Below are 57,671 nucleotides of genomic sequence, written 5' to 3'. Positions count from 1 at the left end.
ATCGTTTTTGCCGGGAGAAGATGGCTGCCTTCAAATGCCCAAAAGGCTTCAGCATCGTAAATGAACTTCCGAAGACCGCCTCGGGTAAAATACGAAAAGTCGAGCTCAGACAGCCATTCTGGCAGGAAAAAGGCAAACTGGTCAATTGAAAAGTCCACAAAAGGCAAAGTCGATGCTCCCATTTGGGGGATCGGCTTTTTTGTGTGCGAAAGGAGCTAGAAAAAATAGAGAGCGCTTGCATTCATGGTCACTTTGAAAGCAGCCAACATGTATTTCATAAAGGAATGAATCTATCGGTTAGGGAGTTTGTAAGATGAAAATAGACGAATGTTCGACGTGTGAAAGCGATTACCATTCGATTCGCCTCGAGATTTGGACTTCGTTGACGAAAACATGATCGTTTATCGACAAAAGAAGAAGGGATATGCACCCAGTATTCGACAGTTTTTGTTGCGGGCATTGGCTATGATGACATTGTGCTTACGCAAAAGGCAATGGCCAGCAGGCAGATAGGAAAATGGCGGAAGGGAGTGCTCAGCGATGCTGGAAAAAATACTCGAACTACGGTCGCAATCCAAGTCGATTGCGCAGATTGCAGCAGAATGCGGGTTAACCATCGGACAGGTCAAGTACCAGCTGCAAAAGGAAAGAGCTAAACCGACAGAAACCAGCGCCCAAAAACCGACGCCGAAAGAGTCTTTGCATCGACAGGAGCGGGAGTGGCGTCTCCCGACATTTTACGGGCGTGATCTCGTCAAGGCTATGGCACAAGGGCCAACGGTATTATTTGTGTATTGGGAAATTACGTGGCCTCGCATGAGAATGGTCGCCTCCTATTTGCAGGCTGATTACCGCCACATTCAAAAAGGCCTTCGCATCTACGATGTAACGGACCGGATCTTTACCGGACAAAACGCCCATTCCATTCAGGATGTGCACGTCCAGGAGGATGCACAATCCTGGTACGTACGCGATGTGAACCCTGGCCGCACGTATCTGGTAGATTTCGGTTTGTACGATCATGGACGATTTTGTCCCATCCTTCGCTCAGAACCGGTGGAAACACCGCGAAATACAAAAGCCACTTGGGGTGAGCCACTGATTGAACCAGCCCCGGAAGGGAACACCCCGTCGTGGTTTGAGAACTTCTCCTCTTATTCCCTCTATATGAAATCAAACAAATAAGTGAGGTGTCATCGGTGAACAACGGTTATCTCTCCCTCGTGTTGCATGCTCATCTGCCCTATGTAAGACACGGGGAGCGGGACGATTACCTGGAAGAGCGCTGGGTATACGAAGCCATGCTGGAAACCTATCTCCCCTTGCTCATGGTGTTCGACAAGCTGCTCGCAGACGGAATCGATTTTCGCATGACCCTTGCTGTTTCCCCCACGCTATTATCCATGATTGATGATGAACTGATTCAGTCCCGATTTCAAACGCATCTCGCCAAGACTGTTGAACTGGCTGGCAAAGAAGTAAAGCGAACCATGAATGCTCCTAGGGAGAACCGTGTCGCAAAGATGTACCTCGAACGGTTTCGTGAGATCGCCACTTACTGCCGCAAGCTAGACTTTCAACTGATTTCCGGACTCAAGCGCGCGCAGGAGAGCGGCTGCCTCGAGCTGATCACTTGCGCGGCCACCCACGCCTTCCTTCCCTATGTAGAAACAGAAGAAGCCATACGCGCCCAGCTCTTGGCGGGGATCGAAACACATGAACGAATCCTCGGAAAACGGCCAAACGGGATATGGCTGCCAGAGTGCGGGTTTACTCCAGGACTGGATCGTTTGCTGAAAGAGGTGGGACTCCATTACTTCTTCGTCGATAGTCACACGATTTCGCACGCTACACCTACTCCGATGAGAGGACTGTACGCGCCGCTGCAGACTCCTTATGATGTCGCTGCCTTTGCCAGAGATGAACAGGCTTCCCGGCAAGTGTGGAGCTCGTTTGACGGCTATCCGGGCGACTACGACTATCGGGAGTATTACCGCGATATCGGTTTCGACCGGGAAATGGATTACATCGCTCCCTATATTCATCCAGAGGGGATCCGCGTAAATACAGGGCTGAAATATTACCGGATCACCGGGAAAACAGGGCAGAAGGATTGGTATGAGCCGGATTGGGCGCGGGAAAAGGCAGCATCGCATGCAGGTCACTTCCTCTACCATCGGGAGAGACAGGTAGAAGAAGCATCTTCCTGGCTGGATCGTGAGCCGCTTGTGGTAGCTACCTATGATGCAGAGCTTTTCGGTCATTGGTGGTATGAAGGTCCGCTGTTCCTCGACTTTTTGCTGCGAAAAACCGTATGCGACTCCCAGCACGTGCAATTGATTACCCCTTCCGAATATTTGGCAAAATACCCTGCGCAGGATCGAGCACGCTTGCCTATGTCCACATGGGGACGAAATGGCTATGGTGAGGTCTGGCTGAACGAGAAAAACGGCTGGATGTACCGTCATTTGCATCAGGCAGAACGAGATCTGATTGCAGCTGTACATAGTTGCGAAATCGCAAAAGGACAGAACGTCAAAAAGGACGCATGGGTCAGTCGATGCTTGAAGCAGGCAGCGCGGGAATTGATGCTGGCACAGAGCAGTGACTGGGCATTTATCCTCGATGGACAGACGGTAGTGGATTATGCTGTGCGACGCTTTCACGATCATTTGGTCAGGCTGCGAGAGTTGTTGGACATGATTCATACGGATCAACAAAATGACGCCAGACTCGTTGAAATGGAGAAGGCTTATCCCATCTTTCCGACAATGGATGAGTCGTACTATCTGCCATTTCATTCGCATAGAGTGAACGTATCGCATCAAATGGTGGCGGCAACGGATTATCAGCAAGCGAAGCGAAAGGTATTGATGCTCAGCTGGGAATTTCCTCCTCATGTCGTAGGTGGTCTGGGAAGGGCTGTGTTTGACTTGGCCCGTGAACTCGTGCGGCAGGGAACAGAGGTCCATGTGCTGACAGCAGCAGCTCACGCAGAGGCCGGACAGGAGATGGTGGATGGCATTTACGTCCATCGCTTAAACGGCTACGCAGGATCCGAGCAAGGCGACTTTTTGCAGTGGGTGTTCCAGTTGAATCTGGCCATGGTCGATAAAGCAGAGCAACTCAGCAGGGAAGGACTGCGTGTCGACATCGTTCACGGGCATGATTGGCTGGTTAGCTGGGCTGCTATGGAAATAAAGGAGCGAATGGCGATTCCGCTGATTACGACGATCCACGCGCTGGAGCATGGGCGTCATCAAGGAATCCACACGCCGCTTCAGCAGCGGATTCACGAGAGTGAGCACGCGCTTGTGAGCGTGTCGGATCATGTCATTGTATGCAGTCACTACATGCGGGGAGAAGTCCAGAAGCTGTTTGGCGTCCCCGATGAAAAGATCCAGGTCATTTACAACGGCGTAGAGCTTCCGGAAGACACGTCTGTTCAGGAGGCAGAGCTTCGACAGGAGCTTTCCCTAGGAGAGGGTCCGATCCTGTTTTTCGTGGGGCGGCTGGTACGTGAAAAAGGTGTGCACTTGCTTCTGGAGGCCGTATCCCGTTTGGCTTGGGAGTTTCCAGATGTGCGAGTCGTCATAGCAGGAAAAGGCCCGAGCGCAGCTGAGCTCATGAGCCTGTCGGAGCAATTGCACATAGTTGACAAAGTGCGCTTTCTCGGCTTTGTCCACGACGAGCGGAGGAATCAGCTGTTCCGTATGGCAGATGTAGCTGTGTTCCCTAGTCTGTATGAGCCTTTCGGGATTGTGGCACTCGAAGCGATGGCATTTGGTACGCCATTGCTTGTGGCTGACACGGGCGGCCTACGGGAGATTGTCAGACATGGGGAGAATGGCGCGATGATGTATGCCGGGCATGTCGATTCGTTAGTGGATCAACTACGCTGGCTGTTGAGCGACCCTGACATGCGTCACAAACTGGCACAAAGAGCCAAAGCAGACGTCCAGCAAAACTACGACTGGGCGAAGCTAGCCGCACAAACAGCGGAATTGTATCACCAATTTACTATCGCTTCAAAGTGGACGGCAACTGCGACATAAAAAGACCCAAGAGGGCACCGAGATGTCAGCACCCAAGAAGGAGAGGAATTATCGATGAAAGCAGTGATCATGGCTGGCGGGAGGGGAACCCGTCTACGTCCGTTAACATCTCACACTCCAAAACCAATGGTGCCATTACTTAATCGCCCATGCATGGAGTACACCATCGATTTACTGAAAAAGCATGGAATCACGGAAATTGCCGTAACCTTGCAATTTTTGCCGGATGCGATCCGAAATTATTTTGGTGACGGTTCTGCGTATGGGGTATCTCTGGTTTATTTTGAAGAGACGACTCCACTCGGTACGGCAGGCAGTGTAAAAAACTGCGCCGACTTTCTCGATGAGCGCTTTATCGTCATCAGCGGCGATACGTTAACCGATATGGATTTGTCTGCGGCGATCTCCTTTCATGAAGAAAAAGAAGCATTGGCTACGCTGGTTCTGACACAGGTCGAGACGCCTTTGGAATTCGGAGTTGTGATGACCGATGAAAGCGGACGGATTATTCGTTTCCTCGAAAAGCCGACGTGGGCAGAGGTGTTCAGCGACACGGTGAACACGGGTATCTACGTATGCGAGCCTGAGGTACTTTCTTATATTGAAGACAACCGGGAAGTCGATTTTAGCAAGGAAGTCTTCCCAACCTTTTTAAGTGAAGGAAAACCGATGTACGGTTATTCGGCGGACGGATATTGGTCCGACATCGGTTCGCTGGCGGTCTATCGCCAGGCACAGTTTGACATGTTGGATGGAAAAGTCGATCTCGAAATCAAGGCACAAGAAATCGCCCCACGTATTTACTTCGAAAATCATGTGCGGATTGATTCCTCCGTACGACTGGAAGGTCCCGTTTTCATCGGGGAAAACGTTCATCTGCAGGCAGGTGCCTCGATCGGTGCCTACTCCGTTCTGGGAAGCAACACGGTGGTCGCCACAGGAGCTCAGCTTTCCCGTGCCATCATTTGGGAAAACACATTGGTCGGGAAGAAGACGGAGATGACGGGAGCGACAATTTGCCGGAATGTACAGATTGCCCAGTCGGTGCTGATGGGAGAAGGGGCCGTGATCGGGGATAATTGCCATCTCGCTGCCAAATCTGTCGTGAAGGCAGGCGTGAAAATCTGGCCGGACAAAGAGGTCGGCGAGAGCGCAACTGTCAGCACATCCTTGATCTACGGTGCGAAGCAGACGAAAAATCTGTTTGGCACGAATGGCATCAAAGGAATCGGAAACGTCGAGATCACGCCTGAGTTTGTCACACGTCTGGCAGCATCGTACGCCTATTTGCTGAAAGCGGGAAGCCGAATTGCGCTCTCTGCTTGCACGCATCCGTTTGCCCAGCTGCTCAAGCACAGCATCATGACCAGCCTTTGCTCATCCGGGATCGACACGATTGATTTCGGGATAGGCAATGCTCCCTTGATGCGATATGGGGTGCGTGGCTTGCAATGCGTCGGCGGGATTCACGTCTACATGGCCGAACCCGTAGAGGAAAAGGAGATCGTCATTCAATTTGTCGATCAGGATGGACTGCCCGTTTCACGAGATATGGAAAGAAAAATCGAAAATGCATACTGGCAGGAGACGTATGTGCGCACCCTGCATCATCTAGGTGAGCTGCATGTGGAGCATCAAGTGCAGCAGGCGTATTTGCGCGCTCTGATGGAAAGAATCGATTTGGCAAGTATCCAGCGTCAGCGATTCCGGCTGCTGGTCGAGTGCGAACCGCGGTTCATGCCTACCTTCCTTGCCCCATTATTCGAATCGCTCGGTGTAACGGTACAGTACGGAGCGATCCAGTCAGGGGTGAGCAAGCAAGGGGCAGACCTCGGAGTCCGGCTGGATAAAAATGGCGAGCAGATAGCGCTGTTCTCCGACCGTGGAGAAAAACTCTCGGCCGAACAGCTGATCGCGCTGCAGCTATTGGCATGCAGTGGTCAGCACAGCAAAATCGGGCTGCCTGTCAGCGCGCCGATGGAGCTGGAGCATCTCGCACAGCTGCTGCAGCTAAAGGTCGTACGCACCAAGGTCACGCCGAGAGCCATGATGGAAGTCGCACCAGAGGAACGCTTCCACCCGATGTTCGACGCGGTGTATAGCCTGATGCGGACCCTCTCGTATCTGGCAAAGGAAGAAAAACCACTCAGCTTGCTGCTCGAGCTTTTACCTGCGTGCCACATGGAAAAAAAGACCGTGTTTTGCCCATGGGCTTCCAAAGGAAAAGTAATGCGCAAAATGCTGGAGGAAAACAAAGGGAAGCCGCTGGAGCTTGTGGACGGGATCAAAGTTTACGATTCCAATGGCTGGGTCCTGATCCTGCCGGACACAGAAGATTCTCACGTCAAAGTCATTTCCCAAGGCGCAACAGCAGAGACAGCCGCGATATTGGCGTCCTCCTATGCAAGACGCATCGCGGAATACCAATAAAGGAAGTGAGTGCATGCCGAGACCCCTCGTGGTCGGAAACGGAAGACTGCTGATCAATTTTGACGACAGGCTTCACATGCGCGATCTCTACTATCCCTATGTAGGGCAGCTGAATCATGTGGGTGGGCACTTCAGCAAGCTGGGCGTTTGGGTACAGGGACGGTTTTCCTGGCTGGATGAGGATGGCTGGCAGCGTACTCTTGGTTACGGCAAGGAATCGCTCGTGACCGACGTCCATGCCCAGCACGAGCATTTGGGGCTTTCACTGCGGATCGCAGACGGCGTGCATCAGCGGGATCCGATCTATTTGAAGAGAATTCACGTGCGCAATCTCACCAGTGAGGCGCGGGAGGTACGGCTGTTTTTCAACCACGATTTCAGCATCAATGAGACAGAAGTCGGGGATACGGCCGTGTACGACCCTGTGCAGCGCACCGTATATCACTATAAACGAAATGTGTACATCATGGTCAACGGCAGGACGTCAGAGAGCGGAATTGAGCAATTCAGCGTCGGAATCAAACGCTTCAACTATGCGGAAGGGACCTGGCGGGATGCAGAGGATGGCATTCTGTCAGGCAATCCAATCGCCCAAGGCTCCGTGGACAGCACGATTTCCTTTCGCTTGATGCTTGCGCCGCAGGAGGAAAAAACGCTCGATTACTGGATGTGTATCGGCGATTCCTACGAGGCAGTGAAAACGCTCAATCAGTACGTTCTCGAGAGTGATCCGGAGCGCCTCTTGAATCGGGTCGCCGTCTACTGGCAGCGTTGGGTGAACAAAGAGGAACGGGATTTCGCCGACCTGCCAGAGAGTGTTGTCAATCTGTACAAGACCAGTCTGCTATTGGTACGAACGCAGATTGACAACAACGGCGCCATTCTTGCAGCCAATGATTCCGATATTTTGCAATACAATCGCGACCACTACAGCTACATGTGGCCGCGTGACGGAGCCCTGATTGCTTGCGCTATGGCAAAGGCAGGCTACACCGGCACAGTCGCTCCTTTCTTCCGTTTTTGTGCCGATGCTCTCAATGAGGATGGCTATCTGCTGCACAAGTACAATCCGGACGGGTCGGTAGGCTCCAGCTGGCATCCGTATATCGTGGATGGAGAAATTCAGCTGCCGATTCAGGAGGACGAGACAGCGCTGGTCCTGCATGCCCTGTGGGAGCAATACAAAAGCGGCAAGCAGCTGGAGGATTGTCAGGCCTTGTACCCGACTCTCGTCCGACCGGCAGCACGCTTTTTACTCCAGTACATCGAGCCAGCTTACCAGCTTCCCAAACCGAGCTACGACTTGTGGGAGGAGCGCAGAGGCATCTTTACGTTTACCAGCGCAACTGTTTTTGCTGGTCTCAAAGCAGCGGCAAGATTCGCGCAGCTTTTCGGGGATGATCGCCGCTTCAAACGCTACGACGAGGGAGCAGAGCGCATTCGCGAAGCCATGCTGAAGCATCTGTACGATGCGGACCTCGGCAGGTTCCTGCGAGGAATCTACCTGCGCCAGGATGGGCGTGTCGAGAAGGATTTTACGGTGGAAAGCAGCTTGTTCTCCATCTTTGCTCTTGGCGTGCTCCCGGCGGACGATCCCCGTGTGGCAAGCACGATGGAAGCCGTGAAGCGCAGCTTGCGGGTGGATACAGAGGTCGGGGGATTTGCCCGCTATCAGGGAGACTACTATTTTAAAAAATCGCATGATACAGCGAAGGTTCCGGGCAATCCGTGGATCATTTGCACGCTGTGGGTCGCCGATTGGGAGATCGCCAAGGCTCGGACGCTGGAAGAACTAGAGGAGCCCAAAAAGCGCCTTTCCTGGGTCGTGAGCCATGCCCTGCAAAGTGGTGTGCTATCCGAACAGCTCGATCCCTATACAGGTGCGCCCGTGTCCGTAGCCCCGCTCACCTGGTCTCATGCTACCTATGTCGCAACGGTACTTCGCTATTTGGAAAAAGTAAACGAGCTGCGGTAATGAGAGGAGAGAGAAGATGAAAAGAGCGATTCGCTTCGGTACAGATGGATGGCGTGCAATCGTAGCTGATGAATTTACGGTGGAAAACGTGCGCATTGTCGCCCAGGCGATTGCCCGCTATACAATAGAGATGGGGCAGCAGGAACAGCCGATCCTCGTCGGTCACGACACCCGATTTTTGGGGCGCAGGTTTGCGGAGGAAGTCGTTAGCGTCCTTACTGCCAACCAGATTCGCACCTATCTGGTAAACGAAGCAGCACCGACACCAGCTGTTGCCTTTGGGGTCAAACACTTCGCGGCGAGTGGAGCCATCATGATCACCGCCAGCCACAATCCGCCCGAGTACAACGGGATGAAGTACATTCCGCATTACGCAGGTCCAGCTACTCCTGTCATCACGAAAAGGCTGGAAGAATGGATCTCGGTCATCCAGGAGACGGGAGAAGTGAAAACGATCTCGCTCGCAGAGGCAAAGGCTGACAAAAGACTCCAGGTGATCGTCTTGCGCCCGCACTATGAATCGCATTTGCGCAGATTGGTGCAGTTGGATGCGCTGAGAAGCTCCTCTCTGGAGGTCGTCGTGGATGCCATGCACGGAGCAGGGATGGGATACGTGACAGGTCTTTTGACAGAGGCAGGTGTGAAAAATGTAGGGATTCGGGAGACGCCGGACGCGGCATTCGGCGGAGATTTGCCGGAGCCCAATGACAAGCATTTAAGCCTGCTGAAAACAGAAGTGGTCAGCCGAGGAGCGTCTCTCGGTCTTGCAAATGACGGAGATGCGGATCGCTTCGGAGCAGTGGACCGCTACGGACAGTACATTTCTCCAAATGGCGTGCTTGTGCTGCTCACCTATCATCTCGTCAAAAACCGCAAGCTTTCTGGAAAAATCGTCCGAACAGTAGCGACGACACATCTGCTGGATCGCATGGCAGAAAGCTACGGACTGGAGCTTGTGGAGACGCCCGTCGGTTTTAAATACATCGGGGAGCATATGCTGAAGGGCGATGTCCTGATCGGGGGCGAAGAGAGCGGGGGAGCGAGCATTCACGGACACATACCGGAAAAGGATGGCGTCCTGATCAACTTGCTTTTGGCGGAAATGTGCGCCGTGGAAGGCAAAGGCATCGACCAAATCCTCCGAGACGTATACGACCACTTTGGCGAATTGTTCCACACGCGACTGGATATCCGGCTGCCGGAAAAAGACGAATGGATTCGCGAAATGGTTTCGTCCCCTCCACGGCAGGTCGGACCTTTTGCGGTCAAAGCGATCAATCGGATGGATGGCATCAAGCTTCTTCTAGACGAAGGGAATTGGGTCTTGATTCGCCCCTCTGGTACAGAGCCGCTTGTGCGCATCTATTGTGAAGCTACGAGCATGGTCGCCCTGGAAAAGTTGAAAGAATCGATCCGCGATTGGTTTTTGGAGGTTAATGTGTGAGAAAGGAAGCAGAACCCGCTTAAATCAGCGTGGTTCTTTCTTTTTTTAGACCTCTCCTTTTGCTAGAATCAAAGAGTAGAAGTCACTGAAAAAGTAGAGATGAGGTCCTATGCGTATTGATCATCACGTTTTGCAAAGTTTTTTACAGGAAGTGAAACTGAAAAGCCAGTCACCCGACGATCCCGTAGTCGTCCTGCATACCCCTTATCCGTGGGAGCTGGTTGGTACGGGCAATTATGCGGCTGTGTTCGGCCACCCCGACTATCCGGGTGTCGTGATCAAGCTGTATGCGCCAGGGCGTCCAGGCTGGGAGCAGGAAGTGGATGTCTACCGCAGGCTGGGAGAGACACGTTCCTTTCCCGTTTGTTATCATGCTGAGCCAGGATACTTGGTCTTAAAGCGGATCAATGGCATTTCCTTGTTTGACTGTGTCCGCTTTGGGATTCCGATTCTGCCACAAGTGATCGAGGACGTGGAGGAAGCATTGATTGAGGCCAGGAAGAAAGGACTTTTCCCCCATGATGTCCACGGAAAAAACGTGCTGATGGATCAAGGGCGAGGGTATTTGATTGACGTCTCGGATTATTACAAAAACATCCCGGACAGCAAGTGGAAAGATTTGCGCAAGGCGTATTACCGCATTTACCTTCCTTTCATGAAGGATCGCGGCTGGAAAATCCCGCTCTGGGTGCTGGATGCCATACGCAAAGGCTACCGGCTGTATAAAAAAGGGAAGCGCTTGTTCAAGTAATTCTGCTGTGGTAAAATGTACATTTGACATGCTGCTAGGCTGACCTGAGTCAGACGAAGGAGGACATCCCATTGTACTATCTCATTGCTGTAATCATTATCGCGCTTGATCAGTGGACCAAGCAGCTGGTATTAAAACATATGGAACGAGGAGAATCGATCCCGCTGATCGCGGACGTCTTTCATCTCACGTCCCATCGAAACATGGGGGCTGCGTTCGGTATTTTGCAAAACCAACGTTGGCTGTTTATTATCATTACACTTGCGGTTGTCGTCGGGATCATCTACTCCCTGATCCGAATCGGCAAAAAGCAGCCGCGCGTGTCCCTTGCCTTATCTCTTGTTTTGGGAGGCGCAGTCGGCAATTTCATCGATCGCGCAACAACAGGCCAGGTAGTCGATTTCCTGGACTTCACGCTGATCAATTTCCCGATTTTCAACGTTGCAGATATGGCGATCACCATCGGAGTCGTCGTTTTGCTCCTGGATGTACTGCTTGAGGGAAGAAAGAACGGTCGGTAATGGAAAGCATCTTTTTCGAGGATACTAGCGTTAGTATGGACAACGAGTGTTTGTCTGGACAGTAATGGAATGAGGAGACATAGATGAACGACACGCAATTATTTGAACGTTACGATTGGACGGCAGATTCTACAGACAACAGTGAACGGATTGACAAATACATCACCCTGCAAAATGATGACTGGTCCCGTTCGCAGGTACAAGCTTGGATTAAAGAGGGACGCGTCACCGTAAATGGAGAGGCGGTCAAAAACAATTACAAGCTGCAAGCGGACGATGAAATTACGCTGCGCGTTCCACCGCCAAAGGAAATGGCGATTCAACCGGAATCCATGCCGCTGGACATCGTGTATGAAGATTCGGACGTGGTGGTTGTCAACAAGCCGCGTGGACTCGTCGTGCACCCAGCCCCTGGTCATTACTCCGGGACACTGGTGAATGGACTTCTGGCGCATTGCAAGGATTTGTCCGGGATCAACGGGGTTCTGCGTCCCGGGATTGTACACCGCATTGATAAGGACACCTCAGGTTTATTGATGGTGGCGAAAAACGACAAGGCGCATATGGGACTTGCGGAACAGTTAAAAGAGCATACCGTCAATCGCACGTACGTTGCCATCGTCCATGGAGTGATCCAGCATGAGATGGGAACCATCGATGCCCCGATCGGTCGCGATCCGAAAAATCGTCAGCAAATGGCTGTTGTGTTTGAAAACAGCAAGCCTGCCGTGACTCATTTCATCGTGCTGGAGCGGTTCAAGGAATTTACCTTGGTCGAGCTCAAGCTGGAGACAGGGAGAACGCACCAGATCCGTGTTCACATGAAGTACATCGGCTATCCGCTGGCGGGAGACCCCAAATACGGACCGAAGAATACGCTGGAGCTGGATGGTCAAGCGCTTCATGCCAAGACTTTGGGCTTTACGCATCCACGTACGGGAGAGCATTTGGAATTTGAAGCTGATCTGCCGCAAGATTTGACAGACATTATTGCATTCCTCAAACAAGCATAAAGCGAGGGGATCGGATGCTTACGAAACTGGCGCATGTGACGCTGTATGTGCGTGACTGTGAAGAAGCTCTGCAGTTTTATACGGAAAAGCTTGGCTTTGAAAAGCGCATGGACTCTCGGATGGACAACGGCTCTCGTTGGCTGACCATTGGTTTGCCTAATCAAGAGGTGGAAATCGTCTTGCACGATCCGACGCACTGGCATCGTGAGGAAGTAGCGGACCAAATGCTTGCCCTGGTAGGGAAAAACCCGATGTGGGTATGGCAAACAGAGGACTTCGCAGGAACGTATGAAGCTTTCCGGCAAAAAGGCGTTCCCTTTCTCACAGAGCCACATGATGTCATGTACGGAACCGAAGCGGTATTTACGGACCTCTACGGAAATCAATATTTGCTGCTTCAGACTGCTTCTGTCTAGTTACATAAACAGCTGCGGAAAGGAAAACGCTAGGGAAGATTGGTCGTCCATCATCCTTGGCGTTTTTTTGTACCGGATGAAAAAGGAGGAGGAATTCAGAATGCGGAAAAAATGGCTCGCGTGGATGAGCATAGCGAGTCTGGTTGGGATGCTTGCGGCGGGTGCTGGACCAGCGATGGCGCAAGAGCAGTCTGTGCTGCCTGTACGGGTGAGTCAGGAAACAGTAGCAGCCAAACTCGCTTTCACCAACCAGGACCATCTGTGGCTGCTGGATGCCCGAGAGAGAGGATCATCTCCAAAGCAAGTAACTGTGGATGGAGCAGCTCAAATCGTAGGCTGGTCAGCAGATGGTGAGTGGCTGCTGTTTTTGAAATACAAAGGAAGCGACACGTATTCCACACCCGGGTACTTATGGGCGGTAAAAGCAGATGGCACGGTAGCGGTCCAATTGGATGACAGACCCGTAATGGACCAGCCGAAATGGTCGCCGACGGGGTTGCAGGTTGCCTTCTTCGTGAACGGGGGAAGTGCGGAAAACCCGCAGTCGATGTTTTTAATAAAAGAATGGAAGAACGGAGCCGTAAGCGAAGTCTACAGCGAGAAGAACGTAGATTTTGTGGACTTCTCCTGGATGCCGGATGGGAAGCAGCTCCTGGTGTCGACCCCTGCGACGAAGGATCGGGGGATGACTCTTCAGCTGCGTGAGCTCACGGGAAAAACCACAGCAAGCTACCCGATTGCACCACCTCCCAATATGGAGGAAGGGATCTGGCCATGGGCAGCGAGGGCGTTGGCCATTTCCTCGGATGGAGTGCATGTGGGATACTACCTCCAATACAATTCCGCGTCTCTGTCCGCCGATGGGGTGCCCATCCAGCTTTTTGATCGGAGTCAGCCCAAAAGGAAGCCTGTGGATCTGGGCACGGGACTGATTCACACGCAATGGCTCCGCTGGTCCCCGGATGGCAAGCAGCTTGCTTTTATCGACGGAACAGATCGGATGGCGACCTCCCACAAGCATCTGAAGTTCGCTGACACGAACGGCAAAGTCGTGTCAGATAGCCCGGAAGGAAACGTAGATACGCTGCCTGTATGGACCTTGGGTGCACCGTATTCGGTATTCTTCTCCCGTGGGGAAGCAGCGGAATACCACTACGATCCGAATAAAGTGATGGTTCCGGGCCAGCGGATTTGGCAGCAGGCTGTAGGGGAAAAAGCCCAGCAAGTGACAAAAGGAACGAATGCAACAGCTGATTATTACCCAGCTCCATCGCTCGATGGCAAGCAGCTGCTGTTCGTGAGGCTAGACAATGCGCTTCACGGATCCGTGTTCCTGTCATGGCAGGGAAAAGAAACGGAATTGCTGAGAAACGTCACGGGGGATATTGGCTACTACGGCAATTATCTACCTGAGTGGGTCAGTGTCTATTGGGAGAGAGAAACAGCACCAAAGCCAGGAGCCTAATAGGTATTTAACAATTGAATTTTAGTGAAAGTAAAAATCAAGTGGATGGAAATGTGATTTTCTTAAATAAAATGTCCGAAAAGCCATTGACAGTCGTCCCGATTCATGACATAATCCTACATGACGAATGGAACCTTTAAATGCAGTCCAGAGAGGCTGACAAGGGCACGGAATCGACAAAACGGTGCAAGCGGACATGCTGATGTCTTCTTCTACCGTCGCGTCCAGTGGCTTCTTGTCTCCTGACAAGAAGCCTTTTTTCTTACGTCCACAGTTCCCGTCAGGGGGGTAAGTAGATGATCAGTAAAAGCATCATTATGGATGAAGCGGCTATCCGCCGCGCGCTGACTCGGATCGCTCACGAAATCATTGAGCGAAACAAAGGTGTGGAAGATTGCATCATCGTGGGCATCAAGACGAGAGGGATTTACCTCGCACAGCGCTTGGTCGAACGGATCGAAATGATCGAGAATGTAAAGGTGCCAGTCGGTGAGCTGGACATTACGTTCTATCGCGACGATCTGCAGCACAAGTCAGAAGACGCCGTTCTGCACGGTTCGCAGCTGCCGGCACAAATTACAGGCAAAACTGTGATTCTGGTTGACGATGTGCTCTACACGGGACGTACGGTACGCGCTGCACTGGATGCGCTGATCGACAGCGGGCGTCCGCGCATGATTCAGCTGGCCGTACTCGTTGACCGCGGACACCGGGAGCTGCCGATCCGTCCGGACTTTGTAGGGAAAAATGTACCGACAGCAAGAACGGAAATTGTCGATGTACAACTAGACGAAGTAGACATGATGGACATCGTATCCATCCGACAACTACTGTAAGAAAACCTCTACCGAGGCCTATGCATGGAGGAGCGACCGCGTTTTAGCGGAAAGTTTCCATGCGCTCCGGAAATGATAAGCGTAAACGCTTATCATTTCCTACACGTTAAACACAACTGAATAACTCCTCTTTAAAAACGATCCCGTGAGGTCGGCAAGAGGCAGATATCTTCCCATGTTTGTGGAGAAGCTGACCTCTTTGTGCCCGCACGAAGAGGTTTTTCTTGTGTGCAGTAAGAATTTGCAAGATTTTTAGCAAGTATACGTGCAACTAAGGCTTCACCTGCGGAGCCAAGTTTTCTAATACAGAGCGAGCAAAAAGATAAAGGAAAGAAAAAGAAATGCAGGGGGAACCTATCGGTATGAGCCAGAAAAATTACATTGATGTTAACGAAACACCTGAACTGAAAAAACTGCTGCCACTGTCTATCCAGCACTTGTTCGCCATGTTTGGCTCGACGGTTCTCGTCCCGATCCTGACAGGCTTGGATCCGGCGACGGCGCTTTTTACAAGCGGTATCGGTACGCTGCTCTTCCTGTTGATCACGAAAGGAAAAATCCCGAACTACCTGGGTTCTTCCTTTGCCTTCATCGGACCGATCATCGCGGTCACAGCTTCTCACGGAGTAGGTACGGCGCTGCTCGGATGCTTCCTCTCCGGTCTGGTGTACATCATCGTTGCCGCCATTGTCCAAAAGGCAGGTGTCAAATGGATTGACAAAGTTCTCCCGCCAGTCGTCATCGCATCTGTCATCGTGGTCATCGGTTTGAGCCTTGCAGGTGTGGCAGTCGACATGGCAACAAAGGTAACAGTAGACGGACAATCGCAAATGTCCCTGACATCGATCGAAATTTCCTTGGTAACGACGATTGTAACGATCTTTGCAGCGGTTCTCCTTCGCGGATTCTTGGGTCTGATCCCGATTCTGATTGGTATCATCGTAGGCTATGTCTACACACTCTTGCGTCACCCGGACCTGATCGACTTGCAAAAAATCGCGGATGCACCTTGGGTTGTAAGCATCCCTGAAATGTTCACCACTCACTTCAAATTCGGTGAAGTCGCAGCAGCGATGGGCAACCCATCCGCTTGGATCGCAGCACTGGTTATCGCACCAGTCGCATTCGTAACACTGGCCGAGCATCTGGGGCATCTTCTGGTAACGAGCAAAGTTATGGACCGCGATCTGATGAAAGACCCTGGTCTGCACCGCAGCTTGCTTGGTGACGGTATCGCAACTTCGCTTGCAGCGTTCATCGGTGGGCCTCCTGCAACAACCTACGGCGAAAATATCGGCGTACTCGCGATTACCCGCGTATTCAGCAAAATGGTGATCGGCCTCGCAGCAGTTCTAGCGATCCTGTTTGCCTTCATCGGCAAGATCAGCACGCTTTTGATGAGCATCCCAACTCCAGTGCTGGGCGGCGTATCCATCATCCTGTTCGGGATCATCGCAGCACAAGGCTTGCGGATGTACGTAGATAACAAGATTGATTTCTCCAACAAACGCAACATGGTACTGGCAGCAGCGATCCTTGTCACGGGTATCGGCGGCTATAAAATCAGCTTTGCAGGAACAGGCGTCGCTTTCCTGAGCGACCTGACCATCGACAATATCGCTTTCGCCACCTTCCTCGGAATCATCCTGCATGTGGTTTTGCCAGGGAAAGAGTCTGCAATGGGTGACGTGCAAAGCGAAAAAGAATAAGAAGAAAACGTTCCCCATTCCTTTAATCCAGTCCAGAGAGGCTGACAAGGCATAGAACGCTGTTTCCCCTGCGCAAAAAGGGAGAGCATAGCAGCTTCTTGTCTCGCCAGCCACAAAGGCTAAAGGCGAAGGCAAGAAGCTTTTTTGTACAGATAAGGATTTATAGGAATCTTATCCAGCATAAGTGCAACTAAGACTCCGCCCAAAAGCTTGGCGCAGCCAAGTTTTCGAATACACCAGATAAACGGAGGGATTCACGATGAACAACACGGGTCACTTGATTGGCGTAAAAGATATGACGAAAGAACAGCTTGTACAGCTGCTGACGAGAGCGGCTTACTGGGCGGAGCGCCCGGGCGAGCAGGCAAACGTCCTGCACGGACGATTTGTCGCCAACCTGTTCTTCGAGGCCAGCACGCGGACGCGCTTTTCCTTTGAGGTGGCTCAAAAGCGTCTGGGCGCACACGTGTTAAACTTCATTCCTGAAACCTCCTCAGCAGTGAAGGGCGAGACGGTCTACGACACGATCAAGACATTGGAAGCGATGGGCGTAGAAGCGGCAGTCATCCGGACGAAAAAGGAAGGTCTCTTGCAGGAGCTCGCGACAAGCGTTGACCTGCAGCTGATCAATGCAGGGGATGGAACAAACGAACATCCTACCCAATGCCTGCTCGACCTCTTGACCATGAAACAACAGTTCGGACGACTGGATGGACTGACTGTTGCCATCATCGGTGACCTGCGCCACAGCCGTGTACTCGGCTCGCACCTGCATGCGATGCCGAAGCTCGGAATCAAGCTCTTGCTGTCCGGTCCGACAAGCATGATGCCGCAGCCGGCTCAAATCCCGAACGGAGTGAGAATCGTCGGGATGGACGAAGCGGTGCAGACGGCAGATGTCGTCATGATGCTGCGTGTGCAGCTGGAGCGTCATACCGAGTCGCTGTACATTTCCAAGGAAGAGTATCATCAGGCACACGGTTTGACACTGGAGCGTGCGAAGTCGATGAAACCAGGGGCGGTCATCATGCATCCGGCTCCAGTCAACCGGGGAGTGGAAATTCACACAGATCTGGTTGAATCGGGGGCCTCCTTGATTCAAAAGCAAGTAACGAATGGAGTAGCAGCACGAATGGCGGTACTAGAAACTCTGCTGAAAGGGAGCGAATTAAAATGGGAACCATCCTTGGTAACGGCAAACTATTAAATCATGAGGGAGTATTAATCCCGGTTGAAGTACTGGTGGAGGACGGACGCATCGTCGCGATGGGCGAGTCTATCCCCCGTGACAATCACGAATGGGTCGATTGCAAAGGCGGCTTGATCAGCGCAGGACTCATCGATGTACACGTACATTTGCGCGAGCCTGGCTTTGAACATAAAGAAACGATTGAAACAGGAGCGAAGGCAGCAGCACGCGGCGGCTTCACGACCATTTGCTGCATGCCAAACACGCGTCCTTCCATTGATAGCGTCGAGACAGTTACCTACATTCTCGACAAAGCACGTGAAGCGGGAATGGCACGAGTGATTCCATACGGAGCGATTACGGTAAGGCAGCTGGGAAAAGAGCTCACGGACTTCGCGGGCTTGAAGGAAGCAGGGATCTTTGCCCTGACAGATGACGGTGTAGGCGTACAGTCTACAGCCATGATGAAAAAAGCCATGCAAGCGGCAAAAGAGCTGGGCGTTTCGATCGTCGCTCACTGCGAGGATGACGATCTCTTGATCCCGGGAGCGGCTTTGCACGATGGAGAGGTGGCAAAGCGTCACGGACTTCCAGGTATTCCATCGGAGTCTGAATCCATCCATGTAGGGCGCGACATCCTGCTGGCTGAACAAACGGGTGTCCACTATCACGTCTGCCACATCAGTGCGAAGGAATCGGTCCGATTGGTTCGCGATGGCAAACGAGCTGGAGTCAACGTGACTTGCGAGGTAACCCCTCACCACCTGCTGTTGTGTGACGAAGACATTCCAGAAAATCTGGATACGAACTGGAAAATGAATCCGCCGCTGCGCTCCCGCGAAGATCGTGCCGCGCTGATCGCAGGTCTGAAGGACGGAACAATCGACATGATCGCAACCGACCACGCGCCGCACACGGCAGAAGAAAAAGCAAACGGCATCAACCGAGCTCCATTTGGAATCGTTGGTTCGGAAACAGCTTTCCCGCTGCTTTACACTCACTTCGTGCAAACAGGTGAGCTCACGTTGAAAGAACTGGTCGACCTGCTGACCATCAAGCCTGCTGCAGCGTTCGGCCTGCCGTACGGTCGCCTGGAAGTAGGCGCGACAGCTGACCTGACTGTCATCGATCTGGAAACGGAAAAGAAAATTGACCCTGCGGCCTTTGCGAGCAAGGGTACGAATACACCATTCGCTGGATGGGCGTGCAAAGGTTGGCCGATCCTAACCTTGGTAGATGGCAAGATCGTACATCAAGAGGTGTAATGAGAAACCCCTGTATGACAACAAGATAAAAGCTTCTGGGGGATTGGGCGAGACATAGAAGGAGGAGCGAAAGATGCGAGCGAGACTGATCTTGGAAGACGGAACAGAGTTTATCGGAAAAGCGTTTGGCGCAACAAATGAGACGTACGGAGAAGTGGTGTTCAACACCGGACTGACGGGCTATCAAGAGGTCCTGTCTGACCCGTCCTACTGCGGGCAGATTGTGACCATGACATACCCGTTGATCGGGAACTATGGAATCAACCGCGATGACTTTGAGGCGGTAAGACCTTACATCCACGGCTTTGTCGTACGCGAGCATTGCGACATGCCAAGCAACTGGCGCAATACCAATACGCTCGATGAACTGCTGAAAACGTACGACATCCCGGGAATCAGCGGCGTGGACACGCGGATGCTGACGAGAAAGATCCGTTACCACGGCACGATGAAGGGCATGATCACCACGAGTGAAGCACCGCTTGCAGAGCTTGTAGCGACTCTCCAATCTAAGACCCTCATGACCGATCAAGTATCCCGCGTATCCACCAAGAGCGTATTTTCCTGCCCAGGTACCGGACATCGTGTGGCGCTGGTCGATTTCGGCTCCAAGCACGGTATTTTGCGAGAGCTGACCAAACGCAACTGCGACGTAGTAGTGGTACCTTACAACGTGACGGCAGAAGAGATTCGCCGGATTCAACCGGATGGCATCCTGTTGTCAAACGGCCCTGGGGACCCGAAAGACGTGCCAGAAGCGATCGAGATGATCAAAGGCATTCTGGGTGAGTACCCACTCTTCGGAATCTGCCTGGGACACCAGCTGTTCGCGCTGGCATCTGGCGCGGATACCATGAAAATGAAATTTGGCCATCGCGGCGGAAATCACCCGGTGAAAGAGCTGCCGACTGGACGCACCTATATCACTTCCCAAAACCACAGCTATGCGGTGAAAGAAGAATCGCTCGAAGGCACAGAGCTGGAAATCACCCATATCGCCTTGAACGACGATACGGTAGAAGGGCTTCGCAACACTGCGAAGCGAGCATTCTCCGTACAGTACCACCCGGAAGCCGCTCCTGGCCCTTATGACTCCGGTTACTTGTTCGACCAATTCCTAGAGATGCTTGAAACCGCTAAGGAGGAGAAAACTTATGCCAAAACACGCTAACCTCAAAAAAATCCTCGTGATCGGTTCCGGTCCTATCGTGATCGGGCAAGCTGCAGAGTTTGACTACGCAGGTACGCAAGCTTGCGAAGCGTTGAAAGAAGAGGGCATGGAGGTTGTTCTGATCAACTCCAACCCTGCGACCATCATGACAGATACGAACATGGCAGATAAAGTATACATCGAGCCCATCACGCCAGAATTCGTATCCCGCGTGATCCGTCAGGAAAAACCGGATGGCCTCTTGCCAACGCTCGGCGGACAAACTGGACTGAACATGGCGGTAGCACTGGCAGAGCAAGGCGTACTGGAGCAAGAAAATGTGAAGCTGCTCGGTACCAAGCTGGAATCCATCAAACAAGCAGAAGACCGCGAGCTGTTCCGCGCCCTGATGAACGAGCTGGGCGAGCCCGTACCGGAATCCGTGATTGTCAGCACGATCGAAGAAGCGGTTGACTTTGCAAATGAAATTGGCTACCCGATTATCGTGCGTCCCGCCTACACACTTGGCGGTACAGGCGGCGGAATTTGCGACGACGAAGAGAGTCTGCGCGAGATCGTCGCGAGCGGTTTGAAGTACTCTCCGATCACCCAATGCTTGATCGAGAAGAGCATCGCGGGTATGAAAGAGATCGAGTACGAAGTGATGCGCGATGCCAACGACAACTGCATCGTGGTATGTAACATGGAAAACATCGATCCGGTTGGTGTGCACACAGGAGACTCCATCGTAGTAGCTCCGAGCCAAACCCTCTCGGATCGCGAATACCAAATGCTGCGCTCCTCTGCACTGAACATCATCCGTGCACTGGGTATCGAGGGTGGCTGCAACGTGCAGTACGCGCTTGACCCGCATAGCTTCCAATACTACGTGATCGAAGTAAACCCTCGTGTGAGCCGCTCTTCTGCACTGGCTTCCAAAGCGACTGGCTACCCGATCGCGAAGATGGCTGCCAAAATCGCCATCGGCTATACCTTGGACGAATTGAAAAATCCGGTAACGGGACAAACATACGCTTGCTTCGAGCCAACTCTCGACTACGTGGTAAGCAAAATTCCACGCTGGCCGTTTGATAAGTTCCAATCGGCAAACCGCAAGCTGGGTACACAAATGAAGGCGACTGGTGAAGTCATGGCGATCGGACGTACGTTTGAAGAGTCCATCATGAAAGCCATTCGCTCCCTAGAGATCGGTTCCTACCATATGGAGATCAATGGAGCTTCCGAGATCGGTAAGGATGAGCTGAAAGCACGTCTAGTAGCAGCAGATGACGAGCGCCTGTTCCTGCTGGCAGAGGCTCTGCGCCGCGGCTGGACGATCGACGAGCTGCATGAACTGACGAAAATCGATCTGTTCTTCCTGCATAAATTCCACAAGATGGTTGCCTTTGAAGGCGAACTCGCGAAGGGCTTGACGACAGAAAAGCTGTATGAAGCAAAACGCCTTGGCTTTACGGATCGCAAAATCGCTGAGCTTTCCGGTCAAACGGAAGACGCTGTTCGCGAAGAGCGCAAAAAGAACGGCTTGATCCCGGTATACAAAATGGTAGATACGTGCGCTGCCGAGTTTGAGGCGCAAACACCGTACTACTACTCCAGCTACGAAACAGAGGATGAGCGTATCGAGACGGGCAAAAAACGAGTGGTCGTACTCGGCTCCGGTCCTATCCGTATCGGTCAGGGGATCGAGTTTGACTACGCTACCGTGCACGCAGTCTGGGCACTGAAAGAAGCAGGCTATGAAGCGATCATCATTAACAACAATCCGGAAACAGTATCGACCGACTTCAACACCTCGGATCGCCTGTATTTCGAGCCGCTCTACATCGAAGACGTGATGAACATCCTGGATGCGGAAAAACCGGAGGGCGTCATCGTACAGTTCGGCGGTCAAACAGCGATCAATCTGGCTGACAAGCTGGAAGCGCGCGGTATCAAGATCCTCGGAACGAGCCTGGAAAACATCGATGCAGCCGAAAACCGCGAGAAGTTCGAAGCCCTGCTGCGCAGCCTCTCCATCGCACAGCCTCCTGGCAAAACAGTAACATCCGTAGAGCAAGCGGTGGTAGCGGCTGAAGGCCTGGGCTTCCCGGTTCTGGTACGCCCGTCCTACGTACTGGGTGGACGTGCGATGGAAATCGTCTACAACGAGCCTGAGCTTTTGGAATACATGGAGAAGGCTGTGAAAGTAAATCCAGATCATCCGGTTCTCGTCGACCGCTACATGGTTGGGGTCGAGGCAGAAGTCGATGCGATCTGCGACGGTGAAAACGTCCTGATCCCGGGTATCATGGAGCATATCGAACGAGCAGGGGTTCACTCCGGTGACTCGATCGCGGTGTATCCGCCACAATCGCTGTCTCAAGCGATCAAGGAAGAGCTGATCGAAATGACAACCAAGCTGGCACGTGCGCTGCAAATCAAGGGACTGCTGAACATCCAGTTTGTCATCTACAAAGACCGTCCCTATGTCATCGAGGTCAACCCGCGCTCGTCCCGTACCGTCCCATTCCTCTCCAAAGTGACAGGAATTCCGATGGCGAACATCGCGACGAAAGCCATTCTCGGTCACTCGATTATCGACCAAGGCTTCACACCTGGCTGCCACCCAGAAGAAAAAGTGGTCTCCGTCAAGGTTCCTGTGTTCTCCTTCGCCAAGCTGCGTCGCGTAGACATCACGCTTGGACCAGAAATGAAATCGACGGGGGAAGTCATGGGGCGTGAAAGCACGCTGGCGAAGGCTCTGTACAAAGGACTGGTCGCAGCGGGCATGAACATCCCGACGAAAGGCGCGCTCCTCGTCACTGTGGCAGACAAAGACAAGGAAGAGGCACTGGTTATCGTGAAACGCTTCCGTCAGCTGGGCTTCAAGCTCTTGGCTACGTCCGGAACGGCAGATTATCTGGAAAAAGCAGGCTTGCCCGTAACTCGTGTAAACAAGCTGTCGGAAGGTACGCCAAACCTGCTGGACATGATCCACAAAGGCGAAGCCAACATCGTATTGAACACCTTGACCAAAGGCAAAACGCCACAGCGTGACGGCTTCCGCATCCGCCGCGAAGCAGTGGAGAACGGTGCGGTATGCTTGACCTCGCTGGATACAGCGTCTGCACTGCTGCACGTACTGGAGACCATCACATTCTCTACGGAAGCAATGCCGGCGCAACGCTCCGGGGCTAAAGTGGCTGTGACGGTGTAAACCACAACGAGAAAAATTGAGATCGGGATAGAAAAGAGGAGAGAAGTGTGCAAGCTCAATCCATTGATGTTAGAGAACGCATGATCGTGGCGCTCGACTTTTCCACACTGGAAGAAATCAAACAGTGCCTGGCACCATTGGAAGATCGAATCCGTTATGTGAAGGTCGGTATGGAGCTTTCCTACGCGGAAGGACCTGCGATCGTCCACTATTTGAAAGAACGGGGACTGAAGGTCTTTCTTGACCTGAAGGTGCACGACATCCCGAATACAGCCAAAGGCGCAATGAAAAGCCTGGCTCGACTGGGTGCAGACATGGTGAACGTTCATGCTGCAGGCGGAGTGGCGATGATGGAGGCAGCACGGGAAGGATTGGAACAGGGGACGGCAGCAGGCTCTCCCCGTCCGATTCTGATCGGGGTCACCATGCTCACCTCGACTAGTGTGCAAACGATGAACGAACAGCTGGCCATCCCAGGCTCGGTAGAAGACGTAGTGGTACACTACGCGAAAATGACCAAGCAAGCAGGACTGGACGGAGTGGTGGCCTCTCCGCTCGAGGTACCGATGATTAAGAAAGCAGCAGGAGAGAACTTTTTGACCGTAACGCCAGGTATTCGTCCTCTAGGATCGGATAAAGGGGATCAAACCCGCATTACAACACCTGAGCAGGCTTTCCAGCTAGGAAGCGATTTTCTCGTGATCGGTCGCGCGATTACCGCGGCAAAGGATCCGGCTGCAACCTGGGAGAGCATTGTGACTGCTGTTGAAGCAGACCGCAGGTAATATACGAATCTGGAGGGAATTACAATGATGACGATGACAACTGCCAAAGAAATTGCTGCGAGCTTGCTTGAGATTGGTGCCGTGCACCTGCGTCCTGAACAGCCATTTACATGGACGTCCGGGATCAAGTCTCCGATCTACTGCGACAACCGGATTACGATGTCTCACCCACAGGTGCGCCGTCAGATAGCTCGTACATTTGCTGAGACGATCCGCGCTCAGTTTCCGGAAGCGCAAGTCGTAGCAGGTACGGCAACGGCAGGCATTCCGCATGCGGCATGGGTAGCAGAGCTATTGGACCTGCCGATGATCTACGTGCGTGACAAGGCAAAAGGCCATGGCCGCCAAAATCAAATCGAGGGTGCCCTCACAGCCGGACAGAAAGTAGTCGTTATCGAGGATTTGATCTCTACCGGAGGAAGCTCTCTGAAAGCAGCACAGGCTGTGCAGGCAGAAGGTGGAGAAGTGATGGGTGTAGTAGCCATCTTCAGCTACCAGTTCCCGGATGCAGAAGCACTTTTCGCAGATGCAGGCATTCCATGCACAACGCTTTCCCAATACACAGCGTTGCTTGAGGCTGCATCAGAAAAAGGGGTCATCACGTCTGAGCAAGAGAAAATCCTGGGGGAATGGCGCAAATCTCCTCGGACATTCTTTGAATAAGAGTGGTTGAGCTTTGATTATAGGAGTAGAAGACGGCTTCCACACCGTTTTCTCTCCTATCTTTTGTGTAAATGTAAGAAAACCTTACACGAAGAAGGTGAATGTAAGGCTTTTCAAATGGCGATGTTGTGCGGTTTTTGTCGATTAGAACAAATCATGAATATCAATATAGTCTATAGGGACAAAGGTATTCACCCAACATTCACATAAATCTTAGTAATGGAATAATTCAAATTTTCCTGTACACGATCAAGGGGGAATGCTTTCGTGCAACATTCGATTACGCCTCACGGAAAAGTGGAAGAGAGCAAATCTACACAGGTCAAAACGCTTGTCGGCTCCATTTTGGGGTACGCAGCTGACGGGTTGGACATGCTGCTTTTGTCCTTCGTACTCGTCTTCATCATCAAAGAATTTGGACTCTCTCCTGCAGAGGCAGGAAACTTGACGCTGGTGACTACGATTGGTACGTTGATTGGTTCGTATCTATTTGGCTTCTTGGCCGACATGTACGGGCGCATCAAAATCTTTACGCTGACGATCTTGCTCTACTCCGTTGGTACCGCTCTTATCTATTTTGCAAGCGACTATTCGCATTTGGCCATTCTACGTTTTATCGTCGGTCTTGGTGTAGGTGGAGAGTTCGGGATTGGGATGGCGGTAGTAACAGAAACCTGGTCGAAGAAAAAACGGGCAAAAGCTACTTCCGGTGTTGCACTCGGATGGCAGCTGGGCGTTCTCGGTGCCTCTGTACTCGCTGCACTCGTCGTTCCTGTCATGGGCTGGAGAACGGTGTTCCTGTTCGGTCTGCTCCCGGCGCTATTGGCAGCCTACGTACGTTTTGGCCTGAAAGAGCCTGAGATCTGGAAAAGCAAAAATGCCTACAAAAAGCATTTGCTAGAAAAGGAAAAGCAGGGAACGCTGACAGAGGAAGAGCGCACTGCCCTCAAAAGCATGACAGGCTTCCCTTTGGGCAAGCTGTTCGCAAACAAAAAGCTGACCATTGCCACGATCGGTTTGACTATCATGTCCTTTATTCAAAACTTCGGCTACTACGGAATTTTCTCCTGGATGCCGACAGTTCTCTCGGAAAAATACGGCTATAGCCTGGCAAAGGCAAGCGGCTGGATGCTGATCTCGACCGTCGGCATGCTTATCGGGATCATGGTATTCGGGATTTTGGCTGACAAGATCGGTCGTAAAAAGACCTTCGCTATTTACTACGTCGGCGGTACGATCGCGTGTATTCTCTATTTCTTCGTCTTTACGGATCAAAACGTGCTGCTCTGGGGCAGCGCAATGCTCGGATTTTTCGTAAACGGCATGATGGGCGGCTTCGGCGCAGTACTGGCTGAGAACTATCCATCGGAGGCACGCTCTACTGCGGAAAACTTTATTTTTGGTACAGGGCGCGGACTTGCCGGTTTTGGACCTGCGATTATCGGGATGCTGAGTGTAGGCGGCAACATTATGGGTGCGATGTCCCTGGTCTTCCTCGTCTATCCGATTGGCCTTCTGGTCATGCTGACGATGGTACCGGAGACAAAGGATGTAGAACTGGATTAAGAAAGAGGGGAAAAGGCTGCGAATGCGTTCGTGGCCTTTTTCATTTTTAAGTGGGCAGTCTGTTCGCGAACCTGTACAATGACTGGTAACACCTGCGAAAAAGGAAGGTGAGGATCATGCCCATTACGATGAGGCAGCTAATGCGCGTAGGAGGACTCCGTGATTGTCGGGTGGTGGCAGGCCATAGGGGACTGGATCGGCTGGTGAAATACGTGACCATCATGGAGGTTCCGGATATCGCCAAATGGCTGAAAGGCGATGAACTGATTCTCTCCAGTCTGTATGCGATCAAGGATGATGCAGAGGCGCAAAAAGAGCTGATTCGCCAGCTGCATGAACAAGGTACGGTCGCATTGGCAATCAAGCCGCACCGTTTTGTAGACGAGATTCCCCAGTCCTTGCTGGAGGAAGCCAATACCTATGATTTTCCTGTCATCGAAATTCCGGAGAAGATCAGCTACCTGGAGATTTTGCCTCCAGTGAGTCACGCTATTTTTGATCGGAAGGTCGTTTTGCAGGAGGATTTAGAGCAAGCGAGCAAAGTGCTAAATGAGATTTCTCTGAATGAACAAGGGATGGAATCGTTGATTGAGACGCTCGGCATGCTCACGAAAAATACGATTACAGTCGAAAGCATGCTTTCCTATATGCAGGTGCCGCCGCTGCCGTTTGCATGTGAGCCGCTTAGCTCCGAGCAAATCCGCGAGCTTGCGATCATCAAACGCCCTGTTCATCTGACCCGAACCTGCGAGCGGGGAGAGATGGAGTGCATCGTGGCGCCGATTTTGCTGGATGGCCATGTGTATGGCAACATTACCTGCTGGGCGTTTGAGAGGGATCATCTGGAAATGGACCTCGCGATTCTCGAAAAAGCCTCTACACTGCTTGCCCTGGAGTTTTTGCGCTTGAAGGTGCGCTTTGACACCGAGCAGCAATACAAGAATGAGTTTTTGCGGGATGTATTTGTCAACGAGCATCTGATTTTAGAGGATGTGCGGGAAAGAGGACTCCCTTATGGCTTTACACTGGACGAGCCGTATATCTGCATGGTGATCCGAGCAGAAGGAGAGGAAAAAAGGGAAAATCCGTTTGACCTGGCGGATCGGACAGAGCGGCTGCTTCGGGTCTGGACGCAGAGAGTGATTACCGGATTCTTCCGACAGATGGTTGTCTGTCTGTGCCCAGTGGAGTCTGGTATCTCCAGTGAGGAACTCAAGAAGCGAGCAGAAAAGCTGGCGGAACAGCTGAAGAAGCAGACTGCCTCAAAGGGAAGCTTTCGCGTCGGGATTGGCAGAGATCATGGAGCGGGAATTAGCGGGCTTAGAGAAAGCTTTCGAGAAGCCCAGCAGTCGATTTTGTTGGGCAGTGCCATGAACAACAGGGGGACCGTTATTCATTACAACGACCTCGGCATTTACCGTTTGCTGGCACAATTTCAGGACCGGGCTGAAATGCACAGCTTTTTTGAAGAGACGGCGGGCAAGCTGTTCGAGCATGATCGCAACAGTGATCTGCAGCTGGTAAAAACGCTTCGGCTGTACTTTTTGCACGATGAAAAGCTGACAGAAACAGCGGCTGCCCTCTTCCTGCATGTGAATACCTTGAAGTATCGTTTGCGGCGAATCGAAAAATTGACGGGCTACAGTCTGCAGCAATCGGAAGGGAAGCTGATGCTGCATATTGGCTTGAAGCTGGCTGACTTGATGGGAGACGATTATCGTTATCGATAATGCATCGTCTCTTTTTTTGTCTGCTCGGACAAAGGTTTTTCAATCATGATCCAAGAATCCTCATACTACACCTTTAGTGATAGTAGGAAATGTGGGGGTTGCGATGAATCTGGAACGATTGGAACAGACGTGGCGCGAATTGAATCAAATTGGCTATTCAGACAAAGGCGTTATGAGGCTCGCCTATACGCCGCAGGAACGACAGGCCGTTCGTCGGTTAGCGATGATGTGTGAAGCGCGTGGGATGAGTGTTCGTATGGACGCCAGCGGCAATCTGATTGCGAGAAGAGAGGGCCAGGAGCCCCATTTGCCTGCGGTTGCGAGCGGTTCCCACCTGGATGCCGTTTTCGAGGGCGGCTCCTACGACGGGATCATCGGCGTGGTGGCTGCATTCGAAGCGATCTGCTCTTTGGATGATCAGGGGATTGTGACCAGGCATCCTATCGAGATCATTTGCTTTGCCTGCGAAGAGTCTTCTCGGTTTGGGGTCTCAACAGTAGGGAGTAAAGCGATGATCGGCGAGCTGGACATAGATGGCGTATCAGGTCTGCTAGATCATGATGGAAAGACGTTTCGCGATGCGTTGTCTGAATGTTCGTTGAATGGATGGCCGCTGACTGAAGCCGCAAGGGCCGCCGAGGATCTGAAGGTATTTCTGGAGATGCACATCGAGCAGGGGCCTGTTTTGGAAAAAGCGGAAATTCAAGTAGGGATTGTTCACGGCATAGCAGCTCCGACCAGGCTGCAGGTGCGTATTCAGGGGAAAGCCTCCCACACAGGGACGACGCCGATGGATCAGCGTCAGGATGCCTTTTTGGCTGCGGCAGAAATCGGGCTCATCCTCGAAGCGGCTGCCCTCGCTGAGATAGAGCACGGTACAGTTGGGACGGTTGGTGTGTGTGTCGTCAAACCGGGAGCGATGAATGTCGTGCCAGATACGGCAGAGCTGAAGATCGATATCCGCGGCACCCATGTGCATTCCAAAAAGACGGTCCTAAACAAGCTGTACGCTGGATTCCGTCATGTAGAGGAGAAGCGCGGCGTGAAAGTCGAGTGGACGATGCTCAGCGACGAGCAACCCGTTCTCCTGAGTGAAGAAGTGACGCAGTCGCTGGAAGAGGGCTGCCGGGAATTGGGAATATCGTATTTGAAAATGGCAAGTGGCGCTGGTCACGACGCGATGAATATGGCGAGACGCTGGCCGACCGGGCTGATTTTCGTCCCGTCCAGAGACGGTGTGAGCCACCATCGGGAGGAGTACACCTCTTGGGAGCAGATCGGCGTCGGTGCCCGTCTATTGGAGCAAGAAATCAAAAAGTGGGCCGTTGTTTTGGATGCGAACGGTCAACCGCAGCGAGAAGAACGAGAGAAAACCCAGCCTGAGCAGATGGGGGAGAGTGCATGAAGCCGATTCAGATGAAAATTTGCTCCAATCAGCAGGTGAGCCAGCGGTATTGGCACATGAAGGTGGATGCCAGCGAGCTGACTGAACCCGTAATGCCTGGTCAGTTTTTCCAGCTTCGCTGCGGTCATGATCTGAATCCGTTTTTACGCCGCCCGTTCAGCATCTATCGGATCAACCGGGAAGAGAAAACGCTGGAGTTTTTATATCTGGTCAAAGGGGCTGGCACGCAAAGGCTCACGCTGATGCAGGCAGGAGACTCGGTGGATGTATTTGGTCCGTTGGGTACCCCTTTTGTGCTGGAAGACGAATGGAAAACGATTTTGCTGCTGGCTCGCGGAGTAGGGATCGCAACGCTTGCTGCACTTGCCCAGGATGCGGCAGAAAAAGGTGTTCAGGCGGTTGCGATACTCAGTGCGCGCTCGAGAAATGATCTGCTGGCAGCAGAGACATTGCAAGGATTTGGAGCCAAAGTGCTTTTCGTAACAGATGAGGAGCAGACGAGCGGCGTGGACTCGGTTCGGGAACAGATCGAGAGTCTGTTGGCTGAGCATCCGATCCAAGCAGCTTTCACTTGCGGCTCCAAGCGGCTGTCGCGATTGCTGCAGGAGATCACAGCCCAGCACGGTATTCCCGGGCAGATCGCGCTGGAGGAGCACATGGGCTGTGCGATGGGAGTCTGCTTTGCCTGCGTCTGTGATGTGCGTGATGGAGAGTATTTGAAAACGGTTCGGGTATGCAAGGAAGGCCCGGTGTTCCCGTTGGAGAAGGTGGTGCTGGGATGACGACGGAGCTGAAAATGTCTGTGAACATCGGTAGTCTTACGCTCGCAAACCCCATCATGCCTGCCTCCGGAGCTTTCGGGGAAGACATGGAAGGAATCATCGACTTTAACCAGCTTGGTGCCGTAGTGCCGAAAAGCATTACGAAGCATCCGCGAAAGGGCAATGCGACTCCGCGCGTATGCGAGACGCCTGCCGGAATGATCAACTCCATCGGTATTCAGAGCAAGGGCATCGATTACTACATGGAAAATGTCATTCCGTACTATGGTCGCTATCAAACTCCTCTGATTTCGAGCATTTCGGCAGACTCGATCGACGAATTCGCGGAAATGGCTTCGATCATCGCGGGGACAAAGGAAGTGGCGGCGCTAGAGCTGAACATTTCCTGCCCGAATCTGAAAGGAAATGGCGCAGCGTTCGGGATGGATGCCAAGCTGACCCGCGAGCTGATCAGCGAGGTGCGCAAGGTAACGGAAAAACCGCTCATCGCCAAACTGACACCGAATGTGACCAGTATTCAGGAAATCGCGCTGGCCGCCGAAGCAGGCGGCGCGGACGGCTTGAACGTGGCAAATACGCTGCTGGCGATGGCGATCGATGTCCATACACGTCGGCCCCGTATCGGGAATGTTCTCGGAGGGCTGTCTGGTCCTGCCGTCAAGCCGATCATCGTTCGCATGATTTATCAGGTCCATCAGGTCACAAATCTGCCGATCATCGGCTGCGGAGGCGTGATGAATGGTGAGGATGCACTCGAAATGATTCTGGCGGGAGCGAGCGCCGTGCAGGTGGGGACTGCGAGCTTTGTCCAACCGACAGCGATGCTCGATATTTTGGAGGAAATCAAGCAGTACATGGTGCAATACGGGATAACCGATATCAATTCGCTCGTCGGGCAGGTCGCGGCGGGCAAACACACCACGGAGGGATGCTAAATGGTTTGGGATCACGTGATTCGCAATGGACAAATTGTTACCCCGCATGAAAGCTACGAAGGGGATATTTACATTCAGGCTGGGAAAATTGCAGCCATTACGAAAGAGCAGCTGCCAGGAGAGATAAAAGAAGAGACAGATGCAAGTGGCTTTCACATTCTTCCAGGTTTAATCGACGTTCACGTTCATTCGCGCGACCCCGGCGCTACCTACAAGGAAGACTTTGCCCATTCCAGCATGGCAGCGGCAGCCGGTGGGATTACTACTATTTTCGAAATGCCGAATACCAATCCTCCGATCAACAACGTGGAAAATCTGCAAAAGCAGATTCACAATTTGAAGCCAAAAGCACACGTCGACTACGGAATCTGGGCGATCTGCCTGGGCAATCTCAATCTGGAGGATTTGCACCCCCTGCACGATGCGGGCGTGATCGGATTCAAGTTTTTCTGGGGGTATGCCGTACATAGCCAGACGTTCCAGCTGATGTACAACTACAAGGACGGCGAAGAAAACGTCATTCCGCCATTTAAGGACGGGGAAGTGCTCGACATGTTCCGTCAGGTGGCGAAAACGGGTCAAGTGTTTGCCATCCATGCGGAAAGCAATGACTTGATCCAGCATTTGACCAAAAAAGTCGAAGAGAGTGGCCGCCGCGATTATGAAGCCTTGCTGGAAGGACGCCCGAATCTGGCGGAGATCGTGACCGTTCAGACCGGGATTGCGTTTGCGAAAGAAACCGGAGCCCGTCTGCACATCCTGCACGTGAGCACGGGTGAAGCGGTGGACCTGATTTCGCAAGCACAGGCAGAAGGCTATCCCATTACGGCAGAGACTTGCCCGCACTACCTGTTCCTGAGCAACGAAGACTTCGAGACAGTTGGACCGGCCATGAAGGTGTATCCACCGGTGAAATACAAGAAGGACCAAGAGCGTCTGTGGAAGGGGATTGCAGATGGTGTCGTAACCATCGTCTGCTCAGATCACGCGCCTCATACAGAGCAAGAGAAAGACGGCGATCTGTGGTCGATTCCAGCTGGGATGTGCGGCGTAGAGACATTGGCACCGCTCATGCTGAATGCGGTCTCGCAAAATCGACTGACATTGCAGCAGGTCGCAGCTGTCCTTTCGGAAAATCCGGCGAAGCAATTCGGGATCTTCCCGCAAAAAGGCTCTCTGCAGGTTGGGACGGATGCCGATTTGACGATCGTAGACATGAAGCGTCCATTCGTTATTAAACGCGAAGAGCTGCACAGCAAGAGCAAGGTAACTGCCTATGATGGCTGGAGGGGAGTAGGCAGTCCAGTTGCGACGATTGTCCGCGGGCAAACCGTGATGAAGGATGGAGAAATCGTGAGCGGTCCGAATGGGGAATGGATTCGCCCTGTCAAAAAGGCGTAAAGAAAAGGGCATGCTGATAGAGAACATCCATGATCAGGGAGGCGTGACATGTCAACAGAAGTAACTCGTTTAATTCAATCTCACCGCTCCATCCGCAAGTATCAGGATCAGCCCATCCCGGAGGAGCTCCTGCAAGACATTTTGAGCTGCGCACAGTGGGCGCCGTCCTCGCATAATGTGCAAGCCTATAGCGTAATCGTCGTACGGTCGAGCGATACAAAACAAAAGCTGTCTGCGTTCTGTGGAAATCAGCGCTGGGTAGTTGAGTGTCCTGTGTTCCTGGTTTTTTGTGCCGATTACTACAGGCTGCAAAAAGCTTGCGAGATGCATGGGGAAACGCTGGCAGCAGATGAAGTGGAGAGCCTGCTCGTTGGTGCTGTCGATACGGCGTTGGCTGCAGAAAACGTGTTGCTGGCAGCGCGGTCGCATGGCCTGGGAGGCGTCATGATTGGTGGTATCCGCAACAACCCGCGGGAAGTGGCAGACGTTCTTGGCCTTCCAGCTTTGACTGTGCCGATCATGGGCATGTGCCTGGGTTATCCTGCCCAGGACGTTCAGCAAAAGCCTCGGCTGCCACAGCGAGCGGTCATCCACGAGGAGCGGTATCAGGAAGAGCTGATCGCAGGCGCATTGGAGGAGTACGAGCAAACCTCCTCGGAGTACTACAGCCAGCGCAGCAACGGTACACGTACAGATGGCTGGACAAAACAGATGGCAGACTATGTCAACAAGCCGCGTCGGGCGCACGTGACGCAATTTATCAAAGAACAAGGAATGCGACTGACCTAAGAGAGAGACGCATCAGGAGAAGAGATGCAGGAGGGGGCGCGAATGGGAAGCAGCATGACGTTCGTCGCGACCGGAGACAGCTTTATTACGCGACGTCTACCGGATCGATCGTCGGAGTCGTTTCGTTCGATCGCAAATCTGATCGGGGAAGCAGAATTTCGTTTCACGAATCTGGAAGTGACCACCCATCGTTTGGAGGGGTTTCCCTTTGCTTTTAGCGGCGGGACCTGGGCGATGGCGCAGCCGGAAGTGCTGGCGGATTTGCAGGCTTATGGCTTCAACATCATGGCATGGGCAAATAATCATACGATGGACTACGCTTACGGCGGGCTGGAAGCAACTCGGAAGTATCTGGACGAATACGGGATCAGCCATGCCGGAGTCGGCTTGAATCTCGCGGAGGCGAGCCAGCCAGTTTATCTGGATTGCCCTTCTGGCCGCGTGGCATTAGTAGCGGCTACATCCACTTTCCACGAATCATGGATTGCCGGGGAGCAGCGGCCAGACATGCCAGGACGTCCTGGCGTAAATCCTTTGCGCTATGAGACGACCTACACCTTGCCGCAGGAGGATTTCGCTCATCTTGACCGGATCAGCCGTTTGATTCCGATCAATGCGTCCTACAATCTGGATGTCAAGGAAGGCTTTGCGGTCCCAAGCAATGGTACTTCGATTCGCTTCGGCGCGCATCGCTTTGTCGCAGGGGAAGCGGCAGCATGCACGACTGTGCCGGTCGATGCCGACAAGCAACGCATGCTGCGATCCATTTCAGAAGCAAAGCGTCAAGCAGACTACGTCATCGTGAGTATCCATTCCCACGAGATGGAAGGCGAAAACAAGGCAGCTTCGGCAGCTTTTTTCGAGTCGATGGCACGCGCTTGCATCGATGGCGGTGCAGATGCTGTCCTTGGACACGGTCCGCACATCTTGCGTGGAATTGAAATCTATCGCAATCGTCCCATCTTTTACAGCTTGGGCAATTTCATTTTTCAAAACGAAACGGTTCATCGATTGCCGGCTGATTTTTATGAGAAGTACAGCTTGGGCCATGAAGCGACGGTAGCAGACGCATTTGATACTCGTACCGACCACAACAAGAAAGGTTTGGGGGTCAATCCATACGTGTGGGAATCCGTTATTCCTTACTGGCGAATGGAAGACGGTCGCTTGAAAGAGCTGCTGCTCTATCCCATTGAGTTGGGATATGGGACTTTGCGCTATCAGAGAGGATGGCCAACGCTTTCCAAGCAGAAAAAGATCCTGGAGCATCTTCAGGAGTTGAGCGAGCCATATGGTACGAAAATCGAGTGGGAGAATGGCGTAGGAAAAGTCTTGATTGACTGAGAGGAACGCCTGCAATCGCGAGGTTTTTCGCAATGACGAAGCGACGTAGGTCGCTTCTTTTTTTTCGGAAATCCCTGTGAAAAGGACGTAATCAATTGGCGAAGTTGGGAATAGTAAGGGGGGTTTACCACTACATATGACCTTTGAAGGAAGATGTCTGTTGCATGATTAAGGGAAAGAGCATTTTTGCGTCAAAGGAACAAAAAACGGGTTTAAGAAAGGGATTCATCCGGAAGGTGAGTGCAGGACTCCTCGTACTCACGCTCACATTGTCCTTGCCAAGTGGCAGCTTAGCGGTAGGGAAAGGAGCGCATGGACCAGACATCTTCGTTCTGCAAGGCATGCTGAAGTCACTGGGCAGCTACGCTGGAACCATCAACGGTTACTACGACGATGTAACTCAGGGTCTGTAGATGAGAGAACCTTTCAATCGATTGTGTACTCCTATGAGCATGTAAAAGCCCCAAGAGCACGCGGGAAAGGCGGCGGAGCAGGCCAAGGTGGTGGCTTTGGTGGTGGAGCCGGTAAAGGTGGCGGCCAAGGCACAGGCGAAGGAAATGGCAGCAAAAATGGTGGAAACGGCGGTACTAGTCCGGGTAACAACGGAAATAATGGAAACAACGGTGAAAATGGAAAGGATAACGGAGGAAATAACGGCAACAACGGCAACAACGGAGCAGACAAAGGGAAATACAATGGAGATTCCGGCGAAGACGACGGCAACGGAAACGACTAAACAGCCTTCATGGCAAAACGCTTCTTCTTAAAATGAGAAGAAGCGTTTTCCTGTGTTGTTAGGGAGTGGTCGTCAAATCGAGATCCCAACGTTCCTCGATCATTTGCGTACCGCTCCACTCGTCATTTGGTTTTTCTTCCGTTCGTACAAATTGATATTTCGTGTAAAGGGATCGAGCAGCGGCCAGCGAGGATACGGTCCATAAGTACACATGCTTGTAATTTTGCTCCACGCAGAAGCGAAGGGCCGTTTCCATGAGCTTTTTCCCCAAACCAATGCCTTGAAAGGGTTCATCTAAAATGAACCAGCGCAGCTGGGCGACTGTGTCCTCAGCCTTCGTAATGGCGATTGAGCCAGCGATCTGACCATTCACTTCCGCAATCCAGAGCTGTCCTTTCTCCGAATCGTAAAGGAATTCGGTCAGGCCTTTCATGACGTAATACTCAAATATTTTTCCGAACTGATAGTTTTGGCTGTAGTATCTTCCGTGCAAATAGGCGACGTAGCCAACATCTCCAGGCTGAAAAGGACGAATGGTTACGGTCACAGGCGACGCCTGTTCTTTCGTATAAATAGTGACTATCGTCTCCATGGAGGAGACGAGCTTTGTCAAATCCGTTTCTGGGATGTTCTGAATCATTTTGTCGACACCGCGATTGGCGCGATCCACCAGCTCCTCGAAAACGCCAGTTCCCTTTTCCGTGAGAAAGAGGGCATATTGCCGCTTGTCTTCGAGGGACTGCTTTTTGAGAATCAGCTGTTCCTCTTCGAAGCGCTGAAGGATTCGACTCATGTAGCCCCGGTCTACCCCCAGCTTTTCACGAATTTCTGTTGCTGTGCAGCCAGGACTATAGTGAATTTCGGAAATGACCCTTGCTTCCGTGAGCGGAAAAGACGGATTGTAAATTTCTTGATCAATTTTCCCGAGTACGTTCGCATAATAACGGTTGAACTTCCTTATTTTTTCGACATAGTGAATGGACTCCATATAGTCCCCTCCCTCAAGGTAGGAAAGTTTTGCTACCAAAAGCATACGCCTGTTAGTTGACTTGGTCAACTATAAAATTGACTCAGTCAACTAACTTGCAGATTGACTCTATCGTCCAGGTACTGGCTACAAAGCTCACTTTCTTTTCTTGTTTGAATTTCCATATTCTTCTTGCTCGTTGTTTGTTTTATAATGGAATGGTTGGGGTTGTACATATTGGAAAGGGGCAGAAGAAGTGATTGAGCAATGGCTGTACCCCTCCCTCAGGCATGGGGGAGTCAAGGAAACCAGATCCTATCGCATAAGCTCGTTTCTCTACGTAGGTTTCTTTGGTGGCTTGTTACCCGTTCTCGTTTTGGGCACAATGAACGGCCATTGGCTGCGTGTCTCAAAAAGAACGACTCTTGGAATGCTTCTGGTCGGTCTGATCCTTTTGGCGTCGACTTTTTTCTATACATGGATGACAGGATCTATGCTGGACGCTCTGCTTTTTTCGCGAGTGACCGCGGCGGGGCTTGGGCTTGGCTATCGCTGCGTTTTGAAAAAACGGTTTCGCCTTCATTCTGTCGTGCAGGGAGAGTACAGGCCTTTGACGAAGCCAGCGATCCTGCTGTCGATCGTCTCGCTCCCCCTGGAATTCCTGCTTCTGCGCACGGGGGAGGTCTATTTCTATGGCGATGTGGTCCGCTAAAGAGATCGTCCTATGGCAAGAAGCTGTTTACTATTACGAGCTCGGAAAGTACGAACAAGCGAAGCGTAAATTTCTTGAGGTGCTATCTCACGAGCCAGCTGATGAGATCGCGTTGTATTACGCAGCCTCATGCGCCTTTTACCTGGAAGAGATTGAGGAAGCAGAGACGTACGCAAAGGCAGCGGTGAAATCCGGCACACAAAAAGAAATCTGCTTTGCTTTGCTCGGGGCAATCTGCATCGAGAAAAAGGCGTATGTAGAAGCCGAAGAGTGGCTGCTGGCAACGTTGCATGAGAATCCCCGAAATGCAGGAGTTATGGCGCAATACGCCTACTTGATGCTCCAGACCGGTTACGAAGAAAAAGCGAAACACCTCCTTGCGCATGCCCAATATCTGGGGCATGATGATGAGACAGTCCTGCATTATCAATACTTTTTTCAGCGGGCATACGAACAGCCGATGGAGCAGGAAGAAACGATTCGCAGTTACGTCAGAGTAGCGGGCAATCGGGTAGACAAGCTGGTGAAGCTCGGACTTCTGGCATTGGATAAGGAGGCGTATCGGGAAGCGCGGGCCTATTTTACCCAAGCCTATCGAATGAACCCGTTGGATGAGCATTTGGTTCAAGTATTAGAGCGGCTGGATAAGCTCATTCATCCCATGAATTGGCCAGAACGCATCCTGCTAAAAACGGGAGGACCGTCTGTCTGGTGGATCATGCTGATTCTTTGCCTATATATCCTGGCAAAGCTGCATTGGTACTCCAGTCTCATGGCCGTCGGGATATTTGCCATACTAGTATGCGGCTACTTTTGGTTCTCACCTTTTCTGTACAAATGGACATGCAAAATGGCACGCAGAGGATGAAACAAATGAAGATAGACATTTTGAAAAATATGATCGGCAACGAACCGAAGAATGCGTCAGCGTGGTTCTTGCTGGGATTGGAATATACAGAGCAGGGGGAGAGGGGAGAGGCACTGCTCGCCTTTACACAGGCGTTGGCTTACGGGGACGAGGGTCTAAAGGATCAGATCGTGATAGAGCTAAACAAGCTGAGTACACAAATGCCAAAGCGCAGCTCGGGAAAAGCCAATGACGGTGGAGCAAGTACACAGGCGCCTGTAAAATCCAACGTCACCATGCGAGTCATTGAGGGGGGAAAAAATAAAAAGGGAGAGAGTCAAGTCACCGTGCTCGACAAAGCGGTTCGCTTCATGGATGTAGGAGGGCTGCACGATGTGAAGGAAGCCATCCGAATGAAAATGGTTCAGCCTTTTCTGACACCAGAATTATACGACCGGTACGGGATTCGTGCAGGTGGCGGAGTCCTGCTATACGGCCCCCCTGGTTGTGGGAAGACTTTTTTGGGAAAAGCAACCGCAGGTGAATGTCAGGCAAAGCTGTTTCACGTACAAGTGGCAGATATCTTGCATACGCACGTGGGTGCGAGCGAACAGAACATCCGAGCCCTGTTTGATTCAGCACGGCAGCAGAAGCCAGCGGTGCTCTTTTTGGACGAGATGGATGCCATCGGGTACCATCGTGGGAAAGCATCGTCACCATGGATGAGAGGGATCATCGATCAGCTCTTGTCTGAGATGGATAGAGCGAGCATGCGTGCAGATCGGCTCTTGGTGATGGGGGCAACCAACATGCCATGGGATGTAGATCCTGCGTTTCATCGTCCGGGCCGCTTTGAGAAAATGGTGTTCGTCGGACCGCCTGACAGAGCAGCGCGGGAGACGATCTTCCAGCTTAAGCTGGATGGCAGACCGGTAGAGCCTCTGGATTATGCCCAGCTGGCGGCATGGACTGAGCTGTACTCTGGAGCAGATATCGAGTATGTCGTGGAGCTCGCAACGGAGCAAGTGCTGCATGACATCCTGGCAAAAGGAACCGAGCGTCCCATCCGTATGAGCGATCTGCGGGAGTCCATAGCCGCCACTCGTCCTACGACAATCGAATGGCTGCGCACGGCGAAAAACTATGTAAAATACGCCAATGACGAAGGGCTCTACGATGGAGTCGAGCATTTTTTGGCGGAGCAAAAAAGAATATAGCAATGGTAAAAACCGTTCAGGAGGAAATTTTCCCGAACGGTTTTTGTATATGAACTGTACGTCTTAGAGCATGTGCAAAAGAGGGGAGGTCTTCTCGATGACGTCCCAGGACATCCCGCGTGCTTTCAGTTTGGTCAAAAAGGGGATGGGATCAATCAGCTCAGGCGGAATGCAGCCTGTAGTTGTCAACTGTCCTTCCGCTATCATATCTACGGCCACGACAGGGGGGATACCGGTCTGCCAGATCGTCGCTTGGAACTCCGTTTTGTAAAAGACCTCATCGTGATTGGCGATCGTGTAGACGTAAATATCTTTTCGCTTGTTATCCTTCTTTCCTTTGACAAGAGCTCCGACACTGGAGTAACCGTGTATTTTGCCAGCGAGATCAACTGGCTTGGGCATCGAAGTCACGACGACATCTCGCGGGGCCACCCTCACGCCTTTGACTTCAATCTCCTCGTCACTATCTAGACCCAAGTAACGCAGCACTTGCAAGGTATTCACAAAGTCAGGATGCAGGGCGTACTTGAAATCAACATACTTGCAGCCCTTGGCGCGGCCGATGGTCTCACCGAGTGTGGTCGCCTCTTCATGCTCCACATGGTAGCAGTCAAGCCAGCCGATGGGTTCTGGAAATTCAAATTCTTCCTTGTTGGCAAATAGGGTCGGCAAATACTGCTCGCCCTTTGCCGCCGTCCAGTAGTTCGGTTTGGCCAAACATTCCTGGATGGCTGTTTGCGGACTAAAATAGGAGCAAAAGCCGTCATAGTCCACCACAGAATTATCTCCATCACGAATGAGAATCGCGTCCACTTCATCCAGTTGATCCACGGCATACCGAGCAGCGATATTGGAAAAGCCTGGATCGCAGCCCAATCCCATGACGCCGAGAATACCTGCAGCACGAAACTGGTCATTCCACGCCAGTTGCTTCCGCAGCCACTGCGGTCCAGAGGAAGCGGTGTCGATATAATGCGTTCGTGTGTTTAAGCAGGCTTTCATGACATCAAAGTTGTTTTCTGGCAAACCGATATGAAGCAAGACATCAATGCCGTTCAAAATGGCTTGCACGCTGGAAATATCGCGGGCATCCACACGTTTCACTTCAATTTCTATGTCTGTCTCCCGGCGAAGCTCAACGGCCAGTTCCTCTGCAGGCCCGATGGAGATATCTGCAAGGACCAGCTTTTTCACATGAGAAGATTTAATGAGTTCACAGGCACTTACTTGTCCTACACCGCCGACACCCAAGATTGCGACTCGCATAGAGTCCTCCTTCTAATTTGAATTGCACGATCTTCGCATTCGAAAGAGCCATTTTTGCAAAAATAAATCAATGGTCGCAAGGTAAACCTGTACTTCTGCCACACTGTCGATCGGCTCCCGGGGACGCAGCCTCAATCGCATGTCCAAACTCCTCCTTATAGTCAAATGCAAATGGCTCGATTCGAGTGGCAAAAAGGCTCCACTCGTACATGTATATGAGACCCCCCGGAAGTCCCATGCGCCGCGTTGGTGAAAAGGTCTGCTTTTTTGGAGGGGGTATGGAGGAAGTAACTATGTAACAAAAAGGTAACTATCTGAATGAAAAGTACGTACTTCCCACTTGTGCTGATATGTTACATAATGACGCTATCCCCACTGATGATACGTTGTTGAAAAACAACTTAAATAATAGAAACGTACGCTTGAGAAAGGAGAGGGATAATCATGATTCATGCGGATTCGATATTTCGGCGCGTGTGTGAGGAATGCTTGTCGATCACGACCGAAAAGCATTGTCCAGTATGTGGTCACGGTCAAACGAGAGAGATCGTGATCAATGTCCAATCTGGAAAACGAATCAGAAAATGAGGAGGGAAAGAGATGGGACGTATTCAAAACAGAACATTTAACTGCGAAAAAGAGCTGACCCTGACAGTCATTGGGGGAAAATGGAAAATGTTGATCATGTGGTATTTAGGCAAGGAAGGGACTAAACGTTTTGGCGAGCTGAGAACGCTCATCCCAGACATTACGCAAAAAATGCTGGTGAATCAACTAAGAGAGCTGGAAGAGGATCAAATCGTTCGGCGTGTCGTTTATCCGGTCGTTCCACCAAAAGTCGAGTATTCGTTGACGGCGCAAGGTCAAAGCCTGATGCCTATTCTGGATTCGATGTATCAGTGGGGGAGAAACTACATGGATACCGTCTTGAATCAAGAAGAAGACAGGACCTTAATCGTGAAATAGTCACCTTTTTCACACTAAGTTTGATCAAAGTTAGTACTTGATTACGCACATGGTTTACTCTAATAATAACGATGTAAACATGAATAACCACCTCAGAAAAAATACAGGAAGGGGGCGGGATCGCACATGGAATCGATGACTTTTGTGTTGTTTGGTGCTACAGGAGATTTGGCAAAGCGTAAAATTTACCCTGCCTTGTACAATTTATATCTCGACAAAAAGATGCCTTCCACTTTTTCCATTATAGGAGTAGGCAGAAGAGACTGGTCAGACGAAGAGTTTCAAGCAAGTATCGAGAAGTCGGTACGTACATTTTCTCGCCGTTCCCAGGTAGATGCACAGCAAATGGACGAGTTTGTCGCAGCGTTTCGCTATTGTGCAGTCGATGTGACGGATCCGCAAGCCTTTTTTCCTCTGCTGGAAACTGTGAAACAACGTGAAGCAGCCTTGCAAATACCGGAAAACCGGATGTTTTACTTGTCTGTGGCACCCGAATTTTTCGACGTGATTACCTCGAATATAAAGACAAGCGGACTTGGTACGACGAAGGGCTGGAAGCGACTGATTATCGAAAAACCATTTGGGAATGATCTGAAATCTGCCCAACAATTAAATGAAAAACTCAGTACCGCATTTGAGGAAGAAGAAATTTACCGGATCGATCACTATTTGGGCAAGCCGATGGTGCAAAATCTGGAGGCATTGGAATTTGCCAATCCGGTTTTCCAGGCTCTTTGGAACAACCAATATATCGCCAATGTGCAGATCACGGCCGGCGAAACCGTAGGGGTAGAAGAGCGGGCAGGCTATTACGACCATGTAGGAGCCATTCGAGATATGGTGCAAAACCATATGCTGCAAATGTTGATGATGACTGCCATGCATCTGCCAAAACGAATCACGGCTAATGATATTCGAGCACAGAAGCGCCAAGTGATGGAAGCCGTACGACCTTTGCAAAAGGAAGAAATAAGCCAGCAAGTGGTCCGTGGCCAGTACGGGGCGGGAGAAATTTTGGACAAGCACGTAGTTGGTTACCGGGCCGAGCCAGGGGTTCAACCTTACTCGATGACGGATACATTTGTAGCGGCTCGTGTCTGGATTGATGATCCGTTCTGGAAGGGCGTCCCGTTCTATATTCGTACAGGCAAGCGGATGAAGGAAAAATCGACGAGAATCGTTATTGAATTCAAAAATCCGTTGGAACAGCTATACCAACATCAACAGGAGAAACCGGCACCGAATTTGCTAATTATCAGCGTGAATCCAGATGAGGGTATCGCCCTGCAAGTGAATAGTAAGAATCCATCCAATAGCGGAAAGATTGAGCCTGTCACCGTTGACTTTTCGGCGGGAACGAAAGATGTACCCGAAGCGTATGAACTGTTGCTGTTCGATGCATTGAGAGGAGATTCCACGTACTTTGCTCACTGGAAAGAAGTAGAGCTATCATGGATGTGGGTCGAGCCGATTCTAGAGGCTTTCCGGGAAAATCTCGTTCCTTTGCATACGTATCCGGCAGGTTCGTACGGTCCTGATGCTTCGGAGGAATTATTGCTAGCAGACGGTTTTCAATGGTGGCTGGATAAAGCGCCGGAGCGTGAACCGATCCCGAGTCATTCATAAAGACACGGGAAGGAACAGACAGGAGGGAACGAGAATGAAAGTCGGTCTTATCGGTTTAGGAAAAATGGGCTTGAACTTGGGACAAAATTTACTCGACCATCAGCATGAGGTAGTAGCTTTTGATGTCAATGCCCAAGCAGTAGAAGCGATGAAAGGGTACGGGGCGAAAGGTGTCTCTGACTTGCAGGAATTAGTCTCTTCTTTGGAGACTCCACGCGTGCTCTGGATCATGGTGCCGCACGCCATCGTTGATTCCGTGCTTGAGGAATTGACTCCGTTGTTGCAGGCAGGTGATATCGTTGTCGAAGCAGGAAATTCACACTACAAAGAGTCCATCCGTCGTTACCATCAAATGAAGGAAGCAGGCGTACATTATATGGATGCGGGGACGTCTGGTGGCATGGAGGGGGCTCGACACGGTGCCTGCTACATGGTTGGAGGAGACCCGGAAGCATGGGCAGTAGTCGAGCCTGTTTTTCGCGACACAGCGGTAGCAAACGGTTTTTTGTACGCGGGAAAAGCCGGCAGTGGTCATTTTCTGAAGATGGTGCACAATGGCATCGAGTACGGGATGATGGCTGCGATTGGTGAGGGTTTTGAGGTCTTGGAAAAAAGCGACTTTTCATTTGACTTTGAACAAGTGGCACGGGTATGGAACAATGGCTCCGTCATTCGTTCGTGGCTCATGGAGCTGACAGAACGAGCCTTTTCCAAAGACGCCAATCTGGATGAGCTAAAAGGGGTTATGCACTCGTCTGGCGAAGGGAAATGGACGGTTGAAACGGCTTTGGACCTACAAGCAGCCACTCCGGTTATTGCGATGTCTCTCCTGATGCGCTATCGCTCGATGGAGACTGATACGTTTACAGGAAAGGTAGTAGCGGCACTCCGAAATGAGTTTGGAGGACATGCCGTGGAAAAGGCAGAAAAAAACTAGAGGAGAGCGATCCGCGATGCGATTTGGCGTAATTGGAACGAACTGGATCACTGAAGAGTTCATTCGTTCAGGTAAAGAAGTAGAAGGTTTCTCTCTGACAGCAGTTTATTCACGTACAGAAGAACGCGCCAGATCTTTCGCGCAGACGCATGATGCTCCCTATGTTTTTACGGACGTCGAGACGATGGCAAAAAGCAAGGTGCTTGATGCCGTGTATATCGCCAGTCCAAATTCTTTTCATGCCAAGCAAGCCATCCTATGCATGGAGAATGGGCTGCACGTACTGTGTGAAAAGCCTGTAGCGTCCAATGCTGCAGAGGCAAAAGCCATGATGCTGGCAGCGAAACAAAACGGTGTACTGCTTATGGAAGCCGTGAAATCTACGTTGGCACCTAATTTCCAGGCGATTCAGGAGAACATTCACAAGCTAGGGATCATTCGGCGGTATTTTGCAGGGAACTGCCAATATTCTTCTCGCTATGATGCGTATAAAGAAGGAACGGTCCTCAATGCGTTTGACCCTGCTTTTTCAAACGGCGCCATGATGGATATCGGCATCTATTGTTTGTACCCGATGGTGGTCTTGTTCGGAAAACCTTCCTCGGTCAAGGCGGAGGCGATCATGCTCGATTCAGGCGTCGACGGAGAAGGAAGTATCCTGATGAAGTACGAGGACAAAGAAGCGGTAGTGATCTACTCGAAAATTACGGACTCGTATTTGCCAGCAGAAATTCAGGGCGAGAACGCTACGATGGTCATCGATAAAATCAATCATTTGAAAAAGATAGAAATCCGGTACCGGGATGGACGGGTAGAAGATGTCACGAGGCCCCAGACTCCAAAGCTGATGCATTACGAAATACGGGAATTTATGGAGCTGGTGCAGCAGGGAGCGCTGGAATCAGCCACGAACACCCATGCGAATTCGCTGATCACGATGGAGATTATGGATGAGGCGAGAAAGCAGTTAGGACTCGTATATCCAGCGGACCGATCAGATGCTGACTTGTAACGACTGTACTGCATACAGACAACGAGAAGGGAACATAGGTAAGGAGGAATAGAAATGGCATTGTCTTTTGATTATTCTAATGCGTTGGGCTTTCTGGCAAAACGGGAAGTCGATTACTTGAGTGAGTTCGTCAAGGTAGCTCATCACTTTCTACATGCAAAGAAAGGCCCCGGCTCTGATTATCTGGGCTGGGTGGACTTGCCCATCCTTTATGATCGAGTAGAATTCGAGCGGATCAAGCAGGCTGCCACACGGATCCGTAAAAATTCGCAGGCGCTCGTCGTAATTGGAATTGGGGGCTCGTACCTCGGTGCTCGATCCGCAATCGAAGCCTTGTCCCATTCGTTTCATAATCAGGTGGAAGGTTATACGGAGGTATACTTTGCCGGGCACAATATGAGCTCCATCTATCTGAACCATCTGCTCGAGGTGCTAGAGGGAAAAGATATTACCGTCAACGTCATTTCGAAATCCGGAACGACGACAGAACCTGCTATCGCTTTCAGAATTTTCAGAGAATACATGGAGAAAAAGTACGGCAAAGAGGGAGCGAGAGGGCGCATTTATGCGACTACCGATCAAGCAAAGGGAGCATTGAAAAAGCTGGCGGAAGAGGAAGGGTACGAGACGTTCGTCATTCCAGATGACGTAGGTGGTCGTTATTCCATCTTGACGGCAGTTGGTCTCTTACCTATGGCCGTAGCCGGGATCAATATTGATCGAATCATGGAAGGGGCAGAAGCTGCCTACCACAAATACAGCGTTCCTGACCTGGAGAAAAACGAGAGCTACCAGTACGCTGCAGTGCGCAATGTGTTGTATCGCAAAGGCAAGTCCATCGAGCTTTTGGTCAATTACGAGCCTTCCTTACATTATGTAGCGGAATGGTGGAAGCAGTTGTTCGGTGAGAGCGAAGGAAAAGATCAGAAAGGACTGTTCCCTGCATCTGTCGATTTTTCTACTGATCTGCATTCGATGGGACAATATGTGCAGGAAGGCCGTCGTGATCTGATCGAAACCGTCCTTCACGTGAAAAAGCCACAGGAACAGCTGACCATCAAGGCCGATCCAGAGAATCTCGATGGATTGAACTACTTGGCGGACAAAACGTTACATGAAGTCAATCAAAAAGCTTTTCAAGGTACCTTGCTCGCACACGTCGATGGAGGAGTACCCAACCTCGTTATCGAAATGGATGAGATGAATGAATATACGTTCGGAGAGCTAGTGGTCTTTTTCGAAAAGGCTTGCGGAATCAGCGGACATCTTCTGGGTGTCAACCCGTTTGATCAGCCAGGGGTGGAGGCGTATAAAACAAATATGTTTGCCTTACTCGTAAAGCCTGGCTACGAAAAAGAACGGAAACTGCTCGAGCAGCGTTTGGCTAGATAAGATGACGATGACTCAAGAGGTTCATGCAGTCCCATGATGCGACCGTATGAACTTTTTGGTCCGATCAACCATCGATTTGGGGAGGCGAAATGCGATGAAGATCTATGACGTAACCGGTGCAGTTTTTGAAGGAATGACGGTGTACAAAAACAAACCGGAGAAACAACCCAGGATCAAGCCTGTCACGAACGGCTATGTCACAGAGTCACGGATCGAACTAGATGTTCATACGGGCACGCATGTGGATGCCCCACTTCACATGGTGACAGATGGGGAAACATTTGAAACGATTGCTCTGGACAAGCTGGTGGGGAATTGCAAAGTACTCGACCTCACGCATGCGGAGGACCGAATCACACGTGCAGACCTGGAGTCATTTGACATTGGACCCGATGATTTTCTGTTGTTCAAAACGAAGAATTCGTGGGACGAGGCGTTTTCCTTTGAATTCGTGTATTTGGCACAGGACGGGGCCGAATACTTGTCGAGCATCGGAGTACGTGGCGTGGGAACAGACGCTTTGGGGATTGAGCGCAGTCAGGTGGGACACCCCACGCATAAAGCGCTGTTTGCCAGCCAAGTCATTATCATCGAGGGCTTGCGCTTGAAGGATGTACCCCAAGGGGAATTCTTCATGGTGGCTGCACCCTTAAAACTGATCGGGACTGACGCTGCACCTGCCAGAGTCTTGCTGTTTGATGGGGTCAACATCTCGCAATAAGCTCGCACTGATTATGGAAAAGAACCTTACCACGTAAGGTTCTTTTTATCGTAGATCTGATTGATTGCAGCAGTGGTGGCGTTCTGCCGATCAAACCAAAGGTCTATCCTGGCTATCAGAGGTACCTTTCGCGGAGGCCATTCGTCGTGAGTCTGGAGGGGCTACTGCTGCTATCGGCTGATAACGACCGGGATACATGCGGAGGAAATTTTGCAAAACGGGTAAGCTCGCTGATAAGACACTTCCACCTGATTGGCAGAGGTGTTTTTTTGATCCTGCAAAAATATGCACGAAGGCTACATTTCATTTTTGAAGGATTCCTAAAAAAAGTATCGAATGAAAAATATAACCTTATCATGCCGTCAAGACACATGGTTAGCCAAAAATGAAGACGAAGAGGCGATCCTGGTGATGATTATCAAGCACGTGATGCTGCAGCTCTTCTTCGCTCTTTTACCATTTATCCTTTTTAATGTCTACTATCGAGATAAACTTCAAAACTACAGCAAAAAATTTATCATCATCACGAGCTCACTATCGCTGTTTTTGGCTATGACATTCTCTTGCAATCTGAATTCTGGTTTTTATTTTGATGTTCGCCATATCATCATGTATTTTGGAGTGATTTTTGGCGGTTTGCAGACGGGCTGTATTCTCCTGATTGAATTTTTTGTGTATCGACTGTACATAGGGGGAGACGGCATATGGACGGGATCCAGCGTTTTTCTGTGCACGTTTTTCTTGTCTTTATTCTTTAATCAGATTTATAAAAGCACACACAGAATGACACTCGTCACGTGCATGGCAGGGATCGTTTTATCCATTCATCCTACTCTTATTCTGTATCTGAACCAACCACACATGGTTACCAATTACCTCTTCGAACATATGGTTGTCTTTCCTCTTCAATACTTGATCGGGATTTGGCTGCTGACGACGTTGTTTCATAAGGCTGCTTCCGACAAAGCCCTGTTTATCAACTGCTCTCAAAATGAAAAGTTTGAAGCAATCAGTCACGTCGCTGCTTCTCTTGCTCATGAGGTGCGCAATCCGCTTACCGCCGTAAAGGGATTTTTAAAGCTGATAAGGTATAGCTCGTTGGAGCAAGGAAAGATAGAGCAGTACATCGACATCAGCCTCATGGAAATTGATCGAACGGAGTCTGTGATATCTGAATATCTCTCCATCGCCAAGCCACCAAGCAAGCAAAAGGGCAAAACAAACCTCTCACACCAAGTGCAAGTCATCATCGATGTCATGGCGTCATATGCCATCATGAGCAACGTCGAGATTGAGCTGGAGCACAAGCCTGTTGTGCCCGTTTGGATCATCGCGAATGGGGATGAAGTCAAGCAGGTACTCGTGAATTTTATGAAAAATGCCATTGAAGCCTGTGTGGAAATTCCGCAGGCAAAGGTGTCCTTGAGTCTGAATCTGGTGGACAGAAATGTATTGCTGATTATCAAGGATAATGGAGTCGGAATGAGTGCTGACCAGATCAGTCGATTGGGGTCGATTTATTACTCTACGAAATCAAGCGGTACGGGTCTCGGGTTGACCTACTCTTTTCAAGTGATTCGCGCCATGGGTGGCTCTATCGCCGTTCAAAGTGAGCCGAGCGAAGGGACGCGCTTTACGATTTCGATCCCGCTTCTCGACTACGCACAGGAGACACCTGCCACCCGAATTAGCTAAAGATTCGAATTGCGATAAACCATTAGGGGGAAATAGGAGATGACTAACCGTCCAACGAAAGACGAATACAACGATTACTACGGGAAATATATGGATCTGGTTCCAGAAGGGGATCTGCTGCATTCGTTATCCCAGCAGCTGGAGGAAACCACAAAGAAGTTTTCTGGTCTTACGGAAGAACAAGAAACTCATCGATATGCCCCCGGAAAATGGTCCGTGAAGGAGGTGCTTGGTCATATCATCGATACGGAACGAATCATGTGCTACCGGTTGCTGAGGTTTGCCAGAGGTGACGAGACTCCTTTATCTGGCTATGAAGATGAAGCCTACGTGAGGGAGGGTTCCTTTGACTCCCGGCGGATGTCTGATCTGCTGGAGGAGTACAGGGCGGTGCGAGGATCCACTCTTGCTTTGTTCAAGGGGGTACCGGTGGATGCTTGGACTCGAAAGGGAATGGCTAACAACAGCGAATGCTCAGCTAGGGCATTGGCGTATATCATTGCCGGACATGAGCTCCATCATGGCAAGATTCTCGAGGAAAGATATCACGTATAGCAAAAAACTCCGCCTCGATTACGGCGGAGTTTTTCACATGTAGGAAGGGTAGCACAAACGGTCTATTCCAAATTGGCGTGTAAGCCATACATCGTTTCTGAATCCATGCCGCGAATTTCCATCAATCGTAAAATGGCGGCATCGTAGAATACGATGAGTGTCTGCTCAAAGAGGGAGCCCATCGGCTGTATCGTTTGGTAATCACAGTTAGCCTTGTCCTTTGGGGAACCTGGCAAGGGAATCACAACATCCGCCAGCTTGCCGATGGTTGACTCCGGAAAGATCGTGACCAGAGCCAATTTCGTTCCGATCAATGTTGCTTTTTGAGCCATGGAGACCAAGCTCTTGGTTTCACCTGATCCAGAGCCGATGATAAACAAGTCACCTTTTTGAACACCAGGTGTTACGGTTTCACCGACGACATACGCTTCAAAGCCAAGGTGAACTAAGCGCATGGCAAAGGCTTTGATCATCAGTCCTGATCTTCCTGCACCTGCAACAAAGATTCTTTTCGCCTGCAAAATTTCATTGACGAAATATTCCGTTTCTTTTTCGGGCAACAATCCAACAGTTCGGTTGAGTTCTTTTACAATTTCAGCTGCATATTGGTTTGTTTGCATAGCGAAACCTACCTGTTACGCGCCTTGATTGAGCTGATTTCTGATTTCGCGAGCAACCGAACGAGGGTCTTCTTGTGTCGCAATCCCGCCACCCACGATTACCAGGTCAGGTTGTGCTTGGATCGCTGCTGGGAGAGTCGCCAGCTTAATACCACCCGCAACGGCTGTTTTCGCATGTTTTACTACGCGTTTGATGGTTTGCAGCTCTTCAAAAGAATCTTTTCCTACTGCTTGCAGGTCATAGCCTGTGTGGACGCAGATGTAGTCAACGCCGAGAGCATCGACTTCTTGCGCACGTTGTTCAATATTTTTGACGTTGATCATATCGACCATGATGCTTTTTCCTTGTTTTCTTGCTTCTTCTACAGCACCCTTGATGGTGAGGTCGTCAGTTGCACCGAGTACAGTGATAATGTCTGCACCAGCCTCGGATGCTTTCATGATCTCGTATCCGCCTGCATCCATGATTTTTAGGTCGGCCAGCACTTGCAAGGAAGGAAAAGCTTCTTTCATTGCTTTCACTGCATGCAGACCTTCATTGATGATGACAGGGGTACCGATTTCTACGATGTCTACATATTCTTCGACTTGTTTCACCAGCTCGATTGCTTCTGGGATGTTAACAAGGTCTAATGCCAATTGAAGTTTCATGATTGGGATCACTCCTCATGTTGTTTGTTTTGTTTTGTTTTGTTTTGTGCTACAAGACGTATTCTACATGAGCTTGTTTCGTTATGTAAGTGCGCACTATTCTCATACGTAGTATGGAAAAGGATACTCGAGTATCGTAAAAGTAACTAGGTAACGAAGAAGTGACCACGGCTAGGAGGAGAAAGAAAGATCCAACAAACACAAAAAAACCGCACAAATGTGTGCAGCAGAGGATAAGAGAAGGCTGTACATGGGGGCATTGGGCCTACAGTTCTCGGTTGGTCGCTTTTTCGCCCCAGTAACTTTCATTCTATCAGAGTGGGTGCCGCCGATGGGAGGAGAAACCCCTTCTTCGGTAAATAGAGTGAATTTTGTGTTGACGGATGGGGTGGAATTTCTTAGAATAGTCCTCAATAGCATAAAACGTTCTTATCCAGAGAGGTGGAGGGTCTGGCCCGATGAAGCCCGGCAACCGTCATGCAGCAGATGACAAGGTGCCAATTCCTGCGAGACGATGGTCTCGATAGATAAGAAGCGGGTCATTCGTATACAACTTGTGCGAACCTTCTTCTTATCGAGGAAGGTTTTTTATTTTTTGAACTACATAGGATGTTTTCTTATCCAGAGAGGTGGAGGGACTGGCCCGATGAAGCCCGGCAACCGTCATGCAGCAGATGACAAGGTGCCAATTCCTGCAGGATGTCTACATCCTGCGAGATAAGAAGAAGGGATCGACCAACCAACCTTCTTCTTAACCGAAGAAGGTTTTTTCTTGTTCGGCACTACTACGGATGGGGTGAATGAGATGAGTACAGGTGTCGTAAGAGTAGGTTTGTTGGGTTTGGGAACAGTTGGGGGCGGTGTCATTAAAACCATTCGTTCGCAGCAGGAGAAGCTGGCGTCTCGTCTGGGGAAACGAATCGAGATCGTCAAAGCGCTGGTGCGTGACTCGGAAAAGGAGAGAGCCGTATATTTGGACCGCTCTGTTTTGACGACGGATTTTGAAGACGTGTTGAAAAGCGATGTCGATATTATCGTTGAAGTCATGGGTGGTGTTGAGCCTACGTACGATTATGTGCGTGCGCTGATCGAGAAAGGCTGTCATGTCGTCACAGCCAATAAAGAGCTGCTCGCAAAAAGAGGAACTGAGCTGGTGGACTTGGCGAACAGGCACCAGGTGCATCTGGCCTATGAAGCGAGCGTAGCAGGGGGAATCCCGATTCTGGGGGTCTTGCGCCAATTCCTGCGCACCAATGACATTAGCGGCGTTCGAGGTATTCTCAATGGAACGACCAACTTCATTCTGACAAAAATGGAGCAAGAGCAGCTCTCGTATCAAGAGGTATTGAAGCAGGCTCAGGAGCTCGGCTATGCCGAAGCAGACCCGCGCTCAGATGTGGAGGGCTTCGATGCGATGTACAAATTGTACATACTCGCGCAATTGGTATATGGCGAATCACTCCCGCTGGCAGAAGTAAACCGAAAAGGAATAGCGGATTTGACGGCTGGGCAGATTCGCATCGCAAGTGAGCTCGGCTACCGGATCAAGCTGATCGCGCAAGCAGAGCAAACAGGAGAAGGCATCCGTCTTTCCGTGGAGCCAACCATGCTGCCCCTCAGTCATCCTTTGGCACAAATTCAGGATGCGTTTAACGCAGTTCAGCTGTCTGGAAATATTGTCGGGGATCTGCTGTTTACGGGGAGAGGAGCAGGCGAGCTGCCGACAGCGAGTGCAGTCGTGGAAGATTTAGCGTATTTGCTGACCCAGCCATTTACCCCGCATCCTGCATGGAGGGAAAGAGAAGGGGGCGCGGAAACGACGCAAGAGACGGAAGCGAAGTCCTTTTGCTATGTGGAAGGGACTGGACCTGCAGCTACTCCAGATCGGGTACTTCACTTCTTGCGCTTGGCAGGTGTGGAAGTGCACAAGCTGAAAGTTCAGTTCGACTTGGGGGGAGTCCTGCGCGCTGGCTTGATTACAACGGGCCTCACGGATGAGCATTCCGACCTGCTGCGGTCCGACTTTGGGTTACAGGTGCGATGTTTCCCATTGCTTGGCTCATCAGCAGAATAAGATTATCTTCACTTCATGCAAAAAAGGGCTGTGGAGATCGCCTCCACAGCCCATTGCAACCAATCCGAAAGCTTATCGCTTGGAACGGATGTATTCCGAAAGCTTCTGCAAGCCTTCGCGCAGCATTTCTGTCTCGCATGCATAGCCAATTCGCAGATAGCCTTCCATTTCGAAGCAAATACCAGGGGTCAGGAAGGCACCTGTTTCCTTCAACAATCCTTCGCAGAAATCGACGGAGGAGATCGGCAAGTCATATCTGAGCATCGCGGTTGTACCTGCGCGTGGCTTGACGTACGTAATCGCAGGCTCATTCGCTACCCATTCATCCAGGATTGCCAGATTGTCTTTAATAATTTTTCGATTGCGGGTTAATATCCGGTCGTAGTTTTTCATGGCATGGACAGCCAAAAGATCATCCAGCATCCCTACGCTGATCGTAGTGTAATCCCGATGCTTGATGCACTCCTCAATCACTTCTTTCGGAGCTGCGATCCAGCCCAAGCGCAACCCAGCCAAGGAAAGCGCCTTTGACATGCTGGATGTACTGATCCCTTTTTCGTACAGGTCGGCGATAGAAGGGACGATGAGATCATCATCCTGCAGCAGATTGCGGTAGACCTCGTCGCAGAGTAGGTAAGCGCCGCAGGAGCGGGCGATTTCCACGATTTTCTCCAAGGTATCTCGCTCCATGAGGGAGCCGCTCGGGTTGTTCGGGTTGTTGATGCAGATCAGCTTCGTATTTTCCCGCACGAGCGAGCGCAGTTCATCCAGATCGGGCAGGAAGCCGTTTTCTTCCTTCAAATGCAGCAGATCGACGGTGGCACCAAATGATTTTGGTACGTCATAGATTTGCTGATAGGTAGGATGAACGGAAATAACATGGTCGCCAGGCTTTACGAGCGAGTAAAAGACCAGGAAGTTGGCCGCGATCCCGCCATTCATGACGAGCACCTGATGCGGGTCAACGGTCGTGTACAGTTGGGAAACCAGTGTGCGGAATTCCGGCGAGCCTTCAATGTGTCCATACGTCAGTTTTTTGGAAGCGAGGGAACGGAAAAAGTCTTCTGGATTCGTTCCATCTATCGAAATGAGTTCCTCAACCGTCAAGGAATCGACGCAAGTCTCCGCGATATTGTACGTCGCGCTCATCTCGTATTTGTTCATCCAATCCTCTACTGCAAAAAGCTTGATATCCACAATCCTTCCTCCTTTATCTCATTTGCGTGATTAAAGCTGTGCAATTGTTCCGATGCCTTGCTCCTCCGCTTTTTTGAGGACGTAATCCGCTGTGATCAAATCCTGTAAGGCAATCCCTGTGCTGTCGTAAATGGTGATATCTTGATCAGACAAGCGGCCTGGTGTCTTGCCGAGGATGACGCTGCCGATTTCCGAGATGATGTCGTCTTTGGTGATGAGCCCTTTTTGGACAGCGACTTTGGTTTCGCCGACGTTGATGGCTTGTGTCACGTCATCTACGAAAACGCGAGCGGATGAAAAGAGATTCTCATCGATTTCCTGTTTTCCTGCCATATCTGCGCCAACGCAGGAGAAATGTGTGCCAGGCTTGACCCATTCCTTCATGATGATCGGCTTGTGGGAAGGAGTAGCGGTAATGATGATATCGGCTTCTTCTGTGGCTGCACGGATGTTGTCGGTTGCGACGTACTCGATGTCGATGCGGTCCAGCAGCGTCTGATAAAGCTCCTGATCATTCTGATAAGATGGAAGGAACATATTTTTCAGTTTGTCTTTTGCCGTTGTACAAAAGGCTGCTGCTCTCTCATAGGAGTTTGCATTGTATACCGTCACTTTTTTGATGTGCTCCATGGTGGAAAGGGTAGCCATGATTTCATATGGAGCCAGATGTCCGCTGCCTACCAGCAGCAAGTTCTCGGATTCTGGTCTTGCGAAATACTTGGCACCGATTCCGCCGGCCGCACCTGTACGCATCAAGGTTACTGGTTCGCCGCTCATCATGCCTTTCGGAACGCCGGTATCGCTGTCGAGAACCATGACAAAACCGACGAGTGCGGGAAGCTCTTTGGACGGGTTATCCCCGAACCAGGAGACCAGCTTCAGTCCGAATATATGAGCTCCCTTTAGATGACCGGATTTGATATCCATGTCAGCTTTCCCTGGAGCAAATTCGTGGAATACCATTGGGAACAATGATGCTTCTTTTTGCTCCTTGAGCGTGTAGGCTCGCTCAACCAGCTCGATGACGTTTTTCATGTCCAGCAGCTTTCTCACGCTTGCTTCATCGATTACTCGAAATGGAAACATGATAGATCCCCCTCTCCCTCTCTTGACTCTTTGGATGATATGGCTTTGACTTTAGCATAGAATAAAATAATAATGAAATTAGTGTATTCAATAGTAACCATAGGAATCTCAGAGAGACCTTCTAAGCTTGGGGGGAGCAGGATGGAGCTTCGCACGTTAAAAACATTTCAGGTAGTAGCAGACCAGCTTAACTTGACCAAAGCTGCCGAAATGCTCGGCTATACACAACCGACGATTACACTGCAAATCCAGACGCTGGAAAAGGAGATTGGACATCCGTTGTTCAATCGGGTCGGGAAAAAAACGTTTCTGACACCGGCCGGGAAGATGATGAAAGAGCATGTGGACAAGCTGTTTGCAGTCGTCTCCCAAATGGATAAAGCGATAAAAATGCTGGACGGGCCTTACGGAACACTGGTAGTGGCGGCACCGGAATATTACTGGACCCATTATCTCAGCCAGTTGATCCGTTCTTATATCCATCATCATCCGCAGGTCAAGCTGAAGCTCGTTTCGTGCAACAGTGCGGATGCCGTAAACATGATCACTTCCAATGAGGCAGACATCGGCATCATCGCAGGGGTGAGTGGCAAGCCAGAAGTGGAGAGCAGACTTTTGGAACAGGAAAAGCTGCTGGTCGTCACGTCCAGAGAAATCTATGAAAAGCATGACCAAAGCTACATCATGGAGCATTTCCCTTTTATCTATAAAGAGAGCTACAATCTCGAGGGTCTCCATAGCCAGTCGATTACGGGGCTAGACTATCATCCGGCAGCTGCGATCGAAAGCAGCAGCGAGGAAGCCATCAAAATAGCGGCCTTGAATCATACGGGTGTCGCGTTAATCAGTGCAAATTTGATTCGCGAGGAGTTGGCATCCGGGTTGCTCGTTCCTTTGCACCAGCTCGAGCAACGTTTGGATACCCATCTTATTTTTTTGAAGGATCGATCCGAGGAAACGACGATTCGGTCATTCGCAGAGCTGGTGATAGAAGGCTGGCCGGAAGCGACAGGTCGATAGAGAATAAAAAAGCAGGATAGGCTGAGGCGGATCCTCTGCGGAGGCGATCGGCCTTTTCGGCGTGCCGACAGAGTTCTTGAACCGATAGAATTGAATCTCTCAATGGTTACCATAGGCATTCCTTATTAGATGGTTCTAAGAGAGTATGCTACCATTTGGAGACAGAAAATTTAGATAAGAAGGAGGTCGAACTGCTCGATGGCACAAACGAATGTTTCAGCCCCTGCACCATTGAACAAAAAGCCTAGGGAAATTAATGTTTTCGTGCTGTTGTTGATCGTACTGGTCATCGCATCTCTTGCAACGTATGTTCTGCCAGCTGGCGAATACACGCGGACCGAGGTGAATGGTCGCAGCATTGTCGTACCTGACACCTACAAAGGAATCGAATCGTCTCCCGTGAGTCTGATGGGCGTAATCGGTTCGATTCACACAGGAATGGTAGAAGCTTCGTCCATTATCTTTTTCGTTCTTATTATTGGTGGTACTTTTGGTATTTTAACAGCGACAGGCACGATTGAAGCACTCATTTCTACGCTTTCTCGCAAGCTGGCGAATCAGGAAAAATGGCTGATCCCGATCATGATGCTTTTCTTTGCTATGGGTGGAGCTCTGATGGGGATGGCAGAGGAAACGCTCGCTTATCTGGGGATCATGATTCCCCTCGCGATTGCCTTGGGCTTTGATGTCATTACTGGGACTGCGATCGTGCTGGTAGGGGCGTCCATCGGGTTTACCACAGCGGTCATGAATCCATTTACCGTGGGGATTGCGCAGAGTATTGCCGAGCTGCCGCCATTTTCGGGGATGGGCTACCGGATCATACTGTTCGTGATTATGTACGCGGTATCGGTCTATTTTGTCTACCGTTATGCGATGAAAGTGAAGCGCGACCGCGGCTACGGTTTTTTCGCAGAGGGGAAATACGATAACCTCGAGTCCAAGGATGTGAAGCTGGAGACGAGACACAAAATCGTGTTGACCTGCTTCCTGCTCAACTTTGCCTTGCTGGCTTACGGGGTCGTTAAATACGAATGGTTTATCACGGAGATTGCAGGTCTGTTTACCGTATTGGGCATTATCATCGCGATCGTCGGCAGGCTGTCTGCAGGAGAAACGGTCAATGCGTTTATGAAAGGGGCAGCAGGTCTGATCTCAGGCGCCCTGATTATTGGTGTGGCGCGTGCGATCGTCGTGATTTTGACGGACGGGCATGTGATCGATACGATTCTGTTCCACGCAGCATCGGCGATTCACCACTTGCCTCCTGCACTGAGCGTAGTGGGTATGTACTTGCTGCAAGCGATCATCCACTTGATCGTTCCATCTGGCAGTGGACAAGCAGCGCTGACGATGCCGATCATGGCGCCTCTGGCCGATCTGGTAGGAGTGACTCGACAAACTGCCGTACTCAGCTTTTCGATGGCAGACGGGATCGGCAACATTATCTTCCCGACATCAGGCTATTTCATGGCAGGTCTGGCGATTGCCGGTATTCCATGGGGACGTTGGGCGAAATGGATCATGCCTCTGATTTT

Annotated in this window: 50 protein-coding genes and 2 riboswitches (2 of these 52 cut by a window edge); of the genes, 44 read left to right on the top strand and 6 right to left on the bottom strand. The window is 51.0% G+C overall.

Going from position 1 to position 57,671, the window contains the following annotated elements; translation table 11 throughout:
* The 29 genes from EDM55_RS02880 to EDM55_RS02740 form a co-directional block, all read left to right on the top strand.
* A protein-coding gene (locus tag EDM55_RS02880; RefSeq protein WP_092267798.1) for a long-chain-fatty-acid--CoA ligase crosses the window boundary here: on the top strand, positions 1-149 show its end. 1,444 nt of this gene lie to the left of the window's left edge; only the last 149 of its 1,593 coding nucleotides appear in the window; the start codon falls outside the window, past its left edge; its stop codon occupies positions 147-149.
* Between the two features lie 391 nt (positions 150-540).
* Positions 541-1,185 carry a DUF4912 domain-containing protein gene (locus EDM55_RS02875; RefSeq protein WP_092267799.1) on the top strand — a complete coding sequence of 215 codons (645 nt, stop codon included), beginning with the start codon at positions 541-543 and terminating at the stop codon, positions 1,183-1,185.
* 14 nt (positions 1,186-1,199) lie between these two features.
* A complete protein-coding gene (locus EDM55_RS02870; protein ID WP_122959549.1) occupies positions 1,200-4,055 on the top strand; it encodes a 1,4-alpha-glucan branching protein domain-containing protein in 2,856 nt (951 codons plus the stop codon).
* Positions 4,056-4,109: 54 nt separating this feature from the next.
* Complete coding sequence (locus tag EDM55_RS02865; RefSeq protein ID WP_122959548.1) at positions 4,110-6,485, top strand: sugar phosphate nucleotidyltransferase; 2,376 nt, start codon at positions 4,110-4,112, stop codon at positions 6,483-6,485.
* A gap of 13 nt (positions 6,486-6,498) precedes the next feature.
* Positions 6,499-8,460 (top strand): glycoside hydrolase family 15 protein, encoded by a 1,962-nt coding sequence (locus tag EDM55_RS02860; RefSeq protein WP_122959547.1) that lies wholly within the window; start codon positions 6,499-6,501, stop codon positions 8,458-8,460.
* A 16-nt stretch (positions 8,461-8,476) separates the two neighbouring features.
* Positions 8,477-9,904 (top strand): phosphoglucomutase/phosphomannomutase family protein, encoded by a 1,428-nt coding sequence (locus EDM55_RS02855; RefSeq protein ID WP_122959546.1) that lies wholly within the window; start codon positions 8,477-8,479, stop codon positions 9,902-9,904.
* 109 nt (positions 9,905-10,013) lie between these two features.
* Positions 10,014-10,655 (top strand): serine/threonine protein kinase, encoded by a 642-nt coding sequence (locus tag EDM55_RS02850; protein WP_122959545.1) that lies wholly within the window; start codon positions 10,014-10,016, stop codon positions 10,653-10,655.
* Positions 10,656-10,720: 65 nt separating this feature from the next.
* On the top strand, positions 10,721-11,176 hold the full coding sequence (lspA, locus tag EDM55_RS02845; RefSeq protein ID WP_092267805.1) for a signal peptidase II: 456 nt from the start codon (positions 10,721-10,723) through the stop codon (positions 11,174-11,176).
* 83 nt (positions 11,177-11,259) lie between these two features.
* Entirely contained in the window at positions 11,260-12,189 is a 930-nt protein-coding gene (locus EDM55_RS02840) for an RluA family pseudouridine synthase (protein WP_122959544.1), read from the top strand.
* Between the two features lie 14 nt (positions 12,190-12,203).
* Positions 12,204-12,605 (top strand): VOC family protein, encoded by a 402-nt coding sequence (locus EDM55_RS02835; RefSeq protein WP_092267807.1) that lies wholly within the window; start codon positions 12,204-12,206, stop codon positions 12,603-12,605.
* Between the two features lie 100 nt (positions 12,606-12,705).
* A complete protein-coding gene (locus EDM55_RS02830) occupies positions 12,706-14,070 on the top strand; it encodes an alpha/beta hydrolase (protein ID WP_246070873.1) in 1,365 nt (454 codons plus the stop codon).
* 296 nt (positions 14,071-14,366) lie between these two features.
* Entirely contained in the window at positions 14,367-14,906 is a 540-nt protein-coding gene (gene pyrR, locus EDM55_RS02825; RefSeq protein ID WP_092267809.1) for a bifunctional pyr operon transcriptional regulator/uracil phosphoribosyltransferase PyrR, read from the top strand.
* A gap of 362 nt (positions 14,907-15,268) precedes the next feature.
* The gene (locus tag EDM55_RS02820; protein WP_092267810.1) at positions 15,269-16,615 is read left to right on the top strand and encodes a solute carrier family 23 protein; all 1,347 of its coding nucleotides are present in this window, start codon (positions 15,269-15,271) and stop codon (positions 16,613-16,615) included.
* 259 nt (positions 16,616-16,874) lie between these two features.
* Positions 16,875-17,822 (top strand): aspartate carbamoyltransferase catalytic subunit, encoded by a 948-nt coding sequence (locus EDM55_RS02815; protein WP_092267811.1) that lies wholly within the window; start codon positions 16,875-16,877, stop codon positions 17,820-17,822.
* Positions 17,789-19,069 (top strand): dihydroorotase, encoded by a 1,281-nt coding sequence (gene pyrC / locus EDM55_RS02810; RefSeq protein WP_122959543.1) that lies wholly within the window; start codon positions 17,789-17,791, stop codon positions 19,067-19,069. The genes EDM55_RS02815 and pyrC overlap by 34 nt, the downstream gene beginning before the upstream one ends.
* 73 nt (positions 19,070-19,142) lie before the next feature.
* Entirely contained in the window at positions 19,143-20,240 is a 1,098-nt protein-coding gene (locus tag EDM55_RS02805; RefSeq protein WP_122959542.1) for a carbamoyl phosphate synthase small subunit, read from the top strand.
* Entirely contained in the window at positions 20,224-23,436 is a 3,213-nt protein-coding gene (carB, locus tag EDM55_RS02800; protein ID WP_092267814.1) for a carbamoyl-phosphate synthase large subunit, read from the top strand. The genes EDM55_RS02805 and carB overlap by 17 nt, the downstream gene beginning before the upstream one ends.
* Positions 23,437-23,483: 47 nt before the next feature.
* Entirely contained in the window at positions 23,484-24,221 is a 738-nt protein-coding gene (gene pyrF / locus EDM55_RS02795) for an orotidine-5'-phosphate decarboxylase (RefSeq protein ID WP_122959541.1), read from the top strand.
* Positions 24,222-24,245: 24 nt separating this feature from the next.
* Positions 24,246-24,884 (top strand): orotate phosphoribosyltransferase, encoded by a 639-nt coding sequence (gene pyrE / locus EDM55_RS02790; RefSeq protein ID WP_092267816.1) that lies wholly within the window; start codon positions 24,246-24,248, stop codon positions 24,882-24,884.
* Between the two features lie 267 nt (positions 24,885-25,151).
* Positions 25,152-26,450 (top strand): MFS transporter, encoded by a 1,299-nt coding sequence (locus EDM55_RS02785; RefSeq protein WP_092267817.1) that lies wholly within the window; start codon positions 25,152-25,154, stop codon positions 26,448-26,450.
* A 116-nt stretch (positions 26,451-26,566) separates the two neighbouring features.
* A complete protein-coding gene (locus EDM55_RS02780) occupies positions 26,567-28,180 on the top strand; it encodes a PucR family transcriptional regulator (protein WP_092267818.1) in 1,614 nt (537 codons plus the stop codon).
* Positions 28,181-28,283: 103 nt separating this feature from the next.
* Entirely contained in the window at positions 28,284-29,585 is a 1,302-nt protein-coding gene (locus EDM55_RS02775; RefSeq protein ID WP_092267819.1) for a M20 family metallo-hydrolase, read from the top strand.
* Positions 29,582-30,367 carry a dihydroorotate dehydrogenase electron transfer subunit gene (locus EDM55_RS02770; RefSeq protein ID WP_092267820.1) on the top strand — a complete coding sequence of 262 codons (786 nt, stop codon included), beginning with the start codon at positions 29,582-29,584 and terminating at the stop codon, positions 30,365-30,367. Before EDM55_RS02775 ends, EDM55_RS02770 begins: the two co-directional genes overlap by 4 nt.
* On the top strand, positions 30,364-31,302 hold the full coding sequence (locus tag EDM55_RS02765) for a dihydroorotate dehydrogenase (RefSeq protein ID WP_092267821.1): 939 nt from the start codon (positions 30,364-30,366) through the stop codon (positions 31,300-31,302). Before EDM55_RS02770 ends, EDM55_RS02765 begins: the two co-directional genes overlap by 4 nt.
* Complete coding sequence (gene allB / locus EDM55_RS02760) at positions 31,303-32,703, top strand: allantoinase AllB (protein WP_122959540.1); 1,401 nt, start codon at positions 31,303-31,305, stop codon at positions 32,701-32,703. It abuts the gene before it with no gap.
* 48 nt (positions 32,704-32,751) lie between these two features.
* Positions 32,752-33,492: an oxygen-insensitive NADPH nitroreductase gene (gene nfsA / locus EDM55_RS02755; protein ID WP_122959539.1), complete on the top strand. Its 741-nt coding sequence runs from the start codon at positions 32,752-32,754 to the stop codon at positions 33,490-33,492.
* A gap of 42 nt (positions 33,493-33,534) precedes the next feature.
* Positions 33,535-34,836: a CapA family protein gene (locus EDM55_RS02750; RefSeq protein ID WP_092267824.1), complete on the top strand. Its 1,302-nt coding sequence runs from the start codon at positions 33,535-33,537 to the stop codon at positions 34,834-34,836.
* Positions 34,837-35,072: 236 nt separating this feature from the next.
* Positions 35,073-35,249, top strand: a complete 177-nt coding sequence (locus tag EDM55_RS02745) for a peptidoglycan-binding domain-containing protein (RefSeq protein WP_148040076.1) — start codon at positions 35,073-35,075, stop codon at positions 35,247-35,249.
* Between the two features lie 90 nt (positions 35,250-35,339).
* On the top strand, positions 35,340-35,603 hold the full coding sequence (locus tag EDM55_RS02740; RefSeq protein WP_148040075.1) for a hypothetical protein: 264 nt from the start codon (positions 35,340-35,342) through the stop codon (positions 35,601-35,603).
* 27 nt (positions 35,604-35,630) lie between these two features.
* On the opposite strand, the gene EDM55_RS02735 is transcribed toward EDM55_RS02740, so the two are convergent.
* A complete protein-coding gene (locus tag EDM55_RS02735; RefSeq protein WP_092267827.1) occupies positions 35,631-36,560 on the bottom strand; it encodes a bifunctional helix-turn-helix transcriptional regulator/GNAT family N-acetyltransferase in 930 nt (309 codons plus the stop codon).
* 235 nt (positions 36,561-36,795) lie between these two features.
* Between EDM55_RS02735 and EDM55_RS02730 the strand changes: the two genes are divergently transcribed.
* From EDM55_RS02730 to EDM55_RS02720, 3 genes are read left to right on the top strand one after another with little or no spacing between them, the layout of a single operon-like run.
* A complete protein-coding gene (locus EDM55_RS02730; protein WP_122959536.1) occupies positions 36,796-37,251 on the top strand; it encodes a hypothetical protein in 456 nt (151 codons plus the stop codon).
* Positions 37,232-38,119, top strand: coding sequence for a tetratricopeptide repeat protein (locus EDM55_RS02725; protein ID WP_092267829.1), 888 nt, complete (start codon positions 37,232-37,234; stop codon positions 38,117-38,119). Before EDM55_RS02730 ends, EDM55_RS02725 begins: the two co-directional genes overlap by 20 nt.
* 5 nt (positions 38,120-38,124) lie before the next feature.
* Complete coding sequence (locus tag EDM55_RS02720) at positions 38,125-39,315, top strand: ATP-binding protein (RefSeq protein ID WP_092267830.1); 1,191 nt, start codon at positions 38,125-38,127, stop codon at positions 39,313-39,315.
* A 63-nt stretch (positions 39,316-39,378) separates the two neighbouring features.
* On the opposite strand, the gene EDM55_RS02715 is transcribed toward EDM55_RS02720, so the two are convergent.
* Positions 39,379-40,581 carry a saccharopine dehydrogenase family protein gene (locus EDM55_RS02715; protein WP_092267831.1) on the bottom strand — a complete coding sequence of 401 codons (1,203 nt, stop codon included), beginning with the start codon at positions 40,579-40,581 and terminating at the stop codon, positions 39,379-39,381.
* 444 nt (positions 40,582-41,025) lie between these two features.
* Between EDM55_RS02715 and EDM55_RS30125 the strand changes: the two genes are divergently transcribed.
* The 9 genes from EDM55_RS30125 (at position 41,026) to EDM55_RS02670 (ending at position 49,485) form a co-directional block, all read left to right on the top strand.
* Positions 41,026-41,169, top strand: a complete 144-nt coding sequence (locus EDM55_RS30125; protein WP_170184353.1) for a hypothetical protein — start codon at positions 41,026-41,028, stop codon at positions 41,167-41,169.
* 12 nt (positions 41,170-41,181) lie between these two features.
* Positions 41,182-41,547, top strand: a complete 366-nt coding sequence (gene hxlR, locus EDM55_RS02710; RefSeq protein ID WP_092267832.1) for a transcriptional activator HxlR — start codon at positions 41,182-41,184, stop codon at positions 41,545-41,547.
* Positions 41,548-41,673: 126 nt separating this feature from the next.
* A complete protein-coding gene (gene zwf, locus EDM55_RS02705) occupies positions 41,674-43,173 on the top strand; it encodes a glucose-6-phosphate dehydrogenase (RefSeq protein WP_092267833.1) in 1,500 nt (499 codons plus the stop codon).
* A gap of 34 nt (positions 43,174-43,207) precedes the next feature.
* Positions 43,208-44,110, top strand: coding sequence for a phosphogluconate dehydrogenase (NAD(+)-dependent, decarboxylating) (gnd, locus tag EDM55_RS02700; RefSeq protein WP_122959535.1), 903 nt, complete (start codon positions 43,208-43,210; stop codon positions 44,108-44,110).
* A gap of 16 nt (positions 44,111-44,126) precedes the next feature.
* On the top strand, positions 44,127-45,122 hold the full coding sequence (locus tag EDM55_RS02695; protein WP_122959534.1) for a Gfo/Idh/MocA family protein: 996 nt from the start codon (positions 44,127-44,129) through the stop codon (positions 45,120-45,122).
* A 54-nt stretch (positions 45,123-45,176) separates the two neighbouring features.
* Positions 45,177-46,514 carry a glucose-6-phosphate isomerase gene (locus tag EDM55_RS02690; RefSeq protein ID WP_092267836.1) on the top strand — a complete coding sequence of 446 codons (1,338 nt, stop codon included), beginning with the start codon at positions 45,177-45,179 and terminating at the stop codon, positions 46,512-46,514.
* A 94-nt stretch (positions 46,515-46,608) separates the two neighbouring features.
* The gene (locus EDM55_RS02685; RefSeq protein ID WP_092267837.1) at positions 46,609-47,235 is read left to right on the top strand and encodes a cyclase family protein; all 627 of its coding nucleotides are present in this window, start codon (positions 46,609-46,611) and stop codon (positions 47,233-47,235) included.
* A 411-nt stretch (positions 47,236-47,646) separates the two neighbouring features.
* Positions 47,647-48,930 carry an ATP-binding protein gene (locus tag EDM55_RS02675; RefSeq protein WP_307723921.1) on the top strand — a complete coding sequence of 428 codons (1,284 nt, stop codon included), beginning with the start codon at positions 47,647-47,649 and terminating at the stop codon, positions 48,928-48,930.
* A gap of 39 nt (positions 48,931-48,969) precedes the next feature.
* Positions 48,970-49,485 carry a DinB family protein gene (locus EDM55_RS02670; protein WP_092267839.1) on the top strand — a complete coding sequence of 172 codons (516 nt, stop codon included), beginning with the start codon at positions 48,970-48,972 and terminating at the stop codon, positions 49,483-49,485.
* A gap of 62 nt (positions 49,486-49,547) precedes the next feature.
* Here the strand turns inward: EDM55_RS02670 and hxlB are convergent, their stop codons facing one another.
* Together hxlB and hxlA are read right to left on the bottom strand one after the other, a co-directional pair.
* A complete protein-coding gene (gene hxlB / locus EDM55_RS02665; RefSeq protein WP_122959533.1) occupies positions 49,548-50,105 on the bottom strand; it encodes a 6-phospho-3-hexuloisomerase in 558 nt (185 codons plus the stop codon).
* Between the two features lie 15 nt (positions 50,106-50,120).
* Complete coding sequence (gene hxlA / locus EDM55_RS02660) at positions 50,121-50,756, bottom strand: 3-hexulose-6-phosphate synthase (protein WP_092267841.1); 636 nt, start codon at positions 50,754-50,756, stop codon at positions 50,121-50,123.
* Positions 50,757-51,182: 426 nt separating this feature from the next.
* A riboswitch (SAM riboswitch) is annotated at positions 51,183-51,290 on the top strand.
* Between the two features lie 80 nt (positions 51,291-51,370).
* Positions 51,371-51,480: riboswitch (SAM riboswitch) on the top strand.
* Between the two features lie 81 nt (positions 51,481-51,561).
* Between hxlA and EDM55_RS02655 the strand changes: the two genes are divergently transcribed.
* Positions 51,562-52,830: a homoserine dehydrogenase gene (locus EDM55_RS02655; protein ID WP_122959590.1), complete on the top strand. Its 1,269-nt coding sequence runs from the start codon at positions 51,562-51,564 to the stop codon at positions 52,828-52,830.
* A gap of 72 nt (positions 52,831-52,902) precedes the next feature.
* Here the strand turns inward: EDM55_RS02655 and EDM55_RS02650 are convergent, their stop codons facing one another.
* Complete coding sequence (locus tag EDM55_RS02650) at positions 52,903-54,027, bottom strand: aminotransferase (RefSeq protein ID WP_122959532.1); 1,125 nt, start codon at positions 54,025-54,027, stop codon at positions 52,903-52,905.
* Positions 54,028-54,057: 30 nt separating this feature from the next.
* Complete coding sequence (locus EDM55_RS02645) at positions 54,058-55,113, bottom strand: ornithine cyclodeaminase family protein (protein WP_122959531.1); 1,056 nt, start codon at positions 55,111-55,113, stop codon at positions 54,058-54,060.
* A gap of 141 nt (positions 55,114-55,254) precedes the next feature.
* On the opposite strand from EDM55_RS02645, the gene EDM55_RS02640 reads away from it, so the two are divergent.
* Positions 55,255-56,133: a LysR family transcriptional regulator gene (locus EDM55_RS02640; protein WP_122959530.1), complete on the top strand. Its 879-nt coding sequence runs from the start codon at positions 55,255-55,257 to the stop codon at positions 56,131-56,133.
* A 198-nt stretch (positions 56,134-56,331) separates the two neighbouring features.
* Positions 56,332-57,671, top strand: the 5' portion of a protein-coding gene (locus tag EDM55_RS02635; protein ID WP_092267845.1) for a YfcC family protein. The gene runs 67 nt beyond the window's last position; 1,340 of the gene's 1,407 nt are visible here — the first part of the coding sequence; its start codon is at positions 56,332-56,334; the stop codon falls past the right edge of the window.

It is taken from the genome of Brevibacillus centrosporus (genome assembly GCF_003710815.1).
Lineage (GTDB): Bacteria > Bacillota > Bacilli > Brevibacillales > Brevibacillaceae > Brevibacillus > Brevibacillus centrosporus.
Note: the sequence above shows the minus strand (reverse complement) of the source record. Positions and strands in the feature narration are given on the sequence as shown.

Bases quoted from the DNA above. Each gene is read 5' to 3' on its own strand.
- EDM55_RS02875 (WP_092267799.1), top strand. From the start codon at position 541: ATGCTGGAAAAAATACTCGAACTACGGTCGCAATCCAAGTCGATTGCG.
- EDM55_RS02865 (WP_122959548.1), top strand. From the start codon at position 4,110: ATGAAAGCAGTGATCATGGCTGGCGGGAGGGGAACCCGTCTACGTCCG.
- EDM55_RS02860 (WP_122959547.1), top strand. From the start codon at position 6,499: ATGCCGAGACCCCTCGTGGTCGGAAACGGAAGACTGCTGATCAATTTT.
- EDM55_RS02855 (WP_122959546.1), top strand. From the start codon at position 8,477: ATGAAAAGAGCGATTCGCTTCGGTACAGATGGATGGCGTGCAATCGTA.
- EDM55_RS02850 (WP_122959545.1), top strand. From the start codon at position 10,014: ATGCGTATTGATCATCACGTTTTGCAAAGTTTTTTACAGGAAGTGAAA.
- EDM55_RS02840 (WP_122959544.1), top strand. From the start codon at position 11,260: ATGAACGACACGCAATTATTTGAACGTTACGATTGGACGGCAGATTCT.
- EDM55_RS02835 (WP_092267807.1), top strand. From the start codon at position 12,204: ATGCTTACGAAACTGGCGCATGTGACGCTGTATGTGCGTGACTGTGAA.
- EDM55_RS02830 (WP_246070873.1), top strand. From the start codon at position 12,706: ATGCGGAAAAAATGGCTCGCGTGGATGAGCATAGCGAGTCTGGTTGGG.
- pyrR (WP_092267809.1), top strand. From the start codon at position 14,367: ATGATCAGTAAAAGCATCATTATGGATGAAGCGGCTATCCGCCGCGCG.
- EDM55_RS02820 (WP_092267810.1), top strand. From the start codon at position 15,269: ATGAGCCAGAAAAATTACATTGATGTTAACGAAACACCTGAACTGAAA.
- EDM55_RS02815 (WP_092267811.1), top strand. From the start codon at position 16,875: ATGAACAACACGGGTCACTTGATTGGCGTAAAAGATATGACGAAAGAA.
- pyrC (WP_122959543.1), top strand. From the start codon at position 17,789: ATGGGAACCATCCTTGGTAACGGCAAACTATTAAATCATGAGGGAGTA.
- EDM55_RS02805 (WP_122959542.1), top strand. From the start codon at position 19,143: ATGCGAGCGAGACTGATCTTGGAAGACGGAACAGAGTTTATCGGAAAA.
- carB (WP_092267814.1), top strand. From the start codon at position 20,224: ATGCCAAAACACGCTAACCTCAAAAAAATCCTCGTGATCGGTTCCGGT.
- pyrE (WP_092267816.1), top strand. From the start codon at position 24,246: ATGATGACGATGACAACTGCCAAAGAAATTGCTGCGAGCTTGCTTGAG.
- EDM55_RS02780 (WP_092267818.1), top strand. From the start codon at position 26,567: ATGCCCATTACGATGAGGCAGCTAATGCGCGTAGGAGGACTCCGTGAT.
- EDM55_RS02775 (WP_092267819.1), top strand. From the start codon at position 28,284: ATGAATCTGGAACGATTGGAACAGACGTGGCGCGAATTGAATCAAATT.
- EDM55_RS02770 (WP_092267820.1), top strand. From the start codon at position 29,582: ATGAAGCCGATTCAGATGAAAATTTGCTCCAATCAGCAGGTGAGCCAG.
- EDM55_RS02765 (WP_092267821.1), top strand. From the start codon at position 30,364: ATGACGACGGAGCTGAAAATGTCTGTGAACATCGGTAGTCTTACGCTC.
- allB (WP_122959540.1), top strand. From the start codon at position 31,303: ATGGTTTGGGATCACGTGATTCGCAATGGACAAATTGTTACCCCGCAT.
- nfsA (WP_122959539.1), top strand. From the start codon at position 32,752: ATGTCAACAGAAGTAACTCGTTTAATTCAATCTCACCGCTCCATCCGC.
- EDM55_RS02750 (WP_092267824.1), top strand. From the start codon at position 33,535: ATGGGAAGCAGCATGACGTTCGTCGCGACCGGAGACAGCTTTATTACG.
- EDM55_RS02735 (WP_092267827.1), bottom strand. From the start codon at position 36,560: ATGGAGTCCATTCACTATGTCGAAAAAATAAGGAAGTTCAACCGTTAT.
- EDM55_RS02725 (WP_092267829.1), top strand. From the start codon at position 37,232: ATGGCGATGTGGTCCGCTAAAGAGATCGTCCTATGGCAAGAAGCTGTT.
- EDM55_RS02720 (WP_092267830.1), top strand. From the start codon at position 38,125: ATGAAGATAGACATTTTGAAAAATATGATCGGCAACGAACCGAAGAAT.
- EDM55_RS02715 (WP_092267831.1), bottom strand. From the start codon at position 40,581: ATGCGAGTCGCAATCTTGGGTGTCGGCGGTGTAGGACAAGTAAGTGCC.
- EDM55_RS30125 (WP_170184353.1), top strand. From the start codon at position 41,026: ATGATTCATGCGGATTCGATATTTCGGCGCGTGTGTGAGGAATGCTTG.
- hxlR (WP_092267832.1), top strand. From the start codon at position 41,182: ATGGGACGTATTCAAAACAGAACATTTAACTGCGAAAAAGAGCTGACC.
- zwf (WP_092267833.1), top strand. From the start codon at position 41,674: ATGGAATCGATGACTTTTGTGTTGTTTGGTGCTACAGGAGATTTGGCA.
- gnd (WP_122959535.1), top strand. From the start codon at position 43,208: ATGAAAGTCGGTCTTATCGGTTTAGGAAAAATGGGCTTGAACTTGGGA.
- EDM55_RS02695 (WP_122959534.1), top strand. From the start codon at position 44,127: ATGCGATTTGGCGTAATTGGAACGAACTGGATCACTGAAGAGTTCATT.
- EDM55_RS02690 (WP_092267836.1), top strand. From the start codon at position 45,177: ATGGCATTGTCTTTTGATTATTCTAATGCGTTGGGCTTTCTGGCAAAA.
- EDM55_RS02685 (WP_092267837.1), top strand. From the start codon at position 46,609: ATGAAGATCTATGACGTAACCGGTGCAGTTTTTGAAGGAATGACGGTG.
- EDM55_RS02675 (WP_307723921.1), top strand. From the start codon at position 47,647: ATGATTATCAAGCACGTGATGCTGCAGCTCTTCTTCGCTCTTTTACCA.
- EDM55_RS02670 (WP_092267839.1), top strand. From the start codon at position 48,970: ATGACTAACCGTCCAACGAAAGACGAATACAACGATTACTACGGGAAA.
- hxlB (WP_122959533.1), bottom strand. From the start codon at position 50,105: ATGCAAACAAACCAATATGCAGCTGAAATTGTAAAAGAACTCAACCGA.
- hxlA (WP_092267841.1), bottom strand. From the start codon at position 50,756: ATGAAACTTCAATTGGCATTAGACCTTGTTAACATCCCAGAAGCAATC.
- EDM55_RS02655 (WP_122959590.1), top strand. From the start codon at position 51,562: ATGAGTACAGGTGTCGTAAGAGTAGGTTTGTTGGGTTTGGGAACAGTT.
- EDM55_RS02645 (WP_122959531.1), bottom strand. From the start codon at position 55,113: ATGTTTCCATTTCGAGTAATCGATGAAGCAAGCGTGAGAAAGCTGCTG.
- EDM55_RS02640 (WP_122959530.1), top strand. From the start codon at position 55,255: ATGGAGCTTCGCACGTTAAAAACATTTCAGGTAGTAGCAGACCAGCTT.